This is a genomic window from Flavobacterium sp. WC2421, from assembly GCF_040822115.1.
In the GTDB taxonomy this organism is placed as follows: domain Bacteria; phylum Bacteroidota; class Bacteroidia; order Flavobacteriales; family Flavobacteriaceae; genus Flavobacterium.
Map to the genome: position 1 here is coordinate 1845486 of NZ_CP162004.1, position 57671 is coordinate 1903156.

Annotated in this window: 58 protein-coding genes and 1 riboswitch (2 of these 59 cut by a window edge); of the genes, 28 read left to right on the top strand and 30 right to left on the bottom strand. The window is 33.1% G+C overall.

The genetic code is table 11. The annotated features are described in order from the left end of the window. From AB3G33_RS07860 to AB3G33_RS07870, 3 genes are all read right to left on the bottom strand, one after another. Window positions 1-1239: the 5' portion of a phospho-sugar mutase gene (locus tag AB3G33_RS07860; protein ID WP_367773927.1), read on the bottom strand. 489 nt of this gene lie to the left of the window's left edge; the window shows 1239 of its 1728 coding nt (coding positions 1-1239); the start codon lies at window positions 1237-1239; its stop codon lies beyond the left edge, outside the window. A 132-nt stretch (window positions 1240-1371) separates the two neighbouring features. Next, complete coding sequence (locus tag AB3G33_RS07865; protein ID WP_367773930.1) at window positions 1372-2331, bottom strand: glycosyltransferase family 2 protein; 960 nt, start codon at window positions 2329-2331, stop codon at window positions 1372-1374. Window positions 2332-2336: 5 nt separating this feature from the next. Further along, window positions 2337-2870 (bottom strand): DUF4199 domain-containing protein, encoded by a 534-nt coding sequence (locus AB3G33_RS07870; protein WP_367773933.1) that lies wholly within the window; start codon window positions 2868-2870, stop codon window positions 2337-2339. A 244-nt stretch (window positions 2871-3114) separates the two neighbouring features. On the opposite strand from AB3G33_RS07870, the gene AB3G33_RS07875 reads away from it, so the two are divergent. From AB3G33_RS07875 to AB3G33_RS07895, 5 genes are all read left to right on the top strand, one after another. Beyond that, complete coding sequence (locus AB3G33_RS07875; protein ID WP_367773935.1) at window positions 3115-3366, top strand: type B 50S ribosomal protein L31; 252 nt, start codon at window positions 3115-3117, stop codon at window positions 3364-3366. 148 nt (window positions 3367-3514) lie between these two features. Next, window positions 3515-4690, top strand: coding sequence for a GlmU family protein (locus AB3G33_RS07880; RefSeq protein ID WP_367773937.1), 1176 nt, complete (start codon window positions 3515-3517; stop codon window positions 4688-4690). A 299-nt stretch (window positions 4691-4989) separates the two neighbouring features. Further along, on the top strand, window positions 4990-6453 hold the full coding sequence (locus AB3G33_RS07885; protein ID WP_367773939.1) for an alanine/glycine:cation symporter family protein: 1464 nt from the start codon (window positions 4990-4992) through the stop codon (window positions 6451-6453). Between the two features lie 167 nt (window positions 6454-6620). Continuing rightward, entirely contained in the window at window positions 6621-8255 is a 1635-nt protein-coding gene (locus AB3G33_RS07890; RefSeq protein ID WP_367773941.1) for an ABC-F family ATP-binding cassette domain-containing protein, read from the top strand. Between the two features lie 191 nt (window positions 8256-8446). Then, complete coding sequence (locus AB3G33_RS07895; RefSeq protein ID WP_367773943.1) at window positions 8447-9730, top strand: hypothetical protein; 1284 nt, start codon at window positions 8447-8449, stop codon at window positions 9728-9730. Window positions 9731-9757: 27 nt separating this feature from the next. On the opposite strand, the gene AB3G33_RS07900 is transcribed toward AB3G33_RS07895, so the two are convergent. After that, a complete protein-coding gene (locus tag AB3G33_RS07900) occupies window positions 9758-10042 on the bottom strand; it encodes a GNAT family N-acetyltransferase (protein ID WP_367774117.1) in 285 nt (94 codons plus the stop codon). 653 nt (window positions 10043-10695) lie between these two features. Between AB3G33_RS07900 and AB3G33_RS07905 the strand changes: the two genes are divergently transcribed. Genes AB3G33_RS07905 through AB3G33_RS07915 form a run of 3 tightly spaced genes read left to right on the top strand, consistent with a single transcriptional unit; the run spans window position 10696 to window position 12686 of the window. Continuing rightward, window positions 10696-11370, top strand: coding sequence for an alpha/beta hydrolase (locus AB3G33_RS07905; RefSeq protein WP_367774119.1), 675 nt, complete (start codon window positions 10696-10698; stop codon window positions 11368-11370). 39 nt (window positions 11371-11409) lie between these two features. Further along, window positions 11410-12303, top strand: coding sequence for a lytic transglycosylase domain-containing protein (locus tag AB3G33_RS07910; RefSeq protein WP_367773945.1), 894 nt, complete (start codon window positions 11410-11412; stop codon window positions 12301-12303). A 17-nt stretch (window positions 12304-12320) separates the two neighbouring features. Beyond that, window positions 12321-12686: a sulfite exporter TauE/SafE family protein gene (locus AB3G33_RS07915; protein WP_367773947.1), complete on the top strand. Its 366-nt coding sequence runs from the start codon at window positions 12321-12323 to the stop codon at window positions 12684-12686. 54 nt (window positions 12687-12740) lie between these two features. On the opposite strand, the gene AB3G33_RS07920 is transcribed toward AB3G33_RS07915, so the two are convergent. Beyond that, window positions 12741-13256 (bottom strand): DUF2892 domain-containing protein, encoded by a 516-nt coding sequence (locus AB3G33_RS07920; protein ID WP_367757666.1) that lies wholly within the window; start codon window positions 13254-13256, stop codon window positions 12741-12743. Between the two features lie 163 nt (window positions 13257-13419). Here AB3G33_RS07920 and rpmH point away from each other — a divergent pair, with 163 nt between their 5' ends. Together rpmH and carB are read left to right on the top strand one after the other, a co-directional pair. Next, window positions 13420-13581 (top strand): 50S ribosomal protein L34, encoded by a 162-nt coding sequence (gene rpmH / locus AB3G33_RS07925; protein ID WP_026706823.1) that lies wholly within the window; start codon window positions 13420-13422, stop codon window positions 13579-13581. Window positions 13582-13746: 165 nt separating this feature from the next. After that, window positions 13747-16599, top strand: a complete 2853-nt coding sequence (gene carB / locus AB3G33_RS07930) for a carbamoyl-phosphate synthase large subunit (protein WP_367773950.1) — start codon at window positions 13747-13749, stop codon at window positions 16597-16599. Between the two features lie 223 nt (window positions 16600-16822). On the opposite strand, the gene AB3G33_RS07935 is transcribed toward carB, so the two are convergent. From AB3G33_RS07935 to mgtA, 9 genes are all read right to left on the bottom strand, one after another. Next, on the bottom strand, window positions 16823-17779 hold the full coding sequence (locus tag AB3G33_RS07935; RefSeq protein ID WP_367773952.1) for a CorA family divalent cation transporter: 957 nt from the start codon (window positions 17777-17779) through the stop codon (window positions 16823-16825). A 165-nt stretch (window positions 17780-17944) separates the two neighbouring features. After that, window positions 17945-18418: an SRPBCC family protein gene (locus AB3G33_RS07940; protein ID WP_367773954.1), complete on the bottom strand. Its 474-nt coding sequence runs from the start codon at window positions 18416-18418 to the stop codon at window positions 17945-17947. A 12-nt stretch (window positions 18419-18430) separates the two neighbouring features. Further along, window positions 18431-18865 (bottom strand): GNAT family N-acetyltransferase, encoded by a 435-nt coding sequence (locus AB3G33_RS07945; RefSeq protein ID WP_367773957.1) that lies wholly within the window; start codon window positions 18863-18865, stop codon window positions 18431-18433. A 30-nt stretch (window positions 18866-18895) separates the two neighbouring features. Beyond that, on the bottom strand, window positions 18896-19756 hold the full coding sequence (locus tag AB3G33_RS07950) for a DUF808 domain-containing protein (protein WP_367773960.1): 861 nt from the start codon (window positions 19754-19756) through the stop codon (window positions 18896-18898). A gap of 79 nt (window positions 19757-19835) precedes the next feature. Then, window positions 19836-20300: a hypothetical protein gene (locus AB3G33_RS07955; RefSeq protein WP_367773962.1), complete on the bottom strand. Its 465-nt coding sequence runs from the start codon at window positions 20298-20300 to the stop codon at window positions 19836-19838. Window positions 20301-20374: 74 nt separating this feature from the next. Beyond that, window positions 20375-21058 (bottom strand): nitroreductase family protein, encoded by a 684-nt coding sequence (locus tag AB3G33_RS07960; RefSeq protein WP_367773964.1) that lies wholly within the window; start codon window positions 21056-21058, stop codon window positions 20375-20377. 123 nt (window positions 21059-21181) lie between these two features. After that, entirely contained in the window at window positions 21182-21835 is a 654-nt protein-coding gene (locus tag AB3G33_RS07965) for a dienelactone hydrolase family protein (RefSeq protein WP_367773967.1), read from the bottom strand. Window positions 21836-21877: 42 nt separating this feature from the next. Beyond that, on the bottom strand, window positions 21878-22501 hold the full coding sequence (locus AB3G33_RS07970) for a phosphoribosyltransferase (protein WP_367773969.1): 624 nt from the start codon (window positions 22499-22501) through the stop codon (window positions 21878-21880). Between the two features lie 168 nt (window positions 22502-22669). Further along, window positions 22670-25186: a magnesium-translocating P-type ATPase gene (gene mgtA, locus AB3G33_RS07975; RefSeq protein WP_367773972.1), complete on the bottom strand. Its 2517-nt coding sequence runs from the start codon at window positions 25184-25186 to the stop codon at window positions 22670-22672. Between the two features lie 223 nt (window positions 25187-25409). Here mgtA and AB3G33_RS07980 point away from each other — a divergent pair, with 223 nt between their 5' ends. The 7 genes from AB3G33_RS07980 (at window position 25410) to AB3G33_RS08010 (ending at window position 32051) form a co-directional block, all read left to right on the top strand. After that, the gene (locus AB3G33_RS07980) at window positions 25410-26372 is read left to right on the top strand and encodes an ion channel (protein WP_367757686.1); all 963 of its coding nucleotides are present in this window, start codon (window positions 25410-25412) and stop codon (window positions 26370-26372) included. Between the two features lie 57 nt (window positions 26373-26429). After that, window positions 26430-27329 (top strand): MerR family transcriptional regulator, encoded by a 900-nt coding sequence (locus tag AB3G33_RS07985; RefSeq protein ID WP_367773975.1) that lies wholly within the window; start codon window positions 26430-26432, stop codon window positions 27327-27329. A 36-nt stretch (window positions 27330-27365) separates the two neighbouring features. Continuing rightward, window positions 27366-28853, top strand: coding sequence for a phytoene desaturase family protein (locus AB3G33_RS07990; RefSeq protein ID WP_367773978.1), 1488 nt, complete (start codon window positions 27366-27368; stop codon window positions 28851-28853). Beyond that, the gene (locus AB3G33_RS07995) at window positions 28837-29676 is read left to right on the top strand and encodes a phytoene/squalene synthase family protein (protein ID WP_367773980.1); all 840 of its coding nucleotides are present in this window, start codon (window positions 28837-28839) and stop codon (window positions 29674-29676) included. The genes AB3G33_RS07990 and AB3G33_RS07995 overlap by 17 nt, the downstream gene beginning before the upstream one ends. 20 nt (window positions 29677-29696) lie before the next feature. Beyond that, window positions 29697-30137 carry a carotene hydroxylase gene (locus AB3G33_RS08000; protein ID WP_367773984.1) on the top strand — a complete coding sequence of 147 codons (441 nt, stop codon included), beginning with the start codon at window positions 29697-29699 and terminating at the stop codon, window positions 30135-30137. 157 nt (window positions 30138-30294) lie between these two features. Further along, window positions 30295-30756, top strand: a complete 462-nt coding sequence (locus AB3G33_RS08005; RefSeq protein ID WP_367773987.1) for a hypothetical protein — start codon at window positions 30295-30297, stop codon at window positions 30754-30756. Beyond that, window positions 30756-32051 carry a deoxyribodipyrimidine photo-lyase gene (locus AB3G33_RS08010; RefSeq protein WP_367773990.1) on the top strand — a complete coding sequence of 432 codons (1296 nt, stop codon included), beginning with the start codon at window positions 30756-30758 and terminating at the stop codon, window positions 32049-32051. The genes AB3G33_RS08005 and AB3G33_RS08010 overlap by 1 nt, the downstream gene beginning before the upstream one ends. Window positions 32052-32191: 140 nt before the next feature. Here AB3G33_RS08010 and AB3G33_RS08015 read toward each other — a convergent pair whose 3' ends face one another. From AB3G33_RS08015 to AB3G33_RS08040, 6 genes are read right to left on the bottom strand one after another with little or no spacing between them, the layout of a single operon-like run. Further along, a complete protein-coding gene (locus tag AB3G33_RS08015; protein WP_367773993.1) occupies window positions 32192-33610 on the bottom strand; it encodes an SDR family oxidoreductase in 1419 nt (472 codons plus the stop codon). A gap of 14 nt (window positions 33611-33624) precedes the next feature. Continuing rightward, a complete protein-coding gene (folE, locus tag AB3G33_RS08020) occupies window positions 33625-34236 on the bottom strand; it encodes a GTP cyclohydrolase I FolE (RefSeq protein ID WP_367773997.1) in 612 nt (203 codons plus the stop codon). 26 nt (window positions 34237-34262) lie between these two features. Next, window positions 34263-34946 carry an SDR family NAD(P)-dependent oxidoreductase gene (locus AB3G33_RS08025; RefSeq protein ID WP_367774000.1) on the bottom strand — a complete coding sequence of 228 codons (684 nt, stop codon included), beginning with the start codon at window positions 34944-34946 and terminating at the stop codon, window positions 34263-34265. A 19-nt stretch (window positions 34947-34965) separates the two neighbouring features. Next, window positions 34966-35199 (bottom strand): TIGR03643 family protein, encoded by a 234-nt coding sequence (locus AB3G33_RS08030; RefSeq protein ID WP_367774121.1) that lies wholly within the window; start codon window positions 35197-35199, stop codon window positions 34966-34968. Between the two features lie 47 nt (window positions 35200-35246). Next, window positions 35247-36545, bottom strand: a complete 1299-nt coding sequence (locus tag AB3G33_RS08035) for an ABC1 kinase family protein (protein ID WP_367774003.1) — start codon at window positions 36543-36545, stop codon at window positions 35247-35249. Further along, window positions 36546-37205, bottom strand: a complete 660-nt coding sequence (locus AB3G33_RS08040; RefSeq protein ID WP_367774006.1) for a TetR family transcriptional regulator C-terminal domain-containing protein — start codon at window positions 37203-37205, stop codon at window positions 36546-36548. 122 nt (window positions 37206-37327) lie between these two features. Between AB3G33_RS08040 and AB3G33_RS08045 the strand changes: the two genes are divergently transcribed. Continuing rightward, window positions 37328-38239 (top strand): TIGR01777 family oxidoreductase, encoded by a 912-nt coding sequence (locus AB3G33_RS08045; protein WP_367774009.1) that lies wholly within the window; start codon window positions 37328-37330, stop codon window positions 38237-38239. A gap of 5 nt (window positions 38240-38244) precedes the next feature. Here AB3G33_RS08045 and AB3G33_RS08050 read toward each other — a convergent pair whose 3' ends face one another. The 4 genes from AB3G33_RS08050 to rmuC form a co-directional block, all read right to left on the bottom strand. Beyond that, window positions 38245-38784 carry a YceI family protein gene (locus tag AB3G33_RS08050; RefSeq protein ID WP_367774011.1) on the bottom strand — a complete coding sequence of 180 codons (540 nt, stop codon included), beginning with the start codon at window positions 38782-38784 and terminating at the stop codon, window positions 38245-38247. A gap of 163 nt (window positions 38785-38947) precedes the next feature. Next, complete coding sequence (locus tag AB3G33_RS08055; RefSeq protein ID WP_367757715.1) at window positions 38948-39496, bottom strand: acyl-CoA thioesterase; 549 nt, start codon at window positions 39494-39496, stop codon at window positions 38948-38950. Between the two features lie 3 nt (window positions 39497-39499). Continuing rightward, the gene (locus AB3G33_RS08060; RefSeq protein WP_367757717.1) at window positions 39500-39865 is read right to left on the bottom strand and encodes a 6-phosphogluconate dehydrogenase; all 366 of its coding nucleotides are present in this window, start codon (window positions 39863-39865) and stop codon (window positions 39500-39502) included. Window positions 39866-39870: 5 nt separating this feature from the next. After that, on the bottom strand, window positions 39871-41241 hold the full coding sequence (rmuC, locus tag AB3G33_RS08065) for a DNA recombination protein RmuC (RefSeq protein ID WP_367774014.1): 1371 nt from the start codon (window positions 41239-41241) through the stop codon (window positions 39871-39873). A 109-nt stretch (window positions 41242-41350) separates the two neighbouring features. Between rmuC and AB3G33_RS08070 the strand changes: the two genes are divergently transcribed. The 3 genes from AB3G33_RS08070 (at window position 41351) to AB3G33_RS08080 (ending at window position 44147) form a co-directional block, all read left to right on the top strand. Then, the gene (locus AB3G33_RS08070) at window positions 41351-41926 is read left to right on the top strand and encodes a pseudouridine synthase (protein WP_367774017.1); all 576 of its coding nucleotides are present in this window, start codon (window positions 41351-41353) and stop codon (window positions 41924-41926) included. Between the two features lie 50 nt (window positions 41927-41976). Continuing rightward, window positions 41977-42429 (top strand): tRNA (cytidine(34)-2'-O)-methyltransferase, encoded by a 453-nt coding sequence (locus AB3G33_RS08075; RefSeq protein WP_367774020.1) that lies wholly within the window; start codon window positions 41977-41979, stop codon window positions 42427-42429. A 110-nt stretch (window positions 42430-42539) separates the two neighbouring features. Beyond that, on the top strand, window positions 42540-44147 hold the full coding sequence (locus AB3G33_RS08080; RefSeq protein WP_367774023.1) for a class I SAM-dependent methyltransferase: 1608 nt from the start codon (window positions 42540-42542) through the stop codon (window positions 44145-44147). 46 nt (window positions 44148-44193) lie between these two features. Here AB3G33_RS08080 and AB3G33_RS08085 read toward each other — a convergent pair whose 3' ends face one another. The 4 genes from AB3G33_RS08085 to AB3G33_RS08100 form a co-directional block, all read right to left on the bottom strand. Continuing rightward, window positions 44194-45045, bottom strand: coding sequence for a hypothetical protein (locus AB3G33_RS08085; protein ID WP_367774025.1), 852 nt, complete (start codon window positions 45043-45045; stop codon window positions 44194-44196). Between the two features lie 183 nt (window positions 45046-45228). Continuing rightward, window positions 45229-46008 (bottom strand): ABC transporter ATP-binding protein, encoded by a 780-nt coding sequence (locus AB3G33_RS08090; RefSeq protein ID WP_367774027.1) that lies wholly within the window; start codon window positions 46006-46008, stop codon window positions 45229-45231. A 115-nt stretch (window positions 46009-46123) separates the two neighbouring features. Next, window positions 46124-47155 (bottom strand): iron chelate uptake ABC transporter family permease subunit, encoded by a 1032-nt coding sequence (locus AB3G33_RS08095; RefSeq protein WP_367774029.1) that lies wholly within the window; start codon window positions 47153-47155, stop codon window positions 46124-46126. A 111-nt stretch (window positions 47156-47266) separates the two neighbouring features. Beyond that, the gene (locus AB3G33_RS08100) at window positions 47267-48409 is read right to left on the bottom strand and encodes an ABC transporter substrate-binding protein (RefSeq protein ID WP_367774031.1); all 1143 of its coding nucleotides are present in this window, start codon (window positions 48407-48409) and stop codon (window positions 47267-47269) included. A 98-nt stretch (window positions 48410-48507) separates the two neighbouring features. Here AB3G33_RS08100 and AB3G33_RS08105 point away from each other — a divergent pair, with 98 nt between their 5' ends. From AB3G33_RS08105 to AB3G33_RS08135, 7 genes are all read left to right on the top strand, one after another. After that, the gene (locus AB3G33_RS08105; RefSeq protein ID WP_367774033.1) at window positions 48508-48894 is read left to right on the top strand and encodes a DUF5522 domain-containing protein; all 387 of its coding nucleotides are present in this window, start codon (window positions 48508-48510) and stop codon (window positions 48892-48894) included. A gap of 60 nt (window positions 48895-48954) precedes the next feature. Then, window positions 48955-49467 carry a bifunctional adenosylcobinamide kinase/adenosylcobinamide-phosphate guanylyltransferase gene (gene cobU / locus AB3G33_RS08110; RefSeq protein ID WP_367774036.1) on the top strand — a complete coding sequence of 171 codons (513 nt, stop codon included), beginning with the start codon at window positions 48955-48957 and terminating at the stop codon, window positions 49465-49467. Then, entirely contained in the window at window positions 49467-50117 is a 651-nt protein-coding gene (locus tag AB3G33_RS08115) for a diphthine--ammonia ligase (protein ID WP_367774038.1), read from the top strand. The genes cobU and AB3G33_RS08115 overlap by 1 nt, the downstream gene beginning before the upstream one ends. A 35-nt stretch (window positions 50118-50152) precedes the next feature. Continuing rightward, window positions 50153-51829 carry a nicotinate-nucleotide--dimethylbenzimidazole phosphoribosyltransferase gene (gene cobT, locus AB3G33_RS08120; RefSeq protein ID WP_367774040.1) on the top strand — a complete coding sequence of 559 codons (1677 nt, stop codon included), beginning with the start codon at window positions 50153-50155 and terminating at the stop codon, window positions 51827-51829. 56 nt (window positions 51830-51885) lie between these two features. Further along, complete coding sequence (locus AB3G33_RS08125) at window positions 51886-52683, top strand: adenosylcobinamide-GDP ribazoletransferase (RefSeq protein WP_367774042.1); 798 nt, start codon at window positions 51886-51888, stop codon at window positions 52681-52683. Next, the gene (gene cobC, locus AB3G33_RS08130) at window positions 52668-53189 is read left to right on the top strand and encodes an alpha-ribazole phosphatase (protein WP_367774044.1); all 522 of its coding nucleotides are present in this window, start codon (window positions 52668-52670) and stop codon (window positions 53187-53189) included. The genes AB3G33_RS08125 and cobC overlap by 16 nt, the downstream gene beginning before the upstream one ends. 106 nt (window positions 53190-53295) lie before the next feature. After that, window positions 53296-53524, top strand: a riboswitch (cobalamin riboswitch). Between the two features lie 76 nt (window positions 53525-53600). Continuing rightward, a complete protein-coding gene (locus AB3G33_RS08135) occupies window positions 53601-55514 on the top strand; it encodes a TonB-dependent receptor plug domain-containing protein (RefSeq protein WP_367774046.1) in 1914 nt (637 codons plus the stop codon). Between the two features lie 79 nt (window positions 55515-55593). On the opposite strand, the gene AB3G33_RS08140 is transcribed toward AB3G33_RS08135, so the two are convergent. Together AB3G33_RS08140 and AB3G33_RS08145 are read right to left on the bottom strand one after the other, a co-directional pair. Beyond that, window positions 55594-56211, bottom strand: a complete 618-nt coding sequence (locus AB3G33_RS08140; protein WP_367774048.1) for an N-acetylmuramoyl-L-alanine amidase — start codon at window positions 56209-56211, stop codon at window positions 55594-55596. 74 nt (window positions 56212-56285) lie between these two features. Continuing rightward, a protein-coding gene (locus AB3G33_RS08145; RefSeq protein ID WP_367774050.1) for a S41 family peptidase crosses the window boundary here: on the bottom strand, window positions 56286-57671 show its 3' portion. The gene runs 60 nt beyond the window's last position; 1386 of the gene's 1446 nt are visible here — the last part of the coding sequence; its start codon lies off the right edge, out of view — the gene reads right to left on this strand; the stop codon is at window positions 56286-56288.

The following is a 57671-nucleotide window of genomic DNA, read 5'->3' on the forward strand; positions in this document are numbered from 1 at the left end:
ATCTTTATCACGAACAGCATCACCAACCATGTATCCAAAACTTTCCTCTCCACCACCAATGAATTGTAGTTCAGGGAAATCTTTTATCATTTTGGCAATCCATTTAAAACCAGTTAAACCTACTTTAAATTGTACACCGTAAGCCGATGCCAATTCCATAATCATAGGAGTAGAAACAATTGTAGAACCTACAAATTGTTTTCCATTGATTTTTCCTGCTTTTTTCCATTGTTCTAGTAAAAATGCAGTCATCAAAATCATTGTTTGATTTCCATTCAGCAAAGTCATTTTGCCTTCATTATCACGAACAGCAACACCCAATCTATCGCAATCTGGATCAGTTCCTATTACAATATCAGAATTTGTTTTGTCTGCTAATGCTAATGCCATTGCTAATGCTTCTGGTTCTTCTGGATTAGGAGATTTTACCGTTGGGAAATCACCATTTGGAACTCTTTGTTCCTCAACAATATGTACATTTGGATAACCAGCTTGCTCGAAAGTATCGGGAACAAGAGTGATTGATGTACCGTGTAAAGAAGTAAATACGATATTTAAATTTTCTTTGGCAACAGCCGAAGTACCAAAACTCGCATTTTCGATAGTCGATTTAATAAAAGCGGCGTCAACTTCAGTATCTATATATTCTATCAAATCTTCATTTGCAGTAAATTTGATTTGGTTGTAATTTAAATTCTCAATAACATTGATGATTCCCTCATCTTCCGGTGGGACAATTTGGCCACCATCTTCCCAATACACTTTGTATCCATTGTATTCAGGTGGATTGTGAGAAGCAGTAAGGACAATTCCGCATTGACAGCCTAAATGTTTAAGTGCAAATGACAACTCTGGTGTTGGTCTTAAACTTGAAAACAAATAAACATGAATACCATTTGCCGAGAAAACATCAGCAACCACCTTCGCAAGTGTATCACTATTGTGACGACAGTCATAGGCAATAACCGCTTTTATAGGTTGGTTAGGAAATGAAGTATGTAAATAATCCGACAGTCCTTGAGTGCTTTTTCCAAGTGTATATTTATTGATACGGTTATTTCCTACGCCCATAACACCGCGCATTCCGCCGGTTCCAAATTCAAGACTTTTATAAAAACTCTCTTCTAGTTCCTTAGGTGATGTCGCCATCATTTCTTTAATAGCTTCTTGAGTCGTGTTGTCAAATGTTGGCGTTAACCATTCATTCACAGCATCTAGAATGTTTTGTTTAATATCCATATTTTAGTTTTTAGTTTAAGATTTTAAAAGTAATCCAGTTTTTTGTTAGAAGCTACATCCTGCTATTCGTTTCAATCTTTATGTTTTTAAAGGAAAAACATAAAGGATTTTCACTGCTATCAGGGCTAGGTCCTATTGAAAATTAACTTGACTAGATATTTTATAACGTCCCTCGTTGCTTTTTGTACGCAAAATAATTTCGCCCAGAAAACCAGCCAAAAACAGCTGAGTTCCCAAAACCATTGTTGTTAAAGCAATAAAAAACCATGGATTATCAGTCACTAAACTATAACGCATGTTATTGTACATATGGTATAGTTTTGATATTCCAATATAACCAGCAAGCATGAAACCAATGATGAACATCAATGAACCCATCGCTCCAAATAAATGCATTGGTCTTTTCCCAAATCGAGATAGAAACCAAATAGTAATTAAATCTAGGAAACCATTAATAAAACGCTCCATTCCAAATTTAGTCTCACCATATTTTCTAGCTTGGTGTTGCACCACTTTTTCGCCAATTTTTCCAAAACCAGCATTCTTTGCCAGAACGGGAATATAGCGGTGCATTTCACCCGAAACTTCAATGTTTTTTACTACAATGTTTTTGTATGCTTTCAATCCACAATTGAAATCATTCAATTCCACACCCGAAGTTTTTCTAGCGGCCCAATTGAATAATTTAGATGGAAGATTTTTTGCAACGACTGAATCGTAGCGTTTCTTTTTCCAACCGGAAACCAAATCAAAATTTTGACTAGTTATCATATTATATAGACCTGGAATTTCTTCTGGACTATCTTGTAAATCGGCATCCATCGTAATGATAACATCTCCTTGAGCTTTAGCAAACCCAGCATGTAAAGCCTGTGATTTACCAAAATTTCTCATGAAACGAATTCCTTTTACATTAGAGTTTTCGGTAGCAAATTGCTCTATAATTGACCAAGAGTTATCTGTACTTCCATCATCTAGAAAAATAATTTCATAAGTATAATTGTTTGCCTGCATCACTTTTATGATCCAAGTGTACAATTCAGTAAGCGATTCCTCTTCGTTGAGAAGGGGTATGAGTATGGATAAATTCATTTATGTTATTCTTGTGATGTCGATTTTGATTTAAAAAAGGCGGCCATAATTAAACCAAAGATGGTAATGAAAACTATATTTGTAAGTGATCCTTTTAATAATCCTACTATAGAGAACTGATCGTTTTCTTGCAAGTTCTTTATTGCCTCATTCACTGTAGATGCTGGAGCATTAAATTTAGCCATAGTTTTTACCATATATTTAATGGTCAATTCTTTTATAGCATCTTTAGCCGACGGATCTATAAAGTTAAACAAGATGATATTGAAAGTTAATGAAATTAAGATACCTATTAAAGCTGAAATAAAATAAGTTGTAAAGGCGTCTTTAAAGGTAAGTATACCGTTTAGGTCTTTTTTTGTTTTCGAAAGTAAAACTATCGCAATAACAAGATAAAAAGCCATGCTTAATAAACCTACCCACCAAGAAGTAAATAATTCTAAATCAATAGTGTATATTAAGGTTGTGATTAATGCTGAACCAATACCTGTTATTACTCCAAAAGTGACCCCGTTTTTTTTAATGGTTTCATTAATCATTAGTTTTCATTTTTTATAAATTAATTCACAAATATAGTAATTCCCAATTTATTCAAGAGCAAAAAAAGTTTTTTACTATTTTATAAAAAAAAGGAAGCAAAGAATTGTTTATTGAAAAATAATTGTAAATTTGCAAACTCAAAATAACAGAATAAAATAAAAAGTTATAATGAATTTATACCTTTCCTGTTAAAAGGAAAGCTTCAAAAGGAGTTATAGCCAAACAAATAAAAAGAATTACAAGATGAAAAAAGGTGTACACCCAGAAAATTACAGATTAGTTGCTTTTAAAGACATGTCTAACGAAGACGTTTTTATTACTAAATCTACAGCAGATACAAGAGAAACAATTACAGTTGATGGTGTTGAATACCCAGTTGTAAAAATGGAGATCTCTAGAACGTCTCACCCTTTTTACACAGGTAAAAACAAACTTATCGATACTGCAGGACGTATTGACAAGTTCAAAACTAAATACGCTAAACACGTTAAATAATTTTAACTTGTTTTCAATTATACTAAAGCCTTCCATTTCGGGAGGCTTTTTTATTGATATAAATTGGGATGGATAAGAGGTAAACTTGTTAATGAAACCAATAAAAACTTTGTAACTTTGGTCCTTTGTAACTTTGAAACTTTATAAAATGAATTACATACTTTTTGACGGGCCTGCTCGTAATGCTTTATTGCCTTTTACATTTACTCGCCCCGTTGCTGATATTCTTATTGGAATCATGACGATACGTCAAAAATGGGAAATGCATTTGGGATCAACCACCACTACTTTGACTGAGGAATATTTATCTGAAAAATATCCAATGGTAGAATTAGAAGAAAATGTGATGATTAATGCTTCTTTTATTCCGAATCCAGTTTTAGTGGAAATGATTTATAATCTAGAAGCAAATCAAGCGATTTTTAAAGGGGATGAAGTAATCGCTTTTTATACACATGAAAATCAAGAAGAAGTAGATTTTGATTCCTATGAAGTTTTTGAATATGAAGAAGAATGCTTGACTGTCATGAATACTTGGGATATTTTTTCAAAAAATGATGCTTCTATTCGGGAAGATTTTGAATTCTTGACAGAAGATAGAAAATCACAACCCATTCCAAAAAGTGTCAATGTAATCGCTCCAGAAAATATTTTTATCGAAGAAGGGGCTAAGTTGGAGTTTGTAACGCTTAATGCTTCAACGGGTCCTATATATATAGGTAAGGATTCTTTAATTATGGAAGGATCTGTAATTCGTGGTCCTTTTGCTTTATGTGAAGGCGCAGTTGTAAAGATGGCAGCTAAAATTTATGGTGCCACTACTGTAGGATCAAACTCTAAAGTAGGAGGGGAAATCAATAATTCAGTATTATTTCCTAATTCTAATAAAGGACATGATGGTTTCTTAGGAAATTCTGTTTTAGGGGAATGGTGTAATATTGGTGCTGATAGTAATAATTCGAATCTAAAAAATAATTACGAAGAGGTGCGTTTGTGGAGTTATGAAACGGAAGGCTTTGCTAAAACGGGACTTCAATTTTGTGGTTTGATAATGGGTGATCATAGTAAATGTGGTATTAATACCATGTTTAATACGGGAACTGTTATTGGTGTAAGTGCTAATATTTTTGGAAGTGGATTTCCTCGTAATTTTGTGCCTAGTTTTTCTTGGGGAGGAGCTTCTGGTTTTACAACTTACATCACTAAAAAAGCTTTTGAAACGGCTCGTTTAGTCATGAGTCGCAGAAATATTGATTTTGATGAAAAAGAAGCGGCTATATTAGAACATGTTTTTGAAGAAACTAAAAAATGGAGAAAAGAATAACTTTTTTACTAATTACTTTAAAGGCCTTATCAATTTAGATAAGGCCTTTTTTTTGGGCTTCATTATGGTATTTTATGATAATCATTTTTGTATGTGATGGGTTAGCGTTAAAATGTTAAATTATATATAAAATTATCGTTTTAAATTTCAACTTGATTTTTAGATAAATAATTAGTTTTTGCCGTTTTTTATGGCTTTAAGCTAGTTTTTTTTATCTATATGTTTTAGTTTTATCAAAAAATAGGAGTAAAACGATTGTTTTATTGATTTTTTAATAATTATTAATCTAAAATAAATATATGGAAGAGATTATTGGCGTGTTAAATGATATTGTATGGAGTAATGCTTTAATTGTTCTCTGTTTAGGAACGGGACTCTATTTTTCTTTAAGAACTCGTTTTTTACAAGTTCGTCATATACGTGAAATGTTTCGCTTGTTGTTTGATGGCGAAAGCTCAGAGTCAGGCGTGTCTTCTTTTCAAGCTTTATCAATGTCTTTGGCTGGTAGAGTAGGTACTGGAAATATCGCAGGTGTAGCGACCGCAATTGCCTTTGGTGGTCCAGGTGCTATGTTTTGGATGTGGATGGTAGCGTTCTTAGGTGCTAGTACGGCATTTGTTGAAGCGACTTTGGCGCAAATTTATAAAGAAAAGCATTTAGGTCAGTTTCGTGGAGGTCCCGCTTTTTATATTGAAAGAGGATTAGGAGTAAAATGGTTTGGTATTTTATTCGCAGTGGTTTCGGTAATCTCTGCAGGTTTATTACTGCCGGGGGTTCAAGCAAACTCTGTTGCTGATGGAATTCAAAATGCATTTCAATTAGATACTTGGATTTCTGGAGTTGCAGTGGCTATTATATTTGGGCTGATTGTATTTGGTGGAGTAAAAAGAATAGCTAAATTTACAGAGTATGTTGTGCCTATTATGGCAATTGGTTATATTTTAATCGTATTAGTTATCATTGCAATTGATTATGATCAACTTCCTGGAGTAATTTCATTAGTTTTCAAAAGTGCTTTTAATATGGAAGCTGGTTTTGGAGCTGTTTTTGGTCTTGCAGTACAATGGGGAGTTAAAAGAGGAATTTATTCTAATGAAGCGGGACAAGGTACGGCGCCACATATTGCTGCAGCTGCCAATGTTTCGCACCCTACAAAACAAGGATTAGTTCAATCTTTTTCGGTATATATTGATACTTTATTAGTGTGTTCAGCTACTGGTTTTATGTTGTTAATAACAGGAAAATACAATGTTCAAAATCCTGCTTTTGGAACGAGTGGTGCTTCAGAGTTTTTATACAATGGGGCGCAAAATGTAACAGTAGGTCCAGGATTTACGCAAAGTGCTATGGATAGTGTTTTTCCAGGTTTTGGGTCTTATTTTGTTGCAATAGCGTTATTTTTCTTCGCTTTCACTACTATTTTGGCTTATTATTATATTGCTGAAACAAATATTTCTTATTTAACAAGAAACTTAAAATCACCTATTTATACTCATTTATTAAAATTAGTTATGATGTTGGTTATTATGTATGGTTCCATAAATCAAGCAAAACTAGCTTGGGATATTGGAGATTTAGGAGTAGGATTAATGGCTTGGTTTAATATTATAGCGATTATTCTTTTGCAAAAACCAGCATTGGCCGCATTGAAAGATTATGAAAAACAAAAAAAGGAGGGTAAAGATCCTGTTTTTGATCCTGAAGATATCGGAGTTTATAATGCACATATTTGGCATACCATTAATAAAAAGAAAGAAGAGTAATAATTCATAATTTATTTTGAGAGCTTCTAGAGATAAGAATTTGATTCTGTTTCTAGAAGCTTTCATTTTATAATAAACCGATTAGTTATTTACTCTATCTTTGCACTTTTAAAAAATAACTCGGTTTTCAAATTGATGAGCAACCGAATCAAGAAATCTATATTACAATGATTACAGTTAATGATATTTCAGTACAGTTTGGTGGTACTACACTTTTTAGCGATGTTTCATTTGCTATAAATGAAAATGATAAAATTGCCCTTATGGGTAAAAATGGAGCAGGAAAATCAACGCTTCTTAAAATTATTGCAGGACAAAGCAAACCTTCTACAGGAAATATTTCGGCACCAAAAGATGCTGTTGTAGCTTATTTACCGCAGCATTTATTGACAACGGATGGTGCTACTGTAATGGAAGAAACTTCAAAGGCATTTGGAGAAATTTTTGGTATGAAAGCGGAAATTGATGAAATCAATGAGCAATTGACTATTCGTACGGATTATGAAAGTGATGCCTACATGAAATTGATCGAAAGAGTTTCTGACTTGAGCGAGAAATTTTATGCGATTGAAGAGGTGAATTATGAAGCGGAGGTAGAGAAAATATTAACGGGTTTAGGATTTGAAAGAGAAGATTTCAATCGACAAACTTCTGAGTTTTCAGGAGGATGGAGAATGCGTATTGAACTAGCTAAAATCCTTTTACAAAAGCCAGATTTAATTTTGCTAGATGAGCCTACCAATCACATGGATATTGAAAGTATCCAATGGTTAGAGGATTTCTTGATTAATTCGGCCAAAGCGGTTGTGGTGATTTCTCACGATAGAGCCTTCGTAGATAATATCACGAATCGTACTATTGAAGTAACCATGGGACGTATCTATGATTATAAAGCCAAGTATTCTCATTATTTAGAATTGAGAAAAGACCGTCGCATGCACCAACAAAAGGCATATGATGAACAACAACGTATGATTGCTGACAATAGAACTTTTATTGATCGTTTTAAAGGAACTTTTTCTAAAACGGATGCCGTTCAATCACGTGTAAAGATGTTAGAGAAATTAGTTATAGTGCAGGTGGATGAAGTAGATACTTCGGCATTAAAATTAAAGTTTCCTGCTTCAGTTCGTTCAGGTCAATATCCTGTAATCGTAAAAGACTTATCAAAAGCATATGGAGATCATGTTGTTTTCAAAGATGCTAATATTGTTATTGAAAGAGGTCAAAAAGTGGCTTTTGTAGGTAAAAATGGGGAAGGAAAATCGACCATGATTAAAGCCATCATGAAAGAAATTGGTATTGATGGAGGAAATCTTGAAATTGGACATAATGCGCAAATTGGTTATTTTGCACAAAACCAAGCATCCTTATTAAATGAAAATGCTACTATTTTTGAAACGATAGATGATATAGCTGTTGGTGATGTTAGAACTAAGATTAAAGATATTTTAGGTGCATTTATGTTTCATGGTGATGATGTAACTAAGAAAGTGAAAGTACTTTCAGGTGGAGAGAAAACACGTTTAGCAATGATAAAATTATTGTTGGAGCCAGTGAATTTATTGATTTTGGATGAGCCTTCTAATCACTTGGACATGAAAACTAAGGATATTATTAAAGATGCGCTTCGTGATTTTGATGGAACATTAATTTTGGTTTCGCATGACCGTGATTTCTTAGATGGATTAGCAACAAAAGTTTTCGAATTTGGAAACAAGAGAGTAGTGGAGCATTTTGAAGATATTACAGGATTCTTAGCTAATAAGAAAATGGAAAGTATGAGAGAAATTGAGAAGTAGAATATATTAAGTTCTACTTTCTTAAAACAGCTATAAAACAAAAAAGCATACGAATAGTACGTATGCTTTTTTGTTTTATAGCTGCTTTTGTATTAGTCTAAAAATTAGTTAAATATATATAAATCAACTAATTGGAATTTATTTTTTTTGTAACTTGTTCTATGTATTTGTACATAGCAAAAAGAACAGTCATGAAAAAATTTGTTTTGAAATGGGTAGTTATAGCAACTTGCTTTTGGAGTTGTTCCTTGCTTTCGCAAACTGGAAACGAAATGATTGCTTTGGGTATGCCTGGAGATAATCTAAATCTTTATGCTGTTTTGGATGTTTTTCAACAATCTAAAACATTGGAGGAATTTGAAAGAACGCTCAATTCGCAAAACTCCAATATTAATAACTTGGATTTGAATAATGATAATATAATAGATTATATATCTGTAATTAGCTTTAATCAAGGAGGTTTTCATTCTATTGTTCTTAGGGTTTCTATAAATAGTTATGAATATCAAGATGTAGCTGTGATTGAAGTGAGTAAAAATAATCAGGGCAATGTTGTAGTTCAAATCATTGGTGATGAAGCATTGTATGGTAAAAATTATGTTTTGGAACCATCCGTAAGGGTAGTTTCCGAAACTCCAAATCCTGGTTATATAGGTAATAAAACCATAGTTGCGCCTAATTATGTATATGGAAATGGGATTGTTTATATTTCAGATTGGCCCATAATTATGTATCTGTATTCTCCGTTATTCTCCATTTATGTTTCCCCATGGCATTGGGGGTATTTTCCGTCGTACTGGTCCCCATGGTCTCCTATTTTATATTACAACTATTGGAGCTTTCATAATCATTATTATGAAAGTCAATTTTATCACAGAGCGTCTTATATTAGATTTCCTTCACATCATTCCTATTATTTAAGAAGAAGAACAACCTCTTCTGTAGTTACTAGAAATAGAGAAAGAGGAACGTACGATAGAACGTATGAAGGAAGAAATTATAGAAGGCCCGTTGCGCCACCCAGAGCGACAAGAAGTGATATAAGAAGAGAAAGTAGAGAATCAATAAGACAGCAAGCGCAGCCTTCAACTAGAGCACAAGCTAATCCATCTATAAGGAGAGAAAAAGGAGAGGCGACTAGACAGCAAACGCAACCCACAACAAGAGCACAAGCTAATCCATCTATAAGGAGAGAAAATGGAGAGTCGACTAGACAGCAGACGCAACCCACAACGAGACCACAAACGAATCCATCTATAAGAAGGGAAAATGGAGAATCGACTAGACGGCAAACGCAACCCACAACAAGACGGAAAACGAGTCCAACTATAAGAAGAGAAAATAGGGGGTTAATACAGCAAGGTCAATCCTCAGTAATTCCCCAGTCAAGATCGTCTATAAGACAATCTGAGCGACAATCAGCTAGAGTAACAAGGCAGTCTAATCGTTCTAACAGACAAAAAAGCCGTCCGTAAAATTAATTTGAATGTGAAAATACTGTTTTATAGTCTAATTCCTGGGGGAAGTAACTCTTTGTATTCAGGGTTTTTCTTGAAAAAAACAACTATTTTAGGAAGAATGGGAACGACTTTTAATTTTCGTTCAATAGCAATTGCCATAATTTCTGAAAGAAATTGCGCAATAAATTCTTCGTTTTCAAATTGATCAGGAGTGTTTATTTTTGTTAAAAATATTTTTTTCTCTTGAAAGGAATATTCTACGGAAATCAATCCTTGGTCTAGCGTAGTTTCAAATTGTCTTGCAAATGTATTGTCTTTGATTTCCATGATGATAGCTTGATCCATATAATATATTAAAAAAGTTATAGATAGGATAGTTATTATCCATAGTCTCAATTTTGGGTATTCTTATTTATTTCGACCAGAGGTTTTTTATTATTAATTTCAAATACATTGAAATTAATAATTCCGATGGTTTCTTTTTTATATTTAATCGTCGATTACAGTTTTATTTTAATTATAAATAAACAAGTGCCTTTTTTTTTTACCCTCAAAGTGTAAGTTGTAGGTGTGATACTCTAAATGAAGTCTAAATAAAAAAAATAGTTTCTGATAAAGTCATAAAGAGTTTTAATTTTTTGACTTTAGGGGAGACGTTGTTTACAAAGGTATTGATTTGATAGTCAATATCAAATGATTTTTAAATGTATCTTAAGTTTCGTTTTATTTATTCGAAAAAAAAACAAATTTGAATCTTTAGGATTAGATGCTGCTTGTTTTTATTTTTTGAGTAATCGACTCTAAATTTAAAAATAGTGGCTTGGTTCTTTTTAAAATCAGTCGAATCTATAGGTTTTAGTAGTCATAATTTATTGCTAATATAATGTGCGAAGTTCAGTTAGTTTGAATAAAAAAATTAAATTTATGCAAAATTCATTATCACGAGATGGATGGAGATAATAAAATTGGTACAAATAATTATGAGTAAAATTCCTGTTTATTTCATGCCGGGTTTGGCGGCAAGTTCTCTAATTTTTGAACGGATTTCGCTTCCTACGGATGTTTTTGAGATGATATTGCTTGAATGGGAAATTCCATTAGAAAAGGAATCATTATCTGAATATGCGCAACGAATTTCTAAAAAAGTAACTCATGAGAATCCAGTTTTAATAGGTGTTTCTTTTGGAGGTATTTTAGTGCAAGAAATGGCGGCTTTTATTAATGTTAGGAAGGTTGTAATTATTTCGAGTGTCAAAAGTAATTTGGAATTTCCTAGAAGGATGAAAGTAGCTAAAACGACTAAAGCGTACAAATTGATTCCGATGAATTTGATTTTAAATTTAGAAAATCTGGCTAAATTTTCTTTTGGAGAAAAAATAAATCATAGATTGAAGTTATATGAGAAATTCTTATCGGTTCGCGATATTGGGTATTTGCAATGGGCTGTTGAAAAAGTAATTCTTTGGGATAGAACGATTCCTGATGAAAAAGTAATTCATATTCATGGCGATATGGATGATGTTTTTCCTATGAAATATATAAGAGAGTGTATTGTAGTAAAAGGAGGAACGCACATTATGATTTTAAATAAATACAAATGGTTCAATACTAATTTACCAGCAATTATTATAGATTCAGTTGGAAAAACGGATTGATTGTTGTTAGTTTAAAAAGAACGTGAAAATAAAAAAGAGATGAGAGTAATAGAAAAAATATGTTTAATGACTGCTTTGATTTTTGTGAGTGGATTGTTAATTTTTGCAACCACTGATGAATCAAAAAAGAAACTAGTAAAGGCGGAATCGGAAAGTTATTTTCCAGCAACAGCTAATTTTGCAGGGGAACAAACGCCATTAAAAATATCGGATGTAAAGGAACGCTTGGATAGGGAGTTGATTGTAAATATTAATTTGCATGCTTCAACTATTTTAGCAATTAAAAGAGCCAACCGTGCATTTCCAATTATCGAACCCATTTTAAAGAAAAACGGTATTCCAGATGATTTTAAATATTTGGCTGTGATAGAAAGTGGTTTAGTAAATGCCGTTTCGGGTGCAGGTGCAAGAGGAGTATGGCAATTTATGCCTGAAACTGCCAAAGAACGAGGGATGGAAGTGAATGATGGAGTTGACGAACGCTATGATCTAGAGAAATCGACTCAGGCTGCTTGTAGTTACTTTTTAAGTGCCAAAGCAAAATTTGGAACTTGGACCTTGGCCGCTGCTTCTTATAACGGTGGAATGGGTGGTGTAAACAAGCAAATGGATATTCAAAAAGAAACCAATTATTACGATTTATTACTGACCGAAGAAACCTCTCGATATGTATTTAGAATATTAGCTTTGAAGGAAATCATGAAAAATCCGGATAAATTTGGATTTACATTGGCAAATGAAGAACTGTATACACTACTTCCAACAAAAAAAATAGAAATAGATAGTTCGATTACTGATTTGGCCGATTTTGCAAAAGCACAAGGAATCAATTATAAGATTTTAAAAATTCATAATCCATGGCTTAGAGATAAGAAATTGGATAACCCTACCAATAAAAAATATACATTAGAAATTCCTTTAAGCGGATATTAATTTAAAACGGTATGAAAATGACTATTCAAACAATTATAATATTAATGACTATTGGTTTAGTAGCAGGAGTACTGAGTGGATTGATTGGAATTGGAGGTGGGATAATTATGGTTCCGTTATTATTGCTGATGGGTTTTACTCAGCAACAAGCCCAAGGAACAAGTTTAGCCGCTTTATTACCACCGGTAACTTTGCTAGCGGTCATCAATTACCACAAAGCAGGATTTGTTGATTGGCGCTATGCTATAATCATTTCTTTGGTTTTTATAGTTGGTGGTTTCTTTGGGAGTAAACTAGCCATTCACGTAGATCAGAAAATGCTAAAAAACATTTTTGCACTTACTTTAATTGTAATAGCAGGTTATTTACTTTTTGAGAAATAATTAGGCAAAAAAAAACATCCGCAATTGCGGATGTTTTTTTTGAAAATAAAATAATTATATTTTTTTCATTTGATCTTTCATCATGGTGATTTGCTCTTTCAACATGCCTTGTTTGTCAAGTCTTTTAGCTTCGTTCAGTAAATTAGTTGCTTCCAGTTTTCTTCTTCTTGACATGGCTACACCGGCTAGGTTTAATTTGGCAACAGCCAAATCCATGTCCATAGATAATCCTAGTTCAATCGCTTTCTTGAAATATTTCTCCGCTTGATTGATATTGGTTTGAGAAAGCATGATTCCGTGAAGGTAATTAAAGTATCCTTGCTGTTTTTGTACTAAAGCCGATTCCGGTTTTTTGATGTAATCCAACCACTTTTTAGCTCCTTCAAAATCTTGTTTACGTAGTTTTAAGAAGGCAAGTAAGATAAATTCGTTTTTGAAGTAAAGGAAAATAGGAATTGCAGTCAATAAAAATAAGAAAATTCCGTTTCCAATATTGTTTTCAGTAAATTGCCAAATGCCAGTAATTACGATAAGCCCAGCGATAATAAGTTTGATATTCTTGTGAAACATAGTCTGTTTGTTTTAGGAACGCAAATATAGTAAAATGAATTTAAAATATTTTTACAAAACTACTTGTGAGAAAAAAAAGTCTTTGTATATTTGCACTCGGTTTTAGAATAACAGTTATTCGAAATTAGGAAGACATATAAATTAGATTTAAAGATACAAAGCAATGAGCAAAAGAACGTTTCAACCATCGAAAAGAAAAAGAAGAAATAAGCACGGATTTATGGACAGAATGGCTTCTGCGAATGGAAGAAAAGTTCTTGCTAGAAGAAGAGCTAAAGGAAGACATAAATTGACTGTTTCTTGTGACCCAAGACACAAAAAATAATGTTTGTATAAACATAAATAAGGCGTTACTTTTTTTAGTATCGCCTTTTTTTATACCTTGTCGTTAAAATAAGATTAAAAGTTTAAAGTTTAAAGGTTTAATGTTGTGTAACTAACCTTAAACTTTAAACTTTAAACAAAAAAAACTAAATATAATTATATTACAATGCCAAAAGACACATCCATAAAATCAGTTTTAATAATAGGTTCAGGTCCTATTGTTATTGGTCAAGCATGCGAATTTGATTATGCAGGATCGCAATCTGCACGTTCAATTCGTGAAGAAGGAATAGAAGTTATCTTGATAAACTCTAATCCAGCAACGATTATGACCGATCCTTCTATGGCCGATCATATTTATTTGAAGCCTTTAACTACTAAATCGATAATTGAAATCTTAAAAGCACATCCACAAATTGATGCTGTTTTACCTACTATGGGTGGACAAACGGCGTTGAACTTGTGTTTAGAAGCGGAAGAAAAAGGAATTTGGGAAGATTTTGGAGTAAAATTAATTGGAGTTGATGTTAATGCCATTAATATTACTGAGGATAGAGAGCAGTTCAAACAGCTTTTGAAAAAAATTGGAGTACCATCAGCACCTGCAGAAATTTGTACTTCATACTTAAGAGGAAAAGAAATTGCACAAGAATTTGGTTTTCCATTAGTAATCCGTCCTTCATTTACACTTGGAGGAACTGGAGCAGCAATTGTCTATAAAAAAGAAGATTTTGATGAACTTTTAACTAGAGGTTTAGAAGCATCTCCTATCCATGAGGTTTTGATTGACAAGGCTTTAATGGGATGGAAAGAATACGAATTGGAACTTTTAAGAGATAAAAACGACAATGTGGTTATCATTTGTTCTATCGAAAATATGGATCCAATGGGAATTCATACTGGAGATTCAATCACAGTGGCACCAGCAATGACTTTATCGGATACTACTTTCCAAAGAATGCGTGATTATGCGATCTTGATGATGCGTAGTATCGGGAATTTTGCAGGAGGTTGTAACGTACAGTTTGCCGTTTCACCAGATGATAAAGAAGATATCGTAGCGATAGAAATCAATCCTCGTGTGTCTCGTTCTTCTGCCTTGGCTTCAAAAGCAACAGGTTATCCAATTGCAAAAATTGCTTCGAAACTAGCTTTAGGATATAATTTAGATGAACTGCAAAATCAAATTACCAAATCTACTTCGGCTTTATTCGAACCAACTTTGGATTATGTGATTGTGAAAATTCCACGTTGGAACTTTGATAAATTTGAAGGAGCGGATAGAACTTTAGGTCTTCAAATGAAATCGGTTGGTGAAGTAATGGGAATTGGACGTTCGTTCCAAGAAGCATTGCATAAAGCGACTCAATCATTAGAAATTAAAAGAAATGGTTTAGGTGCTGACGGAAAAGGATACACGAACTACGAACAAATTATTGAGAAACTAACTTTTGCAAGTTGGGATCGTGTTTTTGTGATTTATGATGCGATTGCCATGGGGATTCCTTTGAGCCGCATCCATGAAATTACTAAAATCGATATGTGGTTCTTGAAACAATATGAGGAACTTTATACTTTAGAAAAAGAAATTACAACCTATAAAGTGGATGCCTTGCCAAAAGGACTTTTGCTTGAAGCGAAACAAAAAGGGTTTGCCGACAGACAAATTGCACACATGGTGGGCTGTTTAGAAAGTCAAGTACATGCTTTGCGTATGGATATGGATATTAATCGCGTATTCAAACTAGTTGATACTTGTGCGGCCGAATTTAAAGCGAAAACACCTTATTACTATTCTACTTTTGAAGCTGAAATTGAAAAAGCAGACGGAACTCGTTTCGTAGATAATGAAAGCGTTGTTACCGATAAAAAGAAAATAATTGTTCTTGGGTCAGGCCCAAATAGAATTGGACAAGGAATCGAATTTGATTATTCTTGTGTACACGGAGTGCTTGCTGCTAAAGAGTGTGGATACGAAACCATCATGATTAACTGTAATCCTGAAACGGTTTCAACTGATTTTGATACGGCAGATAAATTATACTTTGAGCCTGTTTTTTGGGAACACATTTACGATATTATCAAGCACGAAAAACCTGAAGGGGTTATTGTACAATTAGGAGGTCAAACGGCACTGAAATTAGCAGAAAAATTATCTAAATACGGAATAAAAATTATTGGAACTAGCTTTGATGCTTTGGATTTAGCCGAAGATAGAGGGCGTTTCTCTGATTTATTGACTGAATTAGAAATTCCTTTCCCGCAGTTTGGAATTGCTGAAACGGCTGATGAAGCTGCTGCATTAGCAGATACTTTAGACTTTCCATTATTGATTCGTCCTTCGTATGTGTTAGGAGGTCAAGGAATGAAAATTGTAATCAACAAGCAAGAATTAGAAGAGCATGTTGTGAATTTATTGAAAACCATTCCTGGAAACAAATTGCTTTTAGACCATTATTTAGATGGTGCGATTGAAGCAGAAGCAGATGCGATTTGTGACGGAGAAAATGTGTACATCATAGGAATTATGGAGCACATCGAACCTTGTGGAGTGCACTCTGGTGATAGTAATGCAACATTGCCTCCTTTTAATTTAGGAGAATTTGTAATGCAACAAATAAAAGACCATACTAAGAAAATAGCATTAGGATTAAGAACGGTTGGTTTAATCAACATTCAGTTTGCGATAAAAGACGATACCGTTTATATTATCGAAGCTAATCCTAGAGCATCTCGTACAGTACCATTTATTGCGAAAGCTTACGGAGAACCTTATGTAAACTACGCTACAAAAGTAATGTTAGGACATAATAAAGTAACTGATTTTGATTTCAATCCACAATTAAAAGGGTATGCAATCAAGCAACCGGTTTTCTCTTTCAGCAAGTTCCATAATGTAAACAAAGCATTAGGACCTGAGATGAAATCGACAGGAGAAAGCATCTTGTTTATTGATGACTTAAAAGACGATCAATTCTACGAATTGTACTCTAGAAGGAAAATGTATTTGAGTAAATAATACTTGAATTTAGTATAGTAAAAAAGCCCTGTTTGGGGCTTTTTTTGTTTTTAGGGGTATCTTAACTGGAAGGATTTGAGAAGTTAACGTTTTGATGCTTGGCGAAAAAGCGGATTTCGAATCACGTCACTGTCTGCCAGCACTGAACTTGATAGGAAACAGTCCTCATCATTTAACCACCGACCCCGTTTTTTTGCCAAACGACTGTTAACCAATGCCGTTTTTAGAACCATTTCTTTTTTCGAAACCATAGAATTGGAAATATAAAACTTAAAACTATTAAAATTAATACGTATAAATAGCCAAATTTCCATTCCAATTCAGGCATATATTTAAAGTTCATACCATAAATACCTGCTACTAACATCGGTAATGAAATGCACATTGTTACAATTGTGAGAGTTTTAAAAATTTTATTTTGTTCCAACTCAATTTTACTTGATATATTTTGCTTCAAGTCGTCAATTCTTTTAAAGTTGTTCTGCACATACTCATTTATTACAGACAAATCATTAAGTTCTGAATAAAAGTTATCTTTTGTTTCGCTGTTTAGTTTTTTACTTTTTCTTAGTAGATGTATTATTCTTCGATATTCATTATTAGCTTCTTCAATTATTAAATTATTGAAACTAAAATTAGTTAGTTTGTCTAACTCTTGTTCAGAAAATTTATTTTTTTTTAAAATTTCAGAGTAACTATTTATTATCTTTTTAGAAATTATTTCTGTTAAGTCAGCAAAGTAATCAGAAACGAAACCAACTATTAATACGAAAAAAGCATTAGTATCTAAGAAACCGTCCAATTCTTCCAATTGAAATTGCTTTTGTCGAAAGGGTAAAATTTCTTCAAATTTTACTGTTGAGAATGTGAATAGGGTGTCGTTTTTTAAAATAATGCAAACTGATACTTCGTTAATTTTATTTTCAATGTCGAAATATGGGACAGAAAAATTAATACCAATTTGATTTTCTGTTTCTAAATAATGAGAGCTAATTTCTATGTCTTCTCCAGTATTTAAAATGCTTGTATTAATATTGAATTCTTTTTCTATATACTTAATATTATCCTTGTTGTAATTAATAAATTGGATGTTCACAATTTCATTAATGTCATATGTAAAATCATCTACACTTTTTATTTGTTTTGACGTTTTGTCTTGAAATATCAATTCAATGTTCATTCTTCTGTTTTAAAAGTCCTATTTTTGATTCTGCGAAATGGTTGAGGCTAACTTAGATGTCTGATATCTATCAAACTTTATTTATTATCAAATATACCGAATAATCTAACTCCTTTCTATTTATGCAGTATTTTCTTAAAGAGTAGAAAGTCATGAAAAAGTTTCTTATTCTTCTCTTAATTCTTTTGGAAAACGATCAGAAACTAAATTCAATTGAATATTGTGTTCTAAATAAGCTTTCAAGCCCGCTAAAACCAAGGTAAAACCTTCGGTAGTATCTCTAATTTGGGCACACATCTCGTCTTGCTTTCCTTGAATTCCGTTGTAGGTTATGGTAACAAAGGTTTTACTTTCTCCTAAATCGTTAAATTCCCATTCTGCTATGGCTTTTTCATCATCTCCCCATTGGATTACAATGGATTCGTTTGGCTTTATAGAAAGCACTTTAACGGTAACGGTATGGTTGCCGTACATTTCCCAAATCCAATCAATCGATTTGCCTTCTTCCAGTTTTCCAGATGCACTTGTAAACCAAAATTGAGTCGTGATTTCGGGATTAATAAAGGCTTGAAATACATCGAATACTGGTTTTCTAATTAGCATCGCTGCCTCGGCATAAGAAGTGTTGTCTAGAGTCATGTTGTGTTGATTTTATAAATTAATTCGCATGTGGTAATGTTGAATGCCTACTTCTACAAAAGGGTCATCATAAATTTCAAAACCTAAGCTGAGGTAGAAAGGGACAGCATTGTCTCTGGCGTGGCATATGACTTCTTTAATCCCTTTGGATTTAGAAAAAGCAATTAATTCTTTTACTAATAGTTTGCCAACTCCTTTTCCTTGCTGATTGGTTTCTACTGCCATTTGCATTAGCTGCGTTTTGGTTTGCTCTGGATTTAAAGGTACCAAGACAACGCAACCAATTACAGTTTCATTTTCAACGGCGACAAAATGCCATGATTTTTCATCGTGCATTTCCCAAGCATGATCTGGAACACCTATAGGTCTCAATAAAATTTTGTTTCGTAATTCTTGTTCTAAGGGGTAAAAGGGATGTTTAGTGTCAATTAATGCTATGGAAATCATTGTGTTTTTCTATTTAGAGTATAATTATTTTTATTTCTTTTTAAATATTTTTTTAAAAATTAAAACGAGAGCCAAAGCAACAATACCCGCTAGTAAGCCCACGATAAATTCTTTTACAAAATCAGGAACACCATTTAGAAAATGATGTAAGGGTTCGATTTTATGTGCAAATATTCCACCAGCTACTAATAGTAAGGCGATTGTGCCTACAAATGCTAATGTTTTGATGACTTTTGGTAACCCTTGAATTAATAGATCCCCTAATAATTGCGCGATAGTACTTTCTCTTTTTCTTATGGCAACTCCTGCATCGTCCATTCGAACTATAAGAGTAACAATTCCGTAAACGCCTACGGTTGCTAGGAACGAAATGAAGGTAACTACAATAATTTGTCCTAAAATAGGTTTGCCCATAACGGTTCCTAAAGCAATTATCACGATTTCTATTGATAATATGAAATCAGTTACAATAGCTGATTTTATTTTGTCTTTTTCAAGAATGAGGATTTCCTCTTGGGTTAGCGGTTGTGTTTCAATTTTGTTTTCCGTTTGATTATGAGGAACAACGTATTCGTATATTTTTTCTACACCTTCGTAGGCTAAATAAAATGCACCTAATAGTAGAATAACAGTAATTACAATAGGAGCAAAAGCACTTAATAAAAAGGCAAAAGGCAAAATGATTAACTTATTCAATAAAGATCCTTTTGTGATGGCCCATAAAACAGGGATTTCTCTTGAAGAAACAAAGCCTGATGCCTTCTCTGCATTAACAGCTAAATCATCGCCTAATATTCCCGCTGTTTTTTTGGTAGCAACTTTACTCATCAAAGCGACGTCATCCATAAGTGCTGCAATATCATCTAAAAGGGCAAAAAATCCTGAGGCCATATATCTATTGGTTTATTATTATTATTATTAGTATTGAGAAAAATTTATAAGCTGTTTTAAATGCAATTTCTAAATTGAGCTATTTATATTGATCTAAATTCGAGCGAATTGCATAAATAATTTCAGTATAATTTTCAAATATATCGGGCGAAATAATTTCTTGTTCGCCATTAGTCAAATGTATAGCACTTAAATGATAACCGTCGCTTACCAGTCCACTTTCGACCTTTTGTTGGATTTTAATTCTTTCAATATTTAAAATGGCATCATAAAGTAATGTTTTACTAGTAGTAAAGAATAAATATTTGATTACAATTTTATCATTATAAACATGTATCGTTTGTAAAGTAAGAATTGAAATAATTTGAATAATCAATATAATACTAATTAGTATTCCAATCCAAAAAGGAGCATATTCAAAATTAAATCTTCCGTTTTCCATTATTGACATTTGCAAAAACTTTATCGACATGGTGATTCCAACTATAAGTCCAATAGTAACTCGTGCCCAATACATTTGTCTGAATTTCGAACTAACATTCATTTTTAATTCCGTTTGATGTTTGGTTATTTATTATTTCTTGTGATTTTTTTTCGAAAATTTACTAAAGTTTTTTTTTAATAAAAAACACAAATATCTTCCAATTCTTTTCTTTTTATATCTGGAACCCAACATTCCTCTGCAGGATAACCCACTGGAATTAATAAAAAAGGTTTTTCGTTTTCGGGGCGATTTAGGATTTTGGTGATGAAATTCATGGGGCTTGGTGTGTGTGTTAAAGAAACTAAACCAGCATCATGGATAGCGGCCAATAAAAAACCGCAAGCTAAGCCTACACTTTCCTGTACGTAATAATTATTTTTCTTTTTTCCTTCATCGTCAAATTCATAAATGCGTCTAAAAACAATAATGATATAGGGAGCAGTTTCTAAAAAGGGTTTATGCCAATCGGTTCCTAAAGGTTTCAAATCGTCAAGCCATTCGCTTGACATTCGAGATTCATAACTTTGAAGTTCTTCCTCTTCGGCAGCGATGCGTATTTGTTTTTTAATTTCAGGATTTTCGACTACACAAAAAGTCCAAGGCTGTTTGTGTGCACCAGATGGAGCAGTGGAAGCAGTTTTGATTATGGTTTCGATTACTTCACGAGCTACAGGAAAATTTGAAAATCCTCTAACTGAGCGTCTTGTATCCATGAATTCGTAAAAAGATTTAGCGCGTTCTAGTATTGCTTTATCTTCTAAAATGGGTTTGCTATAAGCAATATAAGGATAATCTTCTATGATTTTTTTAATAGGCATTTTCAAATATTTGTATTCTCAAATATAATTAAATTTATTGGGGAGTACTGCAAATGAGTTGCTATTTAGGGACAAAAAAAATCCCAATGTTGGGATTTTATCTAATGTGTTTTTTGATTGATTTTATGTTGCTAGTTCTTTATTTTTGACTAAATGTTTTTTGTACCAAACGGCAGCTAAATTGGCTACTTCTATTAGTTTTTCGGGTTCTGCAAAAAGATGACTGGCACCAGGAACTATTTTCATTTCTTTTATAGCTTCCAATTCATCAAAAGCAATTTTATTCATTTCAATTACAGGCACATCCATACCGCCTACAATTAATAAGGTGGGTGCTGTTACTTGATGTAGTACTCCCAAAGCTAAATCTGGTCGGCCACCTCGAGATACTACAGATTGTATTAGATTTCCAAAATAAGCGGCCGCTCGTAATGCAGATGCAGCTCCTGTACTGGCACCAAAATAACCGATAGGCATGTTTTTTACATAAGAATAGGTCATAAGCCATTCTGTGGTTTCAATCAAGCGACCCGCCAGTAAATCAATATTGAACCTATTTCGATACACTTCGTCTTCTTCTAAGGTAAGTAAATCAAATAATAAAGTTCCTATATTTTGCTTTTGTAGTAGTTCCGCAACCATTCTGTTTCTAGGACTCAATCGGCTACTACCGCTTCCATGAGAAAAGACAACAATTCCAATTGCATTTTCAGGAATGACTAAATCCCCTTTCAGTGTCACTGAAGTCAAAGGGATATTTATTTCTAATTTCTTCATGATTTTAAATTTTAAAATGAATAATTAGTAGGTCTTGATTCTTTATTGATTTGGGGCGGTAACCTGTAGCATTTGTATTACTTCTTCGTCTTTGACTGGATTAAATTCTTGATAAAATTCACCTACAGCTCTAAAGTTGTGAGGGGCTAGTATGTAAACTAATTCATCAGCATATTGTTCAAAAATGGGTATTGTATCATAAGGTAAAACGGGAACAGCAACAATTATTTTAGAAGGCTTCTTTTTTCGCAACATGGCAATACTGGCTAGGAGTGTATTTCCTGTAGCAATTCCATCATCAACTAGAATTACATTTTTTCTGTTAATATCAAGGGGTTTGTTATTGCCTCTATATAGCTTGTATTTTTCCGCTAGTAATTGGCGTAATCGTATAGTTTCATTATGAATATAACTGTCAGAAACACTTATTTGATCATCTATAATCACAGAGTCTAATGCTATCGCGCCTATAGCAAATTCCTTGTTGTTAGGATGCCCTATCTTTTTTGAAAGTATGATGTCTAAAGGAAGTTGTAGTTTTTTAGCAATTGCATAACCTATAGGCACACCACCCCTTGGTACAGCCAAAACAATAGCATTGCTATGACTGTATTTTTTTAATTTATCTTTTAGCATTAATGCAGCTTCTAATCGATCTTTAAACATATACTAAATTATTAGAATACTAAATTCAATCTATATAAATATACTGATTTTCAGCTGTTTAAAGAAATAAATCGCGCTATTTTGTTTTTGAAAAGAAGAAATTATTTTTTATTTTTAAAAAAATTGTTTTTTTTGGAGGGAACCTACTATTAAAATGAATTATAGTAATTAATTTCTGTACTTTTTGAAAAACCAAACTTTTAATAGATCGGCTGTAATGATATAAGTCGCCACAATTAGAAGCATGAGTACTAAATTAAATAAAGGAAGTGGCGATAGTCCAATTTTATCAGCGAAGGGAATGTAGGGTAAAGCAATCGTTATTAGTAATCCTAAGACACTAAGTATGAAAAGGTATTTTCCAGGTTTACTTTTAAAAAAGTTTTTATGAGTTCGAATGATAAATAAAATAAACAACTCTGTGAGTATGGACTCGATAAACCACGCAGTTTGAAAAGCGGATTCTTTTACTTTTAGAATATAAAAAAGAATAAGAAAAGTAATTACATCAAAGATGGAGCTATGTATCCCAAAAATAATCATGTAGTTTCTTATAAATTTGAGATTCCATTTACCAGGTTTTCTTAATTGCTCTTGGTCTACATTGTCAGATGCAATAGTTAGGTACGGAAAATCAGTAATAAAGTTTGTTAGCAAAATCTGTTTGGGCAACATGGGGAGGAACGGCAATAAAAGGGAAGCGATTGCTACACTAAACATATTTCCAAAAGTGGAACCCGTATTTATGAAAATGTATTTTAAAGTATTAGCAAAAGTTTTTCTACCTTCCTTAATACCATCTATAATTACGGTTAAATCTTTTTCCATTAGTACAAAGTCTGCTGCCTCTCGTGCTACATCCACTGCATTCTCTACAGAAATCCCAACATCGGCAACATTAATTGCTGATACATCATTGATGCCGTCGCCCATATACGCTACAGTATACGTCTTTCTTAAAGCTTGAATAATTCGTTCTTTTTGTTGTGGTTCTACTTCGGCAAAAATGTGTGTTTTTTTTACTAATTGTTTTAAGGCCTCGGGACTTATTTTATATAGCTCTTGTCCGGTGATTATTACAGGATTTTTTATACCAATCTTTAGTGCTGTAGATTTAGATACATTTTTATTATCCCCTGAAATAATTTTTAGATTAACCTGTAGTTTTTTTAATTTTTCAATTGCCTCAGTTATCCCTTCTTTTATAGGATCTTCCAGTAAAATGAATCCTGCAAATACCATAGCAGTTTCATCTTCTTTTGTAATTGTACTTGCCTCTATGTTTTTATAGCAAATACCAATAGCTCTCAATGCATTGATACCATATTGTTCAAAGTTTTTTTCTATTTCAGCTTTATGTTGTTCTAGATTTTCAATATTGCCGTTTGGTAAACGCATAGTGGAGCAAATGGAAATAATTTGGTTAAAGGCTCCTTTACTAATTAATAAAGTGTCATTCTTAGTAATTATTGCTATACTTAATCGTTTACGGATGAAATCATAGGGAATTTCCCCAGTTTTTATGGGAGTAATTTTAGAATCGATTATTAATTCTTTTAAGGCATCATCCATGGGATTTGAATATCCTGTTTCAAAAGTGGCATTCCAATACCCAATTTCTTTCACAAATTCACATTCATTTCCTAGACTATCTACTGTTCCTACTACTTTAATAGTACCTTCAGTGATGGTTCCTGTTTTGTCTGTACATAATAAATTTACTTCTCCTAAATTTTGAATTGAAGTGAGCTTTTTTACTATAACTTTTTTAGACAACATTCTTTGTGCGCCTGCACTCATAGCGATTGTGGTAATTGCAGGTAGTAATTCAGGGGCCATTCCTACGGCTAAAGCCAAAGCAAATAAGGCGGACTCTATCACGTTTTTATGATACAATAAATTAACTATTAAAATAAAAAGAGACAATACCAGCGTAATTTTCATTAGAAAAAAACCAAAATCTTTTATTCCTTTTTCAAATTTGGTCTCAACGGTGGTGTTGGCATTTTTAGTGATCGTGCCAAAGATGGTGTTGGATCCCGTGTTAATTACTAATGCCTTAGCAGTGCCACTTACAATACTGGTTCCTTCCCATAGCGAATTTGTTCTTTTAGCAATTTCAGTGTTTTCATCAAGAACTCCTATTTCTTTTGCGGTAGGATAGGATTCTCCAGTAAGGCTAGCTTCATTAGTGTGTAATTCATTTGCTTCAATAATTAAACAATCTGCAGGTAGCATATCTCCAGCTTTTAAAATAATAATATCTCCTGGGACAATAGTGGAGCTAAAAATGTCTTGTACGATTCCGTCTCGGATTACGCTGCATTTTAAAGCAATTAAAGATTGTAATTTATCGACAATACGTCCTGCATTTCTTTCCTGGAAAAAACTCAATAAACCAGTAGATAATACAATAAATAGGATTATAAAAACATCTGAGGTATCACCTAGAAAGGCTGATAAAATAACCGCTCCAATTAGTAGTAGCATTAGCGGACTTTTAAATTGTCCTGTCAATAGAAAGAAATCCTTACTAAATACTGATTCTTTTTTTATATTATGTCCCGCTTGAAGAGACACTTGCTCTGCTAAATTTTTGGGCAAGCCGTTAGGGGAACTGTTTAATTTATCATACCAATATGTAGTGTCAAATTGCCAAAAACTATTTGGTACTGCTGTTTTCATAGCGTCAGTTCTTATTTATACCATTGTCATAAATTAATAAAAGGAGGCTGTAAAACGTTTTTTTTGTCTAATAAAATAGTTTCATTTTTAACACTATTCTTAGATTATTAAAACAGTCTAGTATCAAAGTTAGCTAAAAAAAAGAAGCACTGTTTTAAATATGCAATAGGTTTATTGTACTTGTATTTTTTGTTTAAATTTACTTTCAAAGAATTACAAGTAAATGGCATTATTAGAAAGAATTAATATGAGAGCTAAAGCAAAGCAAAATACTGGTTTTGGTACTAATGCAAGTAGCTATGGAGGACGTTTTGTAAATAAAAATGGTTCGGCAAACATTGAGAAACGAGGTATGCATGCTTTGCATCGCATCAGTTGGTATCATACTATGATAGAAATGTCAGCGTGGAAATTCATGGCTATTATTTTGTCCTTCTATATCAGTATTAATTTTGTTTTTGCGGCCATTTATTATGGAATTGGCGTTGAACACCTTGACGGAATTGCTTTATCAGATAATAAGTGGGAACAATTTGGAAAAGCTTATTTCTTTAGTGCGCAAACCTTTACGACTGTTGGTTATGGCCATATAAGTCCTACTGGTTTCTTAACTAGTGCACTTTCTGCAGCCGAAGCGCTTATTGGCTTGTTGAGTTTTGCTATTGCGACGGGATTGTTCTTCGGTAGATTTAGTAGACCAACTGCTTTTCTTAAATTTTCGCATAATGCAGTTATCGCTCCGTATGATGATATCAAAGGTTTAATGATACGGTTAACTCCTTTTAAAAATACTAATTTTAGTGATGCCGAAGCTCAAATTACATTGGGAATGAATATTGAGGAGAATGGGAAAATGGTAAATCGATTTTATTCTCTTGATCTTGAACTGCAAAAAATAAGTGCACTAAATTTAAGCTGGACCTTGGTTCACCCTATTACTGAAGATAGTCCACTCTATAATTTTACGAAAGAAGATTATGCCAATTTGCGTGGTGAAATTTTGGTTTATATTAAAACTTTTGATGATATGTTTAGTAATACAGTTGCCATCCGTACTTCATATACTTTTGATGAAGTCGTTTATGGTGCTAAGTTCGAGTCTATGTATTTTAGAAGTATCGATAATTCTAAAACAGTTTTGAATTTAGAAAAGTTGAATGCATTTCAATTGGTTGATATGGAATAATTGTTTTTCTTATTTATTTAATTTTTTAAGCTATATTTGTTTATTAAATTTCAATAAATGATAAACAATGTAAAAAATGTTTTTAGTATAAAAGATTTAGAAAATCTTTCAGGTATTAAAGCGCATACAATTCGCATTTGGGAAAAGAGGTATAACGTTTTACAGCCAATGCGTACGGATACTAATATTAGATTGTATGATTTAGCTAGTTTGCAAAAGCTATTAAATATTACTTTGTTACATGATCACGGCTATAAAATTTCTAAAATCGCGGCCTATTCTGAAGAAAAAATCCCATCACTTGTACGCGAAATAACTTCTTCTAAAAATGCTAAAAATCATGCAATCAGTGCTTTTAAAATGGCAATGATGAATTTCGATCAAGAGCTTTTTTTTAATACATACAATTGGTTAATAGCCGAGAAGTCATTTAAAGAAGTTTTCCATCAAGTATTTATTCCCCTTATGAATGAACTGGGTTTGTTATGGCAAACAGATACTATTTCTCCTGCACATGAGCATTTTATCAGCTATTTAATAAAACAAAAATTAGTTATAAATATTGAAAAAGTGCAAACGCAAAAACCTTCTAAAACGGATAAGGTTTTTGTCTTATCTCTTCCAATGAATGAAATACATGAATTAGGTTTAATGTATATCAACTATGAAATAGTACTACAGGGTTATAAAGCAATCTATCTTGGTGAGAGTATGCCAATAGAAAACTTGAAGGACCTCAAAAAACATTTTGAATCAATAGTCTTTTTATCTTATTTCACTGTACAACCAGAGCGTAACATAGTTAATGAATATGTTGACGAAATGATAACTCAGTTACTTGACGAGAATACGTCACTTTGGTATATTGGTCGACTAGCAGAATTTATCCATATGGAAAAGCGTGATGATAAAGTTGTTGTTTTTAATTCTATTTCAGATTTAGTAGATAAAATTTAATATTTTGTTTAAACATTTTGTATATTTGCTAAACAAATGAAAAAGAAAATTACAATTATAGGTTCGGGTTTCGCTGCATTGTCTGCTTCTTGCTATTTAGCAAAAATGGGTCATCAGGTTGCCGTTTTTGAAAAGAATGCCTCGATAGGAGGTAGAGCTAGGCAGTTAAAAAAAGAAGGTTTTACCTTTGATATGGGACCAAGTTGGTACTGGATGCCTGATGTTTTTGATCGTTTTTTTGCCGATTTTGGAAAAAAAACTTCTGATTATTACGAGCTCATAAAACTTTCTCCAGCGTATCGCGTATATTATGGAGTGGATGATTTTATAGCTATAGCAGATAATCTAATCGAAATTGAAACTACTTTCGAAAAAATCGAAAAAGGAAGTGGCCAAATTTTAGATGACTTTATGATGGAAGCACAAAGCAATTATAATATTGCCATCAAAGATTTAGTATATCGTCCAGGAGTTTCACCACTTGAATTGGTGACTATGGAGACGGCAATGAAAGTGGGAGCCTTTTTTAGTAATATCAGTAAAGATATTCGCAAGAAATTCAAAAATGAAAAACTGATTCAAATTCTTGAATTTCCCGTTTTGTTCTTAGGAGCTAAACCGTCAGATACGCCTTCATTTTATAGTTTTATGAATTTTGCCGACTTTGGTCTTGGAACTTGGCATCCCAAAACAGGAATGTTTGACGTGGTTAAAGCAATGGAAAGTTTAGCACTTGAACTAGGGGTTACTTTTCATACCAATGCTAATATTGAAAAGATTATAGTCGAAGATAAAACGGCAAAAGCAATTGTTGTCAATGGCAAACGAATTGATTCAGATATTGTTTTAAGTGGTGCTGATTATCATCATACCGAAACTTTACTAGATAAGGAACATAGAGCCTATTCAGCAAAATATTGGAAAAGTCGAGTTTTTGCACCTTCGTCACTATTGTTCTATGTGGGTTTTAATAAAAAAATAAAAAACATTTCACATCATGCTTTATTTTTTGATGTAGATTTTAAGCAACATGCAGCTGATATTTATGACAAACCACAATGGCCTAAAGAACCTTTGTTTTATGCTAATTTCCCTTCGCTGACTGATAAAACAGCAGCGCCAGAAGGAATGGAAACGGGTTTTTTCTTGATACCATTGGCGCCTGGAATAGAAGATACAGAAGAATTAAGGGAGGAATATTTTGATAAAATTATGGATCGTTTTGAACGCGTAACACAGCAAAGCATTAAAAAAAATATTATATTTAAGGAATCCTTTTGCAAAAATGATTTTGTATCTGAGTACAATTCATACAAAGGCAATGCCTACGGAATGGCAAATACTTTATTGCAAACGGCTTTTTTAAGACCAAAATTAAAAAGTAAAAAAGTAAACAATCTCTATTTTACAGGGCAATTAACTGTTCCAGGACCTGGAGTTCCACCTGCACTAATTTCCGGAAAATTAGTATCTGAGTTAATAGAAAAGCAAATTAAAGAATACTATTATGAAGCAATTATTTGATGATGTCTCTTTCAAATGCAGTAAGCTAGTTACTAAAAACTATAGTACTTCATTTTCATTGGCGGTATATATGCTGTCACCAAGTATCAGAGATGCTATTTATAGTATTTACGGCTTTGTGCGCTTTGCTGATGAAATTGTAGATTCTTTTCATGGTTTTGATAAAGAGGATTTAATTAATGATTTTGAAAAAGAATATTATAAATCCTATAAATCTGGAATTAGTTTAAACCCTATTTTGAATTCTTTTCAACATACCGTAAAAGAATATAATATTACAGATGATTTGATTCAGGCTTTCTTGAAGAGCATGAAACTCGATTTAGTAAAATCGGATTATGACACTCAAGATGAATATGAAGACTACATTTACGGTTCCGCTGATGTGGTAGGTTTAATGTGTCTCAAAGTTTTTGTCAAAGGAAATAATATTCGTTATGAGCAATTAAAAGTCGAAGCCATGCGATTGGGATCTGCTTTCCAAAAAGTGAATTTCCTTCGAGATTTAAAAGACGATAATTTGGTTTTAAACCGTAATTATTTCCCTGGTGTTGACTTAAAATCTTTTGACGAAAAAGCCAAAACGGCTATTATTAAAGAAATTGAAGAGGATTTTGCAATTGCTTACCAAGGGATTGTAAAATTGCCTATCGAAGCTAAATTTGGTGTTTATACTGCCTTTGTGTATTATAAAAAACTACTCAAAAAGCTAAAAAACACCCCTTGTCACGAGATTGGGAATGCCAGAATCCGAGTTTCTAATTATACGAAAGCGGGACTTCTAGCCCAATCATTTGTAACCTATAAATTGAAATTAGTCTAGTACTTTTAAATAAAAAAACAATGATCTCTTTTTTAATTTTTATATGTGTTTTTCTCATTATGGAATGCGTCACTTGGCTCACACACAAGTATGTTATGCATGGTTTGATGTGGTATTTTCACGAAGATCATCATCAGCCAAAATATGCACATCCATTTGAACGCAACGATATTTTCTTTATCATTTTTGCTGTACCTAGCATTGTTCTTTTTTATTATGGAGTTGAAGGCGGAATCAATTATTTATTCTTCATAGGCCTAGGAATTACCGCTTACGGGTTTTGCTATTTCATGATTCATGATGTCTTAATACATCAACGTTTCAAGTGGTTCAAAAACACTAAAAATAAATACTTGGTTGGATTGCGAAAAGCCCATAAAGTACACCACAAACATCTTGGAAAGGAAGAAGGAGAGTGTTTTGGAATGTTATTTGTCCCTTTCAAATATTACAAAATGTAAAATTATTTGGGCGTGACCCGTTTTTTGATTAAACTCATATAAGAATAATTTAAAACCTTTTTCGAATATACCTGACAGCCTCTGGCTGTCCTCTTTTAATTTCAAATATCACGCAACCCAGTTTATATCCCAAGAATAGTTTAAAAACACCACTACCATGAAACTCTATAAAAAAGAATCAGTTCAACACGTCAATGCAAGTATCGAAGAATGTTGGGCTTTTTTTTCCAGTCCAAAAAACCTTCAAAAAATCACACCTGAAGCCATGGGTTTTCAAATCACTGATTACGATGGGAAAAGTATGTATCCAGGCCAAATCATTCAATATAAAGTTTCGCCATTAGCGGGAATTAAAATTGCTTGGGTAACCGAAATTACAAAGGTAGAAGACTATAGTTATTTCATAGACGAACAACGTTTTGGACCTTATGCGTTTTGGCACCACAAACATTTTTTTGAAGCTACAGAAAATGGGGTAAAAATGACTGACGTGGTGCATTATGGATTGCCTTTAGGAATCTTAGGACGTATCATGAATACCTTAGTCGTAAAAGCAAAACTAACAGAGATTTTTGCTCATAGAGAAAAAATGGTAGACCAACTTTTTAATTCAAAATAATGACCAAGCTATCGGTAGCTTTTTTTTGGTTTCGTCGGGACTTGCGTTTAGAAGATAATGTAGGTCTGTTTCATGCGTTACAATCTCATTTTCCTGTAATTCCATTGTTTATTTTTGATGATGCAATTTTAGATAGTTTACCTAATGATGATGCGAGAGTGGGTTTTATTTACGAATCACTTGCAAAGATTAATTCAAAACTCCATGAATCAGGAAGTTCTCTTTTAATAAAGAAAGGACCTACAGCATCAGTTTGGCAATCGTTAATTCAAGAATTTGATATCAAAGAGGTATTTTATAATAAAGATTACGAGCCTTATGCTATAAAGCGTGATCTGGCAATTTCTGAAATTTTAAACTCTAATTATACCATTACCAGTTTTTTTAAAGACCAAGTGATTTTTGAAGAATTGGAAATCACCAAATCCGATGGTTTGCCTTATACGGTTTACACACCCTATAAAAATAAATGGTTAGAAAAATACAAAGTAAACGCTCCAGTAACGGAATTTGATGCTTCCCTTTACTATTCTAATTTTTATAAAAGCAATTTTGATTTTCCAACTTTGGAACAAATTGGGTTTATAGAAAGTACTATAAAAGTAAAGCCACACAATCTCACGCAAATTTCTAATTATCACGAAACCCGAGATTTTCCAGCGATAGATAGCACCTCTTATTTATCACCTCATTTGCGTTTTGGAACTATTAGCATTCGAAAATTAGTCAATTGGGCTGTACGTAAAAATGATGTTTTTTTGAGTGAACTCATTTGGCGAGAGTTTTTCATGCAAATCCTTTATAGTTTCCCAAAAGTGATGGATCATAATTTCAAATCGGCTTATGATGGTATCCAGTGGCGTAATAATGAAGAAGATTTCAAACGCTGGTGCACTGGTACTACAGGTTATCCCATGGTGGATGCAGGAATGCGTCAGCTGAATGAAACGGGGTACATGCACAATCGTGTTCGTATGGTGGTGGCGAGTTTTTTGTGTAAACATTTATTAATTCAGTGGCAATGGGGCGAAGCTTATTTTGCCGAAAAGTTGTTGGATTATGAACTATCTGCTAATGTAGGAAACTGGCAATGGGCAGCTGGTACGGGTTGCGATGCTGCACCTTATTTTAGAGTATTCAATCCTGAAATTCAATTGAAAAAGTTTGACGAAAAAGGGATTTACATTCGTAAATGGATTCCTGAATTCGATTTAGGATACGGAGCGCCTATGGTAGAACATGCTATGGCGAGAGACAGAGCGATTGCGACTTATAAGGCAGGAATATTGAAGTGATTTTTATTAAACATATAAGTCATATAAGTTTTTTGAATTGTAAATAAAGTTAAAACCATTATGGAGTTAAGTTTCATATAGCTTTTTCAGCTTAATTTCACTTAATTTCTTAATGGTTAAAAAGCTTATATGTTAAATATTTAACGAATTAACTTCGCTAACATTCCCTTAAAAATAAACCCATGAAAAGGCAAAACAGAATACCAATATAATTTTCCCCAAATACCTCTAGGTCTAAACGTAGCAGATTGATACAAGGTGGTTCCAATTATTTTGAATTCTAGCCAAGCTTCTCCCGGGAGTTTCATTTCGGCAAAAAGAATTAATTTCCCTTCTGATTTATTAGCATACAAAACCCTCCAAAAATCCAGTGCATCGCCAGCATGGATGTCGTGTTTATTAGTTCGTCCTCTTCTAGAACCTACACCACCATACAATTTATCAATAAATCCACGCAATCCCCACAACCAATCGCCATAATACCATCCTGTTTCTCCACCAATGGACCAAATTTGGTGAATGGTATAGGCCCGATTTATAATTTCCATTTTGCGTCTGTCTATAAAACAGTCTTTTTTGGGTACTTGTAGATATTCTGAAATATTACTATTAAATCGACCACTGATTAAGGAATCTTTCCAACTCGAAGCTACTTTATCTTCATCAACTTTTATTAATGCTCGTGAAAGTGCCTGTTCGTAGGACATGGGTTTTACCTGAAGCAGTTCGTTAATTTTTGTATCTCTACAAATCACTTCTACTTTCATGCTACTCACTAAAGCGCTCGCTAATTTATAAGAAGTTGAGGTGACGAAATAAAGCCAGTAGGAGGAGAGTTTTGGAGTCATTACTGGGACGGTGAAAATCCAGCGTTTTAGTTTTTTTGCTTTGGCGAAAGCCAACAACATTTCTTTATAAGTCAAAATATCGGGACCACCTATATCAAAACTTTGATTGTAAGTGACGGGGTTTAACAGTGATTTAGATAAAAAATCGAGTACATCATTGATGGCAATAGGTTGGCATTTGGTATTAAGCCATTTGGGCGTAATCATTACTGGAAGTTTATTGACTAAATCCCTAATGATTTCGAACGAGGCACTTCCAGAACCAACGATAATTCCAGCACGCAAAGTGGTAAGGGCGAAAGTTCCTGAGCTTAGAATATTTTCTACATTTTTTCTAGAAGATAAATGTTTAGAAAGTGATTTGTCATTTACAATACCGCTCAAGTAAATCACTTGTTTGGCATGGGTGGTATTTATTTTAGTCACAAAATTTTCAGCCGAAGCTTGTTCTAACTCATCATAATTATCAGCAGAACTTGACATCGAATGAATCAGGTAATAGGCCGCATCAATGTCATTAGGAATGTTGTTTAGTGTTTCTTTTTTTAGAAAATCAACTTCAATAACTTCGATGTTTTTTATTAATTCAATTGGAACATAGAACCTGTTTTTATCTCTTACACAACAGATTATATCGTGACCTTGTGCTACTAAAATGGGTAATAGTCGCTTCCCGATATAACCTGTTGCGCCTGTTAAGAGAATTTTCATAGTTTTTGTTTAAATTAACTTAATTTATTAGAAATCAAGCTGATAAATTCTTTTCTAGTTTTATTTTTTTCAAATGCACCTGTAAAAGAGGAAGTAGTTGTGAAAGAATTTTGTTTTTGAATGCCACGCATTTGCATGCACATGTGTTGTGCTTCAATGACTACCGCAACACCTAATGGTTCTAATGCTTCTTGAATACAATCTTTAATTTGGTCAGTCAATCGTTCTTGAACTTGCATTCTACGGGCATATGCATCTACAATTCTAGGAATTTTACTAAGTCCTACAATTTTTCCGTTTGGAATATAAGCTACGTGTGCTTTTCCAAAAAAAGGGAGCATATGATGTTCACACATAGAATATACTTCGATATTTTTCACCACAATCATTTGGCTATGGTCTTCCGTAAACAATGCCGATTTTAATATTTCTAATGGGTCAATTGCGTATCCATGAGTCAAAAACTGCATGGCTTTAGCGACACGTTCGGGTGTTTTTTCAAGACCTTCTCTAGTAACGTCTTCCCCTAAACCGTGAATTATTGTTTTGTAATTGGCTGCTAATACATTCGTTGTTTCAGCATCATACTGTTCTGTTTTTTCGTAACTTTTCATTTCTTTAATCATGCGATTGTTATTTTATAGGGGAGTCATTATATTTTAAAAGTTACTATTCCATAATCCATTTCAAAGACTTGACCTGAAATGGATTTTGCTTTTTCAGACAGTAGAAAATCTGCCATATCACCCACTTCTTCGGGTTTAAGGTATCCTTTCATAGGGTGTCGTTCTACCATATTTTCCTTCATTCGGTCATTTCGTAAAATCCCTGCTGATAGCGATGTTTCGGTAATCGTGGGAGCAATGGCATTGATGCGTACTACCGAGGCCAACTCAGCTCCCAACGATTTAACTAATCCCTCCACTCCCGCCTTAGCTGTTGCTATACTGGCGTGAAATGGCATTCCCAGTTTTGCAGCAACTGTACTAAATAAGAGTATGGATGGATTTGTTCCCTTTTTTAAAACAGGTAAATAGTTTTGAATGACTTTTACTGCTCCAATTACATTAATTTCAAAGTCATTTCTAAAATCTTCGATACTTAAACTACCAATTGGTTTTAAATTAATGGAACCAGGGCAGTAGATTATTGTGTCAATTTTTTCTATTTGTGGAAGTGCATCATTTAAAACATCTAGAGGATAATGTATCAAATTTGGGTGTGAAATTTCAGGAGTACTTCTACTAATGTTATATATAGTATTTTGTTCTAATTGTTGTAAAAGAATGGCGTTTCCTATGCCTTTGCTGCCACCAATGATTAGTATGTTTTTCATTTAAAATAAGTTTTTAAATCTATCTTTTTGAAATTTTATTATTGCTAATGTTTCTTTGTCTGTTGCATTTAAAACGACCTTCTTGAAAATCACGTAATTTTTCATGTTTTGTTTTCCTGCCTTGCACGCGTTCACGCCACATTTTAAAACTCGACGCTTTCATTTCTTGTCGCATTAAGTCAATCACTTCTTGTTCTTTTAAACCAAATTGAATTTGAATTGCTTCAAATGTGGTTCGATCTTCCCATGCCATTTCAATGATTCGATCAATTTCTATTTCTGCTAGAATTAATTTCACGATTAGTATTTTTTATATTGATTGACTACAATAGTTGCTTTTAGATCAAACATTAAATTATACAAGCCAAAGAAAGTCCTGTTCATATAGATGAAATGTTTAGAACCTCTATTGCCATTCATTTTTCTAAGATTAGTATCTTTTGAAAATCGTTCTCCTAATTGGGCAATGTTTTCAAAAAATTCTTCATCTGAAAAGTCGAAAGTTTCTGTTTGGAACGGTTTGGTAAACAGCGATAATAAATCGTAAAACATTTGAGTGAAATACACAATTTCTTCTTTAGAATCATCGGTTCTTAATATTTCTAATTCAAATAGTTTTTTTTCAAATAGTACTTTGTTGTCTATTACTTCTTTGTTAATCAATTCAAAATAAGGAATGTAAAATTCATTTGGTATTTGCTTCATGCAACCAAAATCAAGTGCTACCAATTGATTTTTATCATTCACCAAGAAATTTCCAGGATGTGGATCAGCATGTACTTTTTTTAGAATGTGGATTTGATACATATAGAAATCCCATAATGCTTGTCCTAGCTTATTGGCAATCTCAGGATTCGCATTTTTAAATTCAGATAAATGAACACCCGTCATCCAATCCATCGTAATAATTTTCTCTGATGAAAACTCTGGGTAGTAATTTGGAAAAACTAAATTGTCAATTTTTTCACAAGCTGCAACTACTTCTTGACTTTGTTGTAGTTCTAACAAATAGTTAGTTTCTTCAATCAGTTTGTCTTCTACTTCCTTAAAGTATTTATCGGAGTCTTTTCCTTGAAGATTAAACATTCTTATAGCGATTGGCTTTACCAACGCCAAATCCGATGAGATACTGTTGGCTACTCCAGGATACTGAATTTTCACAGCGAGTTTTTTATTATCTTTTACTGCTAAATGTACTTGTCCGATACTCGCCGCATTTACTGAAGTAGAATTAAACTCATCAAAAATCTCGTATGGTGTTTTTCCGAAATTAGTTTTAAATGTTTTCAAAACTAATGGCGCAGAAAGTGGTGGAACAGAAAATTGAGACAAAGAAAATTTCTCTACATAGGCTTGAGGCAAGAAACTTTTATCCATACTTAACATTTGCGCTACTTTAAGTGCACTTCCTTTTAGGCTTTTTAAACCATCATATATGTCTTCGGCATTGTCTTCATTTAATTTGTCACGTGTCAAATCGGAATTCACCATTTTTTCGCCGTAATATTTTAAATAGTTAACGCCTACTTTAGCACCAGTTTGCACCAGTTTCGTCGCTCTTTCTATTTTTGAGGTTGGGATATAATCAATTGTTTTCATTTATTTGGTTTGTATTTTTTCTTTAAAAATAAATTTTCCAAAATCGATTAGTGATTCAATAGGGCTGATATTCATTAATTCAAAAGTGGCTTTAACCGATTTCTCAATGAAAATATCTGTCTTTTCAAAAGCAGGAGAGGAATCATCCAACCAAAATTTTAGCGTCATCAATAATTGAATCCAAGACCCTTCGGTAATTGCTTTTTCTTGATATTGCTGTGCTTTTTCGTTTTTAATACGATATTCATCAGTGATAATTGTAGTTACGTATTCCTTGAAAGCAACTCTTAATTCTGATAATTGCATCAAATTTTTTAACTGATTTTGGTGTTCTTTCAAACTCATAACGACATAAGAACGATTAGCAGCTAATAATTCGAAGAAAGTAAAATAAAAACTAAGCATTTTACTTTTCATATCATAGGTTTCGTATTCTTTGTTTTTGTGTAAAAGTTCAACCGTTTTTTGCAGAAATAACACATATATTTCTTTTTCGATTCCTTCTAGAGTTCCAAAAAAGGCGTAAAATTCAGTTTCTGAATATCCATTTAATTTCATAAATTGATAAACTGATTTTGGCTTTTCATTATTTTCCAATGTATAATCCATATACATAGAAACTATCTTGTCTTTGCTAAGTGTTGCTTTTTTAGTTGCCATTTTTTTGAAAATTTCAAATTAGAGTATAAAGATATGTATTGTTTAATGAAATATTGTTAAAGTTAAACAAAAATTTATTTTGTACATTTGTTTTATTATAAAATCATTAAAGTTGAACTGCCATGAAAAAAAATGTTTTGATATCAGGAGGTACTGGATTTATTGGACGGCATATGACCCATTTATTAATCGATAAAGGATTTACAGTTTCTATTTTAAGCAGAGGGAAAAAGGAGAATGTAACCAATATTTTTTATTATACTTGGGATGTTACAAATCAGAAAATAGAAGAGGAAGCAGTTCTTAATGCTGATTATATAATTCATCTTGCTGGAGAAAACATTGCCGAAAAAAGATGGACAAAAAAAAGGAAAGAGGAAATTATCGATAGTAGGGAAAAATCAATTCAATTGATTTATTCCGTTCTAAAAAAGAATAATAAAATACCCGAAGCATTTGTTTCTGCCTCAGCAGTTGGTATTTATGGAGCGATAAACGGGAGAGCTATTTGTACTGAAAAAACAACTGAGGCAAATGATTTCTTGGGAGTTACCTGTAAAAAATGGGAGGCTGCAGCGGATCGTGTTGGAAATTTAGGGATTCGGACTGTGAAAATTCGTACTGGTTTAGTATTGGGTAAAAATGATGGTTTTTTAAATAAGTTAATTCCGCTGTTTAAATGGAATTTAGGTGCCGCTTTAGGCTCAGGGGAACAATATATGCCTTGGATTCATATTAGTGATCTTTGTAGAATATATCTAGAAGCTATTACTAACCTTAAAATGGAAGGGCCATATAATGCGGCTATCAATGACGATACAACCAATGCTATTTTTTCGAAAACCTTAGCTAAGCTATGCGGTCACTCTCTTTGGCTGCCTAATATTCCTGCATTTGTATTAAAAATAATGATGGGGGAAATGGCTAAGATTGTTTTGACTGGTAGAAGGGTTTCTTCAGATAAAATAGAAAGTACTGGCTTTTATTTCGAGCATAAAAATTTAGAAGAAACGATAAAAATTTGTTTGCCTTAACAGTATTATTGTATAACAGAATATAGTGTAATAGTAACTTCTTTAGAAATTTTATTTCTCACGATATAGGGAATAGCAATATTGAAGTCATCTGTGTTTATTGTAAAATTGGATTGTAGTTCTAAACCTTTACCTAGTTTTTTGATTTTAGCAGGCACTCTTATGTTTTTTGATTTGCCGTGGATAGTTATTTTCCCACTTATGTAATATACATTCGTATGAAAATCAATATTTTTTATTTCGAATTTTTCAATTACACCTTTAAAAGTTGCTTTTGGATATTTTTTACTTTCTAAATAATTAGCATTAAAATGCTCTTCCATTAAACTTCTTTGAAAGTGGAACATATTAATATAAACGACAAACGATACTTGACCTTTTTTTGTGTTTAAATAGGAATTTACGGTCTCGTTTTTTGCTTCTACATTTTCAAAAAAAGGTACTGATGCCTCAAAGGAAATGATTCCGTTTGTAGAAGTCATTTTTTCTTGAGCATGTAGGTTGGTTGCTATAAACAAAGCGAGTAAGAGTAGCGTTTTTTTCATAGGTTTTGTCCTATATTGTTCTACTTAAAGTTACGAAAAATCAGCCGAATTTAGACTATATTCAAATGGTTAATTGGTGAGAAATAGGAACTAAATTGATTTTAATATTCTGAAAAGTAAAAGAAAAATAATTACAAACGGTTAAGTGTTTGTAATCAGTTAATTAGCTTAGTTCGATTTGAACATTGTATTTTTCCAAACTTGCTAATGTTTCTATAGAGCTATAATTAAACACCTCTTCATGACGATTTTTTTCCTTTTTTAAGGAGATTTGTTTCAAACAATTACAAAAACGACGCACTTCCTCTAAATTGGAAAGGATAAGACCTGGAACTTTTGCATTTGCTCCATGTTTATCTTTAGAAACCATCGTAAAATAAGAAGAATTACAATGATTAACAGTTCCTGTTTGAATGTTTTCAGACTCTACTCGAATTCCTATAATCATGGAGCTTTTACCTACATAATTGACACTTGCCTTCATAGTGACTAATTCACCAACTTCTATAGGTCTTAGAAAATCTACGGTATCTACTGATGCTGTTACACAATAATTTCCTGAAAATTTAGATGCGCAAGCAAAGGCAATTTGATCGAGTAAAGAAAGGATATAGCCACCATGTATTTTACCACTAAAGTTTGTGTGCGATGGAAGCATTAATTCAGAAATTGTAATATCTGATGATGCGACTGTTTTGAAAGTATTATGCATGTTTTATTTAATTTTAAAAGGGGAGGTTTCTTTCTTGACTTCTACAATGTAATACTTAGTATCACCCCACCAAGGAAATGTTTTGTAACGTTCGATATACGATACTTTTACATATTGTCCTTCCATCTCTTGCAAATCTGTAATTACTTTTTTGTCTTTGTCTAAAACTGAAAATGCGAATATTTGAGCACCTGAAATGCCTTGACTAATTTCTCCTTCCCAAGTTTTGAAAACCATTCCTTTATGACTAAATTTAATTAACTCACCAGATCGAACACCTTCGCTATAGGTTGCGTAGTATAAAAAAGTAAAATAACTAATGATTGATAGTATGATTACTGCCACAAGAATGCCTAAAAATTTTTTCATTTTTTCTAGTTTAATAGTTGATTTTCGTCTTTTTCAGCTCTATTTATGATGCTTTCTGGAAGTGACTTTTTAGCTTTGGCTCCCATTTTTTTCAATTTCTCTACACTGGTAATCAAGTTCCCTTTTCCTTCTACTAATTTATTCATGGCACCACTATATTCCGTTTTACTTTCGTCAATTTTTTTACCAATTTTAATTAAATCAGCAACAAAACCTTCAAATTTGTCATATAGTGCTCCCGCTTGACGCGCAATTTCAAAAGCATTTTCTTGTTGTTTTTGGTTGGCCCACATACTGTCAATAGTACGTAAGGTTGCAAGTAAAGTAGCTGGTGTTACGATAACAATGTTTTTTTCGAATGCTTTGTTGTACAAGGTATTGTCTTCATTCAGCGCCATGGCAAAAGCAGGTTCAATTGGGATAAATAGCAGTACAAAGTCGGGGCTTTCTATTTGGTATAAATCTTGATAATTTTTATTGCCTAATTGTTCTACATGGCGTTTTATGGAATTGACATGTTCTTTTAAATAACCAATTTTTAAATCATCCTCTTCTTCGTTAATGTATTTTTCATAAGCAGTCAAAGAAACCTTAGAATCGACTATCATTTTTTTGCCATCAGGGAGATTGATTACAACATCAGGGAAAACACGATTTCCTTCCTCCGTAGTAAAAGCTTGTTGTACTTCATATTCACGACCTTTTTCCAATCCTGATTTTTCAAGTACACGCTCCAAAACGAGTTCGCCCCAGTTCCCTTGCATTTTGCTGTCACCCTTTAAGGCTTTGGTCAAATTGATGGTTTCCTTGCTCATTTGAATATTCATTTCACGTAAGCCCAGAATTTGTTGGCGTAAAGCCGCATGATAATCAATACTTTCTTTGTGGGTATCTTCGACTTTTTTCTCAAATAATTGAATTTTATCTTGCAAAGGAGACAAGATGTTTTTCATATTTTCCTTGTTCTGTTCTGTAAATTTATTGGATTTTTCGTCTAATATTTTATTTGCCAGATTCTCAAATTCTTTGGTGAATTTTTCTTGTAGTTTTTCTACTTCTTCTTTTTGTTCTTTATTACGTTCCCAAAGATTTTCGAAATCCACTTCTTTTTTCGAAAGCTGAATCGCTAAACTGTCTTTTTCATTTCGAATGGTTTCTTTTTCTAGCGAACTAGTTTGAAGTTGTTTTTCGAATATAGTACGATCATTTAAATATTGTTCTTTCTGTTGGTCAAAGTGAGAATTTAAAGCAATCAGTTTTTCTTCTAAACTGATTTTTTCAGACTGAAAGCGAGCGGAGAAAATGAGTTTTCCTATGAAGACTCCTATAGCAAGGGCAATAATAAATAGAAACAAAAAAGGAAGCATATTTAACATGAAAGGTTTTTTTTATGAATAGTAAAAGTAGCAAAAGATGGGTGAGATTCCTAAAAATTGATATCAGACAATTTAAAAATGTATTTTTGCATAAAATAGTTCAAATAGTATGCCCCACCAACACTTTATCCTCCACAAACCCTACGGTTATTTAAGTCAGTTTATTTATGAGTTGAAAAGAAAAAAGAAACTTTTAGGGGAATTGTACGATTTTCCATTAGGGACTATGGCAATTGGTCGTTTAGATGAAGATTCAGAAGGACTTTTGTTACTGACTACTGATGGTAAGATGAGCGAAATGATACGATCAAAAAAAGTAGATAAAGAATATTATGTACAAGTGGACGGTGTAATCACTCAGAGCGCCGTTGACCTGATGAAAGAAGGGGTAGAAATAGGTTTCAACGGGACAAAATACATTACTAAAAAATGCAATGCCAGTTTGATTCATGAAGTACCTAATTTTGGACTTAGAGGGAAAAAAATTCGTGACGAACGTCATGGTCCAACTTCTTGGGCTTCGATCACGGTCAATGAAGGAAAGTTTAGACAAGTACGTAAAATGACTGCTGCTGTAGGTTTTCCTACTTTAAGATTGGTTCGTGTTCGTATAGGGAATGTACATCTTGACAACTTACAATCTGGTGATGTAATAGAAGTCTCCGATTTTAATACCGAAGATTAATACTTTAATCTTTTAAATCTTTTAATTTTTAAATCTTTAAATAATTACTAATGTTGAACATTGTTTTAGTTGAGCCCGAAATACCTAATAATACTGGAAACATTGGCCGTTTGTGTGTAGGAACGGAAAGTCGTTTGCATTTAGTTCATCCTTTTGGATTTGTAATTAATGATAAAAATTTAAAACGCTCGGGACTTGATTATTGGGTACATCTTGATGTAACGCAATATCAAAATGTAGCCGAATGGAAGTCAATAGTTCCAGATTCATCAAGAGTTTTCTTAATGAGTTCACATGCCCCGAAATCGTATTTGGATATTGATTTTCAAGATGGTGATTGGTTGGTTTTTGGAAAAGAAAGTAAGGGATTGAGTAAAGAAGTTTTGGCCCAATTCGAGAATCATTTAAAAATTCCGATGTCAACAAATATCCGTAGTTTCAACATTGCCAATTCAGTAGCATTTGTAATTGGCGAAGCCAAAAGGCAAATTCAATTAAAGTAATAGCAGCAATATAGATTCTAATTATCCCAATTGTTCGATTGAAATTTTATATATTTGAGTACCTCATTTGCAATAAGAACTGAATTCTACTCATTTTAAATTTCCTTTTTATGATTGATAAAGTTACTCTCCGTGGTTCAATTTTTAGACATTTAGATGGTTTGGTAACTGCGCCAGTAGCCTATTCTTTGCATAAAAAAGGAGTTTTGGCTTTTTTGATGGATAAAAAGGAGGTAAGTTTAGCAGATCTTACCAATCATTTTTCGGCTAATGAAGGGTATCTCAATATAGGTTTGCGCGTTTTATGTTCGCAAGGTTTTTTGAAATACCATATCAATACTACTACAGATGAAATTAAATTTAGCTTGACTGATACAAGCGAAATTGCCTTTTCCTTTTTTGACCTTTATGAGGATGTGGTTGACCTGTTACAGTTTTCGATGCAATTTCATCCTAGGTTATTTGAAGAAGCTCCTTTTGAAAGGCTGAAAGTCATTTTTGAAAAATATAAAAAAAACTACAATCTAGTATTTTCAGAAGACTCCAAAATCAAGGAAGTACAACATCAAATATTGATGCATATTGAAGGGGTATTAGTTGGTCCTACTTTGGTCAGACTAGGAATGAGCGGAATGTTTCATAAGTATTTTATGGAAATCTCATTCCGACCAGAAGAGTTTCATAAAACACCAGAAAATTTTAAAGTCATCCTGGATTTTTTGACTTATTTGGGTTGGTTTACCCAAAAAAACGGAAATTATCAATTTACAGAAACGGGTTTGTTTTTTGCCAAAAGAGCATCTGCTTATGGAGTAACCGTTTCCTATTTGCCTACATTTAGTAAAATGGATGATTTGCTTTTTGGTAATCCTAATGTTTTGCGAAATACAAGTGATGGGGAGGACGAAATTCATGTAGACCGTGAAATGAATGTATGGGGTAGCGGTGGAGCTCATGACAGTTACTTCAAGGTTGTCGATGAGATTATTATTCAATTGTTTAATTTACCAATAGAAGATCAACCCAAAGGAATTTTAGATATGGGCTGTGGCAATGGTGCTTTCTTAGAACATATTTTTAATGTTATCGAAAGGCAAACCTTTCGAGGAAAAATACTTGATGACTATCCTTTGTTTCTCATAGGTGTTGATTACAATCAAGCTGCTTTGAAAGTAACGCGAGCCAATTTAATAAAAGCGGATATTTGGGCTAAAGTCATTTGGGGTGATATCGGTAGGCCAGATGTGCTTGCCGAAGATTTATTGGGAAATTATAATATTGATTTAAAGGATGTGCTGAATGTGAGAACTTTTTTGGATCACAACCGCATTTGGGAAGAACCAAAAAAACGTTCTCCAGAAAGAGATAGCCAATCTACTGGTGCTTTTGCTCACAGAGGAAAAAGGATTAGTACTAATGTAGTGGAAGATAATCTACTAGAGCATTTTAATAAATGGTCTCCTTATGTGCATAAGTACGGCTTGTTAATGATTGAGTTACATACCATTCCTCCAGCTTTGACTGCAGCTAATTTAGGGAAAACGGCTGCAACTGCTTATGATGCTACTCATGGATTTTCGGATCAATATATTGTAGAAATTCCTGTATTGCATAAAATTGCTGCAGAAGCGGGTTTGTATCCAGACATTTCATTTTTTAAACGGTTTCCAGATTCTAATATCGCCACGGTAAGTGTTAATTTATTAAAAGGGAAATAAGGTAAAAAAAAAGAGGAAGCCTTATCAAAAGCTTCCTCTTTTTTAATTAATCTCGCATAACAAAATCGCTCAGTGTTATAAAAGTACTGCCCGTTTTGGCATCATGATAAATATTATATTTTGTTGGGTAATTACCTGCTTTTGCAAAATGTTCCGGTTGAGAATAATTCAGTCTAGATTCCTCATTAGAAAGTAAATACTCTAAAGTTATCATAGGTTCTACAAATATCAAATCACCATCAAAGGATCCATAGATCATAATTTTGCTAAAGGGCAAATAATCGGGTAAGTTTAACGGTAGCCAGTGTTTTCCCATTTGAGCTTCAGCAGTACCACCATCAGGAGGTGTAAAATAATCAGCAGGCATATATCCCAAAGGCGGATAATTATTAAATAGATCATTTGTGCTTTCAGACCATGCTGGTATAGCCAGTTGTTCGTCGAGAGAGATCATATAAAAATGAATGTCAAAATGGGGTACATCAAAAACATGTTCTGGTTCATGGCCATTGGGATTCCAATTAAGTCCGATATGATCAAACGGTGTCAACTGATGTGCTTTAAGGTGTAGCGGAATAACAATTGTTGAACCTGCCAGCGGTGCATTATTTTTGTCTCTTTCTGGATTTAATAAGGCTTCAGCGGTCATTTCAATTCCAATTTCATTTGGATTACCACTGCCATCAACACTTATCCAGGAGCGCACTTTTCCGTATCCGAGTGTTACTTGAGGTCCCTTGAATACATTGAGCTTCATTGCATTCGTTTTTACATTAAAAGGTTTGGAGGTGTTTGTTTGTAAATCAGTAGAAATCATTTCGTCCTGACTGCAAGAATAGAGAAAAAATAAGCTTCCCAATAGAACCACTTTTTTGAGTAAAGTACACAAATTTTCCATAATTAAAATTTTTAAAGATTAGTTTTAATAATGTAGATAAGTTGAATTTGGGGAAATAAGAATGAGGTATACTAATTTACAAAACAATAAAGTATAAAATTGATACACTTTGCTTTTTGGGTATGTTTTGTGATAATTCTGTTGTCCATTATGGAATTAATAACTGTTGGTGCGAAATAGTGATTATACAATAACAAATTTCCCTTTTGCGGAATCGAATGTAATGTGTTCGTCTTTAAAGATTGTATTAAAACTCCCTTTTGAAATCAAATTGCACGGTTCGTCTTGGATGACTGTTTCTGCCGTCATAATAATCATTTCATCACTCAGTTGAATCGCCATATCGATATCATGTGTCGAAAATAAAATACATTTATTTGTTTCCTTTGTTAGTTTTTTTAGCAATTTGAAGAGTGCTACTTTGTGCAGTAAATCGAGATGGGTGGTAGGCTCATCAAGAATAATTAAAGGAGTATCTTGCGCCAATGCACGTGCTACCAACACTTTTTGCAATTGCCCGTCACTTATTTCGTAATGCTTTTTGGAGGCCAAATGACTGATTTTGGTCAGTTCAAGGGCTTCATTAATTTTAGCAACATCTTCATCGGATAAAGTTCCGATCCAATTGGTATACGGTTGACGTCCCAAAGCGACCAATTCGAAAACCGTCAAATTACTAGGCGGTAATTTTTCGGTTAAAACAATACTTAGATTTTGGGCTAGTTCTAATGGTTCATAATCAGTTACTTTTTTATCATTCAAATAGACAGCCCCTTCCAATGGTTTTTGAATTCCATTAATAGTGCGCAATAAAGTTGACTTCCCTATTCCATTAGCACCAATTAATGCTATAAGTTTTCCTTGCTGTAAATTCAGGTTGAGGTTTTTAGCAATGGTCGTAACTGCGCTTTTGGTTTTGTAACCAATGCTTAGGTTTGATGTGGATAGGATGTTTTTATTCATCAATTTTTTCGAGTTTATTTTTTAAACTTTTTTTATAAAACCGTCAAGGAGTTAAGGTACAGTATTGCCTAAATTTTCTAAATGAGATAAAAAATAAAGTCGTTTTTATGTTCAATCACCCCATCATTTTCCTCTTACGTACTAGTAACCAAATTACAATAGGTGCACCAAGTAGTGACGTAATCGCATTTATAGGTAAAGTTATATCAAAACCTGGCATTTGTGAAACTAGATCACATACAAGCATGATTCCCGCGCCAAGAAGAAGTGTACTCCAATATAAAACCGAATGATTACTAGTTTGGAATATAAGTTTTGCAATATGAGGAACTGCTAAACCTATAAAGGCAATTGGCCCTGCATAAGCCGTGATACTTCCCGCGAGAATACTAGTGGCAAGAATTATAGTAAGTCGCATTTTCTTGAAATTAAGTCCCAAACTTCTTGCGTAGTTTTCCCCAAGTAATAATGCATTTAAGGGTTTGATACTAAATAGACTTAATAGTAATCCTATGAAAACTGAAATGGATAAAATAGTTATAGAGGTCCAGGATAAATTACCGAGTGTTCCCATAGACCAAAAAGTAAATTTTTGTAATTGTTCTGCCGTGCTGAAATACGTAAGTGTTCCTACGATGGCACTGGTAAAACTACCAAACATCAAACCTACAATTAGAATGGCCATCGTATCACGCAAGCGATGAGAAACTAGGAGAACAGCTAATAAAACGATAGAACTTCCCATAGTTGACGCAAGAACGATTCCGTAAGAGGACAATAGAATAGTACTGATAAATGAGGGCATAAACGCAGCTCCTAAAATCACAAAAGCAACGCCTAAACTTGCACCTGAGCTCAGCCCTAAAACATAAGGTCCCGCAAGCGGATTTCTAAATAAAGTTTGCATCAGTAATCCGCTGATAGAAAGTCCCATTCCAACTAAAACAGCAGTGATAGCTTTGGGTAAGCGGTAATTAATAATAATATATTCCCAAGTGGATTTACTTGCTTGTCCTCCCGTTAAGCTGTTGTAAACTTCCTTGAACGGAATTGTTATCGAGCCAAAACTGATGTTTATAAAAAACAAAACGACCAATCCTATAGCCAGTAAAGAGAATAAAATGATATTTCGTTTTTGATTATTCAATTAGTATTTTTTTTATTTGTATTGTGTTTTTGATAATGGATCAGTTTTTAAAAACGAATCGGAAATCCGTTTTGTATGCTGTCTTATGGAGAGGGTTTAGTTTAGTTTAGTTTAGTTTAGTTTTTGTGCAAAGGTAAAAGTATAATTTGGAAGTAAATCAGCATGGAAAATTTTGATGTAATCTTTTAGGACTAAATCGGGTCGGCTAGGGGCTGATTCATAGTATATCGTTCCGCCAGTAGCGCCTATTTTACCCTCAAAAGTATATACTTGTTTGGTTTTAAAGGCATCAAATTGACTGTAATGTGGATTGATTTTTTCTAATTCAGCTACTGTTTTATAAGGGCCTGTAGCAATCCAATACTGAGCTGTTTTAGCTTTTTCTAATACTTTTTCGAATGATAATCCAATACTTCCCGTTCCTTCGGTGTCTGACCAAAGGTAATTAACTTTTGAATCTTTTAAAAATTGTGCAACCCAACTATTGGCTTTGGCCACATACCATTGATCTTGGTACATGGAACCGTATAATACTGTTGCTGTTGGTTTTTTGGTGGAAACCAAATCCAACGCTTCTTTGTAATTTTTAATAATAGCGTCAAATTGAGTTTTGGCTTCTTTCTCTTTTCCAAAAAGAGCGCCGTACAGTTTTATCCATTCTGCTTTTCCAAGAGGAGATTGCTCCATCCAATCTGCCTGAATACATACTTTTAAGCCACTTTTTGCAAGATTATCAATCATTGGATTATTGTTGTCAATACCAAAAGTCACTATAAGCTCTGGGTTCATTTCTATCAATTGCTCTATATTTAATTTTTCGTTTTGCCCTACATTTTTAACGGTTCCATTATCAATTAATTTTCTGGTTTTTTTAGAAGAAATGTAGTCTGTATGTGGGAATCCAGCCAATCGATTTTCCACTCCTAGCATTTCCAAATAAGGGACAATCGTAGTAGAAGTTACCACAATCGACTCTAGAGGTACCTGGATGGTATTGTATTTTTTCAAACTATCTGGGATGGCGCTGTTTTTCTCTTTTAAGATATAAGTAAAATCTTTTTCAGCATTGGGCCATGGGTTGATTACCTTCACTATAGAAAAGCCTTCGTACTTGTATATGGCTAAGCTATTTGCATATTCAATTTCGTTTTTTGCGTTTAAAATGGATTTAGTTTCTGATTTATCTGCTTTTTTACAACTAATGAAGGAGAGAAGAACAACTAGTAAAAGAATTTTATAGGAAGAAAGTTTCATGATGCTATTTTATGATTTAAGCAAAGGTAAAAGAAATTACAAAAAAAATCTTGTTTATTTTTTAGCCAAAAAAAATCAACAAATACTATCTTTACAGCATGAATGGAATAAAAGCGAAACAGTGTTCAAGTTGTGGAACTAACTTTGGTTGTGGAGATACATTAGAAGGAACTAGATGTTGGTGTAATGATTTTCCGCCGATATTTGTTCCTACAACAGCAATTGATTGTCTTTGCCCAAAATGTTTTAAAGTTTCTTGTTCAGATAAAATTGAGGAGTATGTAAAGACATTGACTCAGGAAACTGTTCTCCATAATAAAGCGACCTCGCTGCCTAAGTCTAATAATTTGATTGAAGGTATTGATTATTATTTAGAGAATGGGAATTATGTTTTTAAAGCATTTTTTCATTTAAAAAGAGGAAGTTGTTGTACGAATGGTTGTCGTCATTGTCCATATAATTTAAACCCAAAAAAAACAAATTAAGGCCTAATTTATAGGTTGAAATCTATTTAATAATTAACAATTTATAACTAATAATTAAAGATGATATATTTAATTACAGGAGGAGAACGCTCTGGCAAAAGTAGTTATGCTGAAAATTTAGCAAAAGAATTATCGGCTAAACCCATGTATGTTGCAACAGCGAGAAAATGGGACGATGATTTTCAAAAAAGAATAGATCGTCATCAAAAAGACCGTGATGAACGCTGGATTAACATCGAAAAAGAAAAGCACTTGAGTGAAATTGATTTCTCCGGTAATGTTGCGATAGTAGATTGTGTTACACTTTGGTTGACTAACTTTTTTATAGATACTAAAAATGATGTTGCTTTGTGTTTAGAACAAGCCAAAGCAGAGTTTGACAAAATAGCAAATCAAGAAAACGCGACTATTATTATTGTTACCAATGAAATAGGAATGGGGGTTCATGCTGAAACGCATATTGGCCGAAAATTTACCGAATTACAAGGTTGGATGAATCAGTATATTGCAAAAAGAGCAGATAAAGTGGTTTTAATGGTTTCAGGAATTCCTGTTACAATAAAAGGACAATAATGAATTTTTTAACTTCTTGGAGTGGTGGAAAAGACAGTTGTTATGCCATGATGCAGGCAATTGATCAAGGTTTAGTTCCTAAAGTATTGCTGAATATGATGAACGAAAATGGTAAAATATCCCGTTCTCATGGATTGCCTTTGTCAATTTTAAATCAACAAGCCCAAAAAATGCAATTGCCTCTGGAAGGCGTTCCTGCAACATGGGGTGATTATGAAGCAAAGTTTATCAGTACTTTAAAAACGCTTAAAGCAAAATATGATTTGGATGCCGCCGTTTTTGGCGATATCGATTTGCAAGCCCATAAAGACTGGGAAGATAAAGTATGTGAAGCAGCTTCTCTAAAAGCAATTTTGCCTTTGTGGCAGCAAGACCGAATCACATTAGTGAACGAAATGATTGATAATGGCATAGAAACTATGATTGTTTCTTGCAATACAATGATGGGCGAAAATTATTTAGGAAAAGTACTAACGAAGGAATTAGCAGTAGAACTGAAAGAAAAAGGAATTGATCCTTGTGGTGAAAACGGCGAGTTTCATACTTTGGTTTTAAATTGTCCTCTTTTTTCAGAAAGGATTAGCCTTCCTGAGTTTTCGATAAAAACCTATAACGACTATTGTTTTATTGTTTGGGAAGATTTCGTTTAGAAATTGAATCAATAAACCAAGTATAAAAAACTACGATGACCTATTTAGATGAAATTTTAAAATCCCGTCGCGACACCCGACATTTTACAAATGAGGAAGTTCCTGATGCCGTTATCCAAAAAGCCCTTCAGGCTGGACATTGGGCACCATCTGTGGGTTTGACCGACGCTACAAAATATTATCTGATCAAATCGGACGAAATTAAGAAAGCGGTTAAAGAATTGTTTTTGGATTATGATAATAAAGCTGCAAATCAAACCGATAGCAAACAACAAAAGGAAGATTATAAAGCTTTAAAACTAGAAGCAATTGAAGAAGCTCCGCTAGGACTCGTGATTTGCTATGACCGTTCAGTTTTGAATAATTTCACTATTGGAACCGTAGGAAGCAATGAAGCAATTAAATTTAGTGCTGTTTGTGCTGCTCAAAATATATGGTTGTCTTTGACAGAGCAGGGATTTTCAATGGGTTGGATTTCGATTTTAAATTATTATCAGTTCAAACAATTACTAGGATTACCAGAACATATTGAACCATTGGGTTACTTCTGTGTAGGCAAACCCGCAACTAATTATGATCAACAACCGATGTTACAACAATTGAACTGGAAACAAAAATCAGAAGTTCCTTTTATAGAAGAAATCAAGATGATGCATTCTAAGAGTAAAATTACACCAACGGAAAAAAAAGGTAAAATAGATGCTAAAGATGATATTTCAGCAGTTTTAAAAATTAAAATTGATGCTAAAACGAAGCCCACGGGTTCATTAGGGATTCTTGAAAAACTTGCCCAACAAATAGGTGAGGTTTTCCAAACATTAGAGCCCAAACTAATTCAACCCAATATTGTAGTTTTTGCTGCTGATCATGGAATTGCGACACATGGAGTGAGTTCATATCCACAAGATGTTACACGCCAAATGGTAACTAATTTTCTAGAAGGAGGAGCGGCAATAAATGTTTTTTGCAAACAAAATAATATTAAATTATCGATTGTAGATGCTGGAGTGAATTATGATTTCCCTCCTAATGTCAAGTTGATTTCAGCAAAAGTAGGCAAGGGGACTCAGTCGTATTCTACTGGACCTGCAATGAGTAGAACCGAATTGAATTTGTGTTTTTCTAAAGGTGCCGCGGTTGTAGATGCTATTGCAAAAACTGGTAGTAATTGTATCGGTTTTGGTGAAATGGGTATTGGAAATACTTCGACAGCTTCCGTTTTGATGAGTTTAATTACTAAAATTCCTTTGGAAGATTGCGTGGGATTAGGAACAGGAGTGAGTGATGAAAAATTGATTCAGAAACAAAAAATCCTTAAAACCGCTGTTGATAATTATTGGGGTTCAGAAGATTTAGAGGAAAAATTAGCGTATTTTGGCGGATTTGAAATCATGCAAATGGCTGCGGGAATACAAGCGGCTTATGAAAATAACATGCTAATTCTTGTTGATGGATTTATTTGTAGTGTGGCTTTTTTGATTGCTCATCAAAAAAATCCTGTTATTATAAAGAACGCTGTTTTTTGCCATTGCTCAGCTGAACAAGCACATGTGAAGTTACTGGATTATTTGGGAGTTGAGTCTGTTTTACAATTGGGATTGCGTTTAGGCGAAGGGACAGGTTGTGCGGTTGCATTTCCTATTATTGAGTCGGCTGTGGCATTTTTAAATGAAATGGCTAGTTTTGAAAGTGCTGGGATTAGCGGCTCATAAATACGATGTTACGATGCATTGCTATGCATCTTTGATAAAAAAAGAATCTTAATAAAATGAAAAAAGAATTACATATATTTTTTACGGCTTTAATGTTTTATACTCGGATTCCATGTCCTAAAAACATAGATCATAACCCGGATTATTTAAACAAAGCCTCTCGCTATTTTCCGTTTATCGGCTGGATAGTAGGTGTTGTAGCATTTGGTGTTTTTAGTTTGTTTAGCTATTTAATAAGTCCTGAAATAGCTGTTATTGTTTCTATGATTGCTTCTATTCTAGTTACGGGGGCTTTTCATGAAGATGGCTTTGCTGATGTTTGTGATGGTTTTGGCGGTGGATGGACCAAAGAAAAAATTCTCTTAATCATGAAAGACAGTGCAATTGGTGCTTATGGATCGATAGGAGTAGTTTTATTGTTTTTATTAAAATTTCAGGCTTTATCCCATATAGTTTCTACAATCGATTTATTAAATATTCAGACGCAAATAGTTGTTTTTCTACTGTTTGTTTCGGCTCATGCTGTCAGTCGTTTGGCAGCTATTTCGATTGTTTTTACTCATGAATATTCAAGAGAGGATGCAAGCAGTAAAAGCAAACCTATTGCACAAAATTATACATGGAGAGAAGTAGTAGGTGCATTCTTTTTTGGGTTATTGCCACTTGTAATTTTGGCTTGTTTTCAGTGGCAATTCCTTTTGGTTTTAGTACCAGTTTTTCTGACGCGATTTTTTTTGGCGAGTTATTTCCAAAAATGGATTGATGGCTATACAGGTGATTGTTTAGGCGCAACCCAACAAGTATGTGAAGTAGTAATTTATTTATCAGTAATTATTTTATGGAAGTTTATTTAGTACGCCACACCGAGACGGTTTGTGAAAAAGGAATTTGTTATGGGCAATCGGATGTTCAGATTTTGGAACCGTATTTGGAATTATTTGATTCAATAAAAAACCAAATTCCAAAAGATGCTGTTGTGTATTCCAGTCCTTTAGTTCGTTGTACTACACTCGCTAATTATCTTTCGGCTTCAATAATTACAGATGCTCGTTTAATGGAAATGAATTTTGGGGATTGGGAAATGAAAAAGTGGGATGTGATTCCTCCTGATGATTTTACACCATGGATGAATGACTTTGTCAATGTCAGTGTTCCTAACGGAGAATCCTTTGTTGATTTGTATAATAGAGTGAATGATTTTTTAGAAAACGAACTTAAAAGCACCGTTAAAAGACCAATTGTGATTGTAGCACACGCAGGAGTTATTAGAAGTATCCTGTGTAAAGTAACTAATGTACCACTAAAAGATGCATTTAATAATAAAGTCAATTTTGGTGCAGTTGTTAAAATAGAATTGTAACTAGTTGTTTATTAGTGTTTAGTGAGTAATTGGTATCTTTTGTTTAAAAAAATGCTCAATAGTTTCTACAAATTAGTTTTAAAGCTGAATTTAGTTTTATCTTTGCCGCCGTATTGAGGTTGTGCGTTTGTTTTATTGCAAAGCACATTAAAAGGGAATCAAGTAAATTTTTTGGAATTTTAATCTAAAATTCTAAATGAGTAATCTTGGGCTGTACCCGCAACTGTAAGCTAAAAAGCTTGTTGTTATCTACAAAACCATTGTTCGCCACGGCGAATGAGAAGGTAAACATCAAGACGCAAGCCAGGAGACCTGCCTACTACATCGAGTATCAAACTTTCGGGAAAAAAGGTTTGGGTATGGGTCATTCTATGCTTTTCTCCCCAATTTATTAAATTTTACATTTTTAAAATGAACAAAAAAATCGTTCGCATAAGTGCGATTGCATTGTTGTTTGCAATGAATTGTTTTGCACAAGAACAAAAGTCAAATCAATTAGATGAGGTTGTAATTTCTGATTCAAAATTTGCTTTGCCAAAAGAAAAATCTGGAAAAGTAATCGTTAAGATTACCGCTGAAGATTTAAAGAAAAAACAAGGGCAATCTCTAGCTGCTGTTTTAAGTACTGTTGCTGGAGTAGAAATTAATGGAAACCAAAGCCGTAACGGTAAGGATTTAGGTCTTTACATTCGCGGAGGAAGAGGACATCAAGTTTTAATCCTGATTGATGGTGTACCAGTTACGGATGCGTCGGGGATTAATTTATCCTATGATTTACGTTTGCTTCCTGTAGAACAAGTGGAGAGTATTGAAATTATGAAAGGGGCTGCAAGTACTTTATATGGTTCTGGAGCAGCTACGGGAGTAATTAATATTACTTTGAAAAAAGCAACTAATAAAGAAATTGCTGGAAATGTGTATATGAATATGGGTACACAAACCGTTGCTAATAAAGCGAATTACAAACCTCAGGAGTATAATCAAGGTTTTTCGTTGAACGGACGTACCGATAAAGTCAATTATTTTGCTTCCTTGAATAGTACTGAATCTACAGGAATATCAGAAGCTAAGCCAGAAAATGAAGGTGTTGATTTTGAAAAAGATAAATTTTCAAGAATAAATTCATTAGTGAAATTAGGATTTACTCCAACTAAAAAGTTGAGTTTGGACTTTTCTGCTAATTATGACAAAGTGAAAAGTGATTTTGATTCGGGATCATTTGTGGATAATAAAATGAATTTTTCTACCTCAGAACAATACAGAGTTGGGTTTTCTCCAAAGTACAAATATGAAAAAGGAGAATTTGTGATGAACTCAAGTGCAAGTTCGATTGACAGATCGATTTTTAATTACGGAAGCTTTTCGTATTACAAATCAAGAAGTATAAATGCGGATGTGTTTAATAAATACAATGTTGCGTCACAATTGTTTATCGTTACTGGTGCTCAATTTCAATTCCATGAAATGTCAAATAAAAGTGATTATGATGCTATCGAAAGTAGTTTAGCAAAATTCAATATGATTGATCCTTATTTAACTGCGGTATATAATTCAGAGTTTGGATTTAATTTAAATGCTGGAGCACGTTTGAATATTCATAGCAAGTATGGTAATAATTTGGTTTTTAATGTGAATCCTTCCTATAAATTGCAAAACCTTCCATTGAAAATCTTAGCTTCTTATAGTACTGCATATGTTACTCCAAGTTTATATCAGTTGTATTCACCTTACGGAGATTTGAATTTGTCACCTGAGAAAGATGCTACTGCTGAGGTAGGTTTTGAAGCGAGTCTGTTCGGTAAAAAAGTAACTTTAACGTCAGTTGCTTTTACAAGAGAAGAGACAGATGCTATTGGTTTTGATTTAATGACCTACAAATATTTTAACGTAAATGGTTTAAATAAGGCAAAAGGGTTAGAAACAATGGTGGTATATGCTCCGAACGATAAAGTAAGTTTTAATGTAAACTATACTTTTACAGAATTAGAGCGACAATCGCGTATTTTAAATCCTAAACATAAAGTGAATGCTGGAATTGATGTTCAGGCCACGCCACGTTTAGCATTTAGTGCTGCTTATCAATTTGTTTCGGATCGCTACACAGAATACACTACTTATCCAGCCCCATCGTATAACGCTGTATTGAATTCAGAAATTTTAAAAGACTATCAATTAGTTAATGCAAATGTTCGTTATGATCTTATTAAAAACAGAATGAATATTTTTGGAGCTGTTGATAATATCCTTGATAAAGATTTTGTTGAGACAAGAGGTTTTAGTACAAGAGGTAGAAATATTAAGGTAGGTTTGAATATTTTGTTTTAATATAATAGTCAAGATTGTTAAAAAAAATCCCACATTCAAGTTAATTCTTGGAGTGGGATTTTTGCTTTTGAAAATGGTATTATTTTAATTCAGCAATACATTCTATTATTTTTTTTGCAATTTGATTTTGTTCGTTATTATTAGAAAGATTTTTTTTGTCACTTTCATTAGTTAAATATCCCAATTCCATTATAACTGCTGGAACCTCTGAGTTTTTCAAAATAAAAAAATTCGCATTCTTTATTTCAGCAACTTTAAAATTTGAATTTAAAAACTTAGTTTGAAAATTTTCGGCTATTGTATTTGACTTTTCATAATTGGTAGATTCTTTTGAAACATAAAATTCCATACCTGAAGTAGTATTGTTTTTACTTGCGTTCACATGTATTGATAAAACCAAATCGGGTTTGATTGTATTTATAAAATCAGTTCTATCTTGTAATGGAATAAATTTATCTGTCGATCGAGTAAAATGAAAAACGATATTTTTATTTTTACTGAATGCCTTGATTTTTGTAATCACTTGTTCTACAATTTGTTTTTCAGATAAATCATCTTGGGTGATTCCAAAATCTTCTCCACCATGTCCAGCATCAATAACTACATTAATCTGTTTTAGTACTTTATTTTTGGGGCTTATAAAAGCAAAAGAAGTAAAAGCTATCAAAATTAAAAATGATTTAATAAGTTTTTTCATAACTAGCATAGTTTTTACATTAGGTTGGTTATATATAACGTATTGAATTCTAATTTATTATATTCTACTGTTAATTATTTCAATGCTTTTAAAAGCCCTTCTGGTGCTTTCTCTATATACATTTGGTTTTGTAAACCGTCAATCGATTTTGTGTCTTTAAAATAATTAAAATCTTGTTCAGGGTTTTGTTTTAGCATTTTTCCTGTTCCTGTAATTTTTCCTATTGCCGTACTCAATAAAGGTTCTGAACTATTTCCAAGAACGTCTAAGTTTCCTAAATTTTCTTTTAATTGGTAAGTAGGAGTAAGGCCATTATAATAATCTCCAAAACCAGCAGCATTGATTATCTTCAATACTATTGGTTGCATCGCATAACGATGGTTAGGATTCCTATTGTCTTTTCCAAAAGTAGGGGAGTCATATAATGTAACCGACCCAACATTTTTCCCTGTAGTAATATCGCCTATTTGTACTACATCCATATAGGGTTTTAAGCCATTGATTACTAATTCACTTGCTGACGCAGTGCTTTTGGTGGTTAGGATGTAAATTTTTGATAAATTTAAACTGTTGATAGGTGTTGTCCCAATTTGGTCTGTAAAGTTATTGTTTAGGGCTTCTGGATTATTAGAGGCAAAATAGTCGTTTATCTTTGAGTTCCACTGTTGTTTTGCGAAAATTTGTCCTGTATATTGTCCCGTAATCATACTGGCTAAGCGGGTAGCAGTAAGTACTGAACCTCCACCATTGTAACGTAAATCTAATACTAAGTCAGTAATACCTTGTGATTTTAAAGATTCAAATGCTGCATTCAATTGAGTATCATATTCAGCATAAAAACCATTGTACATCAGGTAACCTATTTTATGTGCACCATTTGTAATAACTTTGTTTATTAATATTGGATTTTCGGCTACCGTTGTTTTAACTAGGTCCACTGATTTTCCATTAGATGTAATAGCACCTCCATTGTAGTCGGCTAAATTTAAAGTATAGCTATCAGCTCCTAATAAAGTTTGATAATTGCTTATAGTAAGTTGGGTTCCATTAACACCGTAAAAGATACTCCCTCTTTGAATGTTTTTTGTCGCTGCATCAGAATTTGGAAGAATGTAACGAACATAACCAAATATTTCAGTAGTACTTCCCGGTTTGTATACAAGCCCAAATTCTGCTCCATGATTTTTTGAGATTCCTCCAAGGGCCTGCTCTAATTCTAAATAATCACTTACAATCCAGCTAAAGCGATCAATACTTTTATCCACTCTTAGCGCATCAAATAATTCTTCTGGAACAGGATATCCTCTCAAAAATACATTAAGTTGATCTTGAGAAGCAAAACGATCATCGGCTAAGTTAGGCACATCTGCTTGCCATAAATAGTATTGATTCAATCCTTTCCAGATAAAATCTTGAACCTCTAAATTTATTGGTGCTGCTGTGTCATCTTGATCTTGACA

Excerpts from the sequence above, each read along its gene's own strand:
- cobC (WP_367774044.1), top strand. The coding sequence starts at position 52,668 with ATGGAAGTTTATTTAGTACGCCACACCGAGACGGTTTGTGAAAAAGGA.
- AB3G33_RS07910 (WP_367773945.1), top strand. The coding sequence starts at position 11,410 with ATGAGAGTAATAGAAAAAATATGTTTAATGACTGCTTTGATTTTTGTG.
- AB3G33_RS07920 (WP_367757666.1), bottom strand. The coding sequence starts at position 13,256 with ATGTTTCACAAGAATATCAAACTTATTATCGCTGGGCTTATCGTAATT.
- AB3G33_RS07890 (WP_367773941.1), top strand. The coding sequence starts at position 6,621 with ATGATTACAGTTAATGATATTTCAGTACAGTTTGGTGGTACTACACTT.
- AB3G33_RS08025 (WP_367774000.1), bottom strand. The coding sequence starts at position 34,946 with ATGAAAAACATACTAATCATTGGTGGCAGCAAAGGCATAGGAAACGCC.
- AB3G33_RS08060 (WP_367757717.1), bottom strand. The coding sequence starts at position 39,865 with ATGAAAAAATTTTTAGGCATTCTTGTGGCAGTAATCATACTATCAATC.
- AB3G33_RS08035 (WP_367774003.1), bottom strand. The coding sequence starts at position 36,545 with ATGAAAACAATTGATTATATCCCAACCTCAAAAATAGAAAGAGCGACG.
- AB3G33_RS08105 (WP_367774033.1), top strand. The coding sequence starts at position 48,508 with ATGAATGGAATAAAAGCGAAACAGTGTTCAAGTTGTGGAACTAACTTT.
- cobT (WP_367774040.1), top strand. The coding sequence starts at position 50,153 with ATGACCTATTTAGATGAAATTTTAAAATCCCGTCGCGACACCCGACAT.
- AB3G33_RS07875 (WP_367773935.1), top strand. The coding sequence starts at position 3,115 with ATGAAAAAAGGTGTACACCCAGAAAATTACAGATTAGTTGCTTTTAAA.
- AB3G33_RS08075 (WP_367774020.1), top strand. The coding sequence starts at position 41,977 with ATGTTGAACATTGTTTTAGTTGAGCCCGAAATACCTAATAATACTGGA.
- AB3G33_RS07900 (WP_367774117.1), bottom strand. The coding sequence starts at position 10,042 with ATGGAAATCAAAGACAATACATTTGCAAGACAATTTGAAACTACGCTA.
- AB3G33_RS07945 (WP_367773957.1), bottom strand. The coding sequence starts at position 18,865 with ATGATTTCCATAGCATTAATTGACACTAAACATCCCTTTTACCCCTTA.
- rmuC (WP_367774014.1), bottom strand. The coding sequence starts at position 41,241 with ATGTTAAATATGCTTCCTTTTTTGTTTCTATTTATTATTGCCCTTGCT.
- AB3G33_RS07895 (WP_367773943.1), top strand. The coding sequence starts at position 8,447 with ATGAAAAAATTTGTTTTGAAATGGGTAGTTATAGCAACTTGCTTTTGG.
- AB3G33_RS08015 (WP_367773993.1), bottom strand. The coding sequence starts at position 33,610 with ATGAAAATTCTCTTAACAGGCGCAACAGGTTATATCGGGAAGCGACTA.
- AB3G33_RS08050 (WP_367774011.1), bottom strand. The coding sequence starts at position 38,784 with ATGAAAAAAACGCTACTCTTACTCGCTTTGTTTATAGCAACCAACCTA.
- AB3G33_RS08040 (WP_367774006.1), bottom strand. The coding sequence starts at position 37,205 with ATGGCAACTAAAAAAGCAACACTTAGCAAAGACAAGATAGTTTCTATG.
- AB3G33_RS08085 (WP_367774025.1), bottom strand. The coding sequence starts at position 45,045 with ATGGAAAATTTGTGTACTTTACTCAAAAAAGTGGTTCTATTGGGAAGC.
- AB3G33_RS07940 (WP_367773954.1), bottom strand. The coding sequence starts at position 18,418 with ATGACTCTAGACAACACTTCTTATGCCGAGGCAGCGATGCTAATTAGA.
- AB3G33_RS08055 (WP_367757715.1), bottom strand. The coding sequence starts at position 39,496 with ATGCATAATACTTTCAAAACAGTCGCATCATCAGATATTACAATTTCT.
- AB3G33_RS07950 (WP_367773960.1), bottom strand. The coding sequence starts at position 19,756 with ATGGCCTCAGGATTTTTTGCCCTTTTAGATGATATTGCAGCACTTATG.
- AB3G33_RS08030 (WP_367774121.1), bottom strand. The coding sequence starts at position 35,199 with ATGGCATGGGAAGATCGAACCACATTTGAAGCAATTCAAATTCAATTT.
- AB3G33_RS08005 (WP_367773987.1), top strand. The coding sequence starts at position 30,295 with ATGAAACTCTATAAAAAAGAATCAGTTCAACACGTCAATGCAAGTATC.
- AB3G33_RS08080 (WP_367774023.1), top strand. The coding sequence starts at position 42,540 with ATGATTGATAAAGTTACTCTCCGTGGTTCAATTTTTAGACATTTAGAT.
- AB3G33_RS07955 (WP_367773962.1), bottom strand. The coding sequence starts at position 20,300 with ATGAATGTTAGTTCGAAATTCAGACAAATGTATTGGGCACGAGTTACT.
- AB3G33_RS07965 (WP_367773967.1), bottom strand. The coding sequence starts at position 21,835 with ATGAAGAAATTAGAAATAAATATCCCTTTGACTTCAGTGACACTGAAA.
- AB3G33_RS07865 (WP_367773930.1), bottom strand. The coding sequence starts at position 2,331 with ATGAATTTATCCATACTCATACCCCTTCTCAACGAAGAGGAATCGCTT.
- AB3G33_RS07870 (WP_367773933.1), bottom strand. The coding sequence starts at position 2,870 with ATGATTAATGAAACCATTAAAAAAAACGGGGTCACTTTTGGAGTAATA.
- folE (WP_367773997.1), bottom strand. The coding sequence starts at position 34,236 with ATGATTAAAGAAATGAAAAGTTACGAAAAAACAGAACAGTATGATGCT.
- AB3G33_RS08140 (WP_367774048.1), bottom strand. The coding sequence starts at position 56,211 with ATGAAAAAACTTATTAAATCATTTTTAATTTTGATAGCTTTTACTTCT.
- AB3G33_RS07935 (WP_367773952.1), bottom strand. The coding sequence starts at position 17,779 with ATGAACATTGAATTGATATTTCAAGACAAAACGTCAAAACAAATAAAA.
- AB3G33_RS07985 (WP_367773975.1), top strand. The coding sequence starts at position 26,430 with ATGATAAACAATGTAAAAAATGTTTTTAGTATAAAAGATTTAGAAAAT.
- AB3G33_RS08115 (WP_367774038.1), top strand. The coding sequence starts at position 49,467 with ATGAATTTTTTAACTTCTTGGAGTGGTGGAAAAGACAGTTGTTATGCC.
- AB3G33_RS07885 (WP_367773939.1), top strand. The coding sequence starts at position 4,990 with ATGGAAGAGATTATTGGCGTGTTAAATGATATTGTATGGAGTAATGCT.
- AB3G33_RS07960 (WP_367773964.1), bottom strand. The coding sequence starts at position 21,058 with ATGCCTATTAAAAAAATCATAGAAGATTATCCTTATATTGCTTATAGC.
- AB3G33_RS07995 (WP_367773980.1), top strand. The coding sequence starts at position 28,837 with ATGAAGCAATTATTTGATGATGTCTCTTTCAAATGCAGTAAGCTAGTT.
- AB3G33_RS07990 (WP_367773978.1), top strand. The coding sequence starts at position 27,366 with ATGAAAAAGAAAATTACAATTATAGGTTCGGGTTTCGCTGCATTGTCT.
- AB3G33_RS08090 (WP_367774027.1), bottom strand. The coding sequence starts at position 46,008 with ATGAATAAAAACATCCTATCCACATCAAACCTAAGCATTGGTTACAAA.
- AB3G33_RS07980 (WP_367757686.1), top strand. The coding sequence starts at position 25,410 with ATGGCATTATTAGAAAGAATTAATATGAGAGCTAAAGCAAAGCAAAAT.
- cobU (WP_367774036.1), top strand. The coding sequence starts at position 48,955 with ATGATATATTTAATTACAGGAGGAGAACGCTCTGGCAAAAGTAGTTAT.
- AB3G33_RS07915 (WP_367773947.1), top strand. The coding sequence starts at position 12,321 with ATGACTATTCAAACAATTATAATATTAATGACTATTGGTTTAGTAGCA.
- rpmH (WP_026706823.1), top strand. The coding sequence starts at position 13,420 with ATGAGCAAAAGAACGTTTCAACCATCGAAAAGAAAAAGAAGAAATAAG.
- AB3G33_RS07905 (WP_367774119.1), top strand. The coding sequence starts at position 10,696 with ATGAGTAAAATTCCTGTTTATTTCATGCCGGGTTTGGCGGCAAGTTCT.
- AB3G33_RS08070 (WP_367774017.1), top strand. The coding sequence starts at position 41,351 with ATGCCCCACCAACACTTTATCCTCCACAAACCCTACGGTTATTTAAGT.
- AB3G33_RS08010 (WP_367773990.1), top strand. The coding sequence starts at position 30,756 with ATGACCAAGCTATCGGTAGCTTTTTTTTGGTTTCGTCGGGACTTGCGT.
- AB3G33_RS07970 (WP_367773969.1), bottom strand. The coding sequence starts at position 22,501 with ATGTTTAAAGATCGATTAGAAGCTGCATTAATGCTAAAAGATAAATTA.
- AB3G33_RS07880 (WP_367773937.1), top strand. The coding sequence starts at position 3,515 with ATGAATTACATACTTTTTGACGGGCCTGCTCGTAATGCTTTATTGCCT.
- AB3G33_RS08045 (WP_367774009.1), top strand. The coding sequence starts at position 37,328 with ATGAAAAAAAATGTTTTGATATCAGGAGGTACTGGATTTATTGGACGG.
- AB3G33_RS08125 (WP_367774042.1), top strand. The coding sequence starts at position 51,886 with ATGAAAAAAGAATTACATATATTTTTTACGGCTTTAATGTTTTATACT.
- AB3G33_RS08135 (WP_367774046.1), top strand. The coding sequence starts at position 53,601 with ATGAACAAAAAAATCGTTCGCATAAGTGCGATTGCATTGTTGTTTGCA.
- carB (WP_367773950.1), top strand. The coding sequence starts at position 13,747 with ATGCCAAAAGACACATCCATAAAATCAGTTTTAATAATAGGTTCAGGT.
- mgtA (WP_367773972.1), bottom strand. The coding sequence starts at position 25,186 with ATGAAAACAGCAGTACCAAATAGTTTTTGGCAATTTGACACTACATAT.
- AB3G33_RS08100 (WP_367774031.1), bottom strand. The coding sequence starts at position 48,409 with ATGAAACTTTCTTCCTATAAAATTCTTTTACTAGTTGTTCTTCTCTCC.
- AB3G33_RS08000 (WP_367773984.1), top strand. The coding sequence starts at position 29,697 with ATGATCTCTTTTTTAATTTTTATATGTGTTTTTCTCATTATGGAATGC.